The organism is Parabacteroides sp. (genome assembly GCF_977054455.1).
Genome location: NZ_CDRTCT010000015.1, coordinates 1 through 57671 on the forward strand (window position 1 = coordinate 1; position 57671 = coordinate 57671).

The 57671-nt window shown below is 48.7% G+C and carries 49 protein-coding genes and 1 riboswitch (1 of these 50 running past the window's edge); of the genes, 39 read left to right on the forward strand and 10 right to left on the reverse strand.

Annotated elements, in window-relative coordinates; translation table 11 throughout:
• The first annotated feature begins 228 nt into the window (after window positions 1-228).
• The 6 genes from ACW6QF_RS08950 (at window position 229) to ACW6QF_RS08975 (ending at window position 4637) form a co-directional block, all read left to right on the forward strand.
• The gene (locus ACW6QF_RS08950; protein ID WP_298549102.1) at window positions 229-483 is read left to right on the forward strand and encodes an RNA polymerase sigma factor; all 255 of its coding nucleotides are present in this window, start codon (window positions 229-231) and stop codon (window positions 481-483) included.
• 18 nt (window positions 484-501) lie between these two features.
• Window positions 502-828, forward strand: a complete 327-nt coding sequence (locus tag ACW6QF_RS08955; RefSeq protein ID WP_456087554.1) for a hypothetical protein — start codon at window positions 502-504, stop codon at window positions 826-828.
• A gap of 142 nt (window positions 829-970) precedes the next feature.
• The gene (locus tag ACW6QF_RS08960) at window positions 971-3268 is read left to right on the forward strand and encodes an ATP-binding protein (RefSeq protein WP_456087555.1); all 2298 of its coding nucleotides are present in this window, start codon (window positions 971-973) and stop codon (window positions 3266-3268) included.
• Between the two features lie 58 nt (window positions 3269-3326).
• On the forward strand, window positions 3327-3722 hold the full coding sequence (locus ACW6QF_RS08965) for a hypothetical protein (RefSeq protein WP_456087556.1): 396 nt from the start codon (window positions 3327-3329) through the stop codon (window positions 3720-3722).
• A gap of 13 nt (window positions 3723-3735) precedes the next feature.
• On the forward strand, window positions 3736-4014 hold the full coding sequence (locus ACW6QF_RS08970; RefSeq protein WP_298549110.1) for a LysO family transporter: 279 nt from the start codon (window positions 3736-3738) through the stop codon (window positions 4012-4014).
• A complete protein-coding gene (locus ACW6QF_RS08975; protein WP_456087557.1) occupies window positions 4011-4637 on the forward strand; it encodes a lysine exporter LysO family protein in 627 nt (208 codons plus the stop codon). Before ACW6QF_RS08970 ends, ACW6QF_RS08975 begins: the two co-directional genes overlap by 4 nt.
• Here ACW6QF_RS08975 and ACW6QF_RS08980 read toward each other — a convergent pair.
• Together ACW6QF_RS08980 and ACW6QF_RS08985 are read right to left on the reverse strand one after the other, a co-directional pair.
• Window positions 4632-6191 carry an ATP-binding protein gene (locus ACW6QF_RS08980; RefSeq protein ID WP_456087558.1) on the reverse strand — a complete coding sequence of 520 codons (1560 nt, stop codon included), beginning with the start codon at window positions 6189-6191 and terminating at the stop codon, window positions 4632-4634. The two genes, ACW6QF_RS08975 and ACW6QF_RS08980, sit on opposite strands and share 6 nt — an antisense overlap.
• A 176-nt stretch (window positions 6192-6367) precedes the next feature.
• A complete protein-coding gene (locus tag ACW6QF_RS08985; RefSeq protein ID WP_456087559.1) occupies window positions 6368-9631 on the reverse strand; it encodes a S41 family peptidase in 3264 nt (1087 codons plus the stop codon).
• A gap of 119 nt (window positions 9632-9750) precedes the next feature.
• On the opposite strand from ACW6QF_RS08985, the gene ACW6QF_RS08990 reads away from it, so the two are divergent.
• The 7 genes from ACW6QF_RS08990 (at window position 9751) to ACW6QF_RS09020 (ending at window position 22642) form a co-directional block, all read left to right on the forward strand.
• Window positions 9751-10326 (forward strand): RNA polymerase sigma factor, encoded by a 576-nt coding sequence (locus ACW6QF_RS08990; protein WP_456087560.1) that lies wholly within the window; start codon window positions 9751-9753, stop codon window positions 10324-10326.
• Between the two features lie 219 nt (window positions 10327-10545).
• Window positions 10546-11532 (forward strand): FecR family protein, encoded by a 987-nt coding sequence (locus ACW6QF_RS08995; protein ID WP_298549123.1) that lies wholly within the window; start codon window positions 10546-10548, stop codon window positions 11530-11532.
• 87 nt (window positions 11533-11619) lie between these two features.
• Entirely contained in the window at window positions 11620-14955 is a 3336-nt protein-coding gene (locus ACW6QF_RS09000; RefSeq protein ID WP_456087561.1) for a TonB-dependent receptor, read from the forward strand.
• A 21-nt stretch (window positions 14956-14976) separates the two neighbouring features.
• Window positions 14977-16779, forward strand: a complete 1803-nt coding sequence (locus tag ACW6QF_RS09005; RefSeq protein WP_456087562.1) for a RagB/SusD family nutrient uptake outer membrane protein — start codon at window positions 14977-14979, stop codon at window positions 16777-16779.
• 966 nt (window positions 16780-17745) lie between these two features.
• Window positions 17746-20985 (forward strand): S41 family peptidase, encoded by a 3240-nt coding sequence (locus tag ACW6QF_RS09010; protein ID WP_456087563.1) that lies wholly within the window; start codon window positions 17746-17748, stop codon window positions 20983-20985.
• A gap of 554 nt (window positions 20986-21539) precedes the next feature.
• Complete coding sequence (locus ACW6QF_RS09015) at window positions 21540-22064, forward strand: 3'-5' exonuclease (protein ID WP_186930703.1); 525 nt, start codon at window positions 21540-21542, stop codon at window positions 22062-22064.
• 107 nt (window positions 22065-22171) lie between these two features.
• Window positions 22172-22642 (forward strand): helix-turn-helix domain-containing protein, encoded by a 471-nt coding sequence (locus ACW6QF_RS09020; protein ID WP_456087564.1) that lies wholly within the window; start codon window positions 22172-22174, stop codon window positions 22640-22642.
• Here the strand turns inward: ACW6QF_RS09020 and ACW6QF_RS09025 are convergent.
• The 5 genes from ACW6QF_RS09025 to ACW6QF_RS09045 form a co-directional block, all read right to left on the reverse strand.
• On the reverse strand, window positions 22627-23820 hold the full coding sequence (locus ACW6QF_RS09025) for a dicarboxylate/amino acid:cation symporter (RefSeq protein WP_456087565.1): 1194 nt from the start codon (window positions 23818-23820) through the stop codon (window positions 22627-22629). The two genes, ACW6QF_RS09020 and ACW6QF_RS09025, sit on opposite strands and share 16 nt — an antisense overlap.
• Window positions 23789-25255, reverse strand: coding sequence for a Na+/H+ antiporter NhaC (gene nhaC, locus ACW6QF_RS09030; RefSeq protein WP_298549140.1), 1467 nt, complete (start codon window positions 25253-25255; stop codon window positions 23789-23791). Before nhaC ends, ACW6QF_RS09025 begins: the two co-directional genes overlap by 32 nt.
• Before the next feature lie 92 nt (window positions 25256-25347).
• On the reverse strand, window positions 25348-26043 hold the full coding sequence (locus ACW6QF_RS09035; protein WP_456087566.1) for an SIR2 family NAD-dependent protein deacylase: 696 nt from the start codon (window positions 26041-26043) through the stop codon (window positions 25348-25350).
• Between the two features lie 241 nt (window positions 26044-26284).
• A complete protein-coding gene (locus tag ACW6QF_RS09040; RefSeq protein ID WP_456087567.1) occupies window positions 26285-27754 on the reverse strand; it encodes a glycoside hydrolase family 125 protein in 1470 nt (489 codons plus the stop codon).
• 12 nt (window positions 27755-27766) lie between these two features.
• Window positions 27767-28957: a glycoside hydrolase family 76 protein gene (locus tag ACW6QF_RS09045; protein ID WP_456087568.1), complete on the reverse strand. Its 1191-nt coding sequence runs from the start codon at window positions 28955-28957 to the stop codon at window positions 27767-27769.
• A 406-nt stretch (window positions 28958-29363) separates the two neighbouring features.
• Between ACW6QF_RS09045 and ACW6QF_RS09050 the strand changes: the two genes are divergently transcribed.
• The 16 genes from ACW6QF_RS09050 to ACW6QF_RS09125 all read left to right on the forward strand — a co-directional run bounded on the left by ACW6QF_RS09050 (window position 29364) and on the right by ACW6QF_RS09125 (window position 43774).
• Window positions 29364-29951 (forward strand): FKBP-type peptidyl-prolyl cis-trans isomerase, encoded by a 588-nt coding sequence (locus tag ACW6QF_RS09050; RefSeq protein ID WP_456087569.1) that lies wholly within the window; start codon window positions 29364-29366, stop codon window positions 29949-29951.
• Window positions 29952-29965: 14 nt separating this feature from the next.
• Window positions 29966-30676, forward strand: coding sequence for an FKBP-type peptidyl-prolyl cis-trans isomerase (locus ACW6QF_RS09055; protein ID WP_456087570.1), 711 nt, complete (start codon window positions 29966-29968; stop codon window positions 30674-30676).
• A 173-nt stretch (window positions 30677-30849) separates the two neighbouring features.
• Window positions 30850-31317: an Lrp/AsnC family transcriptional regulator gene (locus ACW6QF_RS09060; RefSeq protein WP_008153266.1), complete on the forward strand. Its 468-nt coding sequence runs from the start codon at window positions 30850-30852 to the stop codon at window positions 31315-31317.
• Between the two features lie 95 nt (window positions 31318-31412).
• Window positions 31413-32783: a S8 family peptidase gene (locus ACW6QF_RS09065; RefSeq protein ID WP_456087571.1), complete on the forward strand. Its 1371-nt coding sequence runs from the start codon at window positions 31413-31415 to the stop codon at window positions 32781-32783.
• Window positions 32764-34110 (forward strand): exodeoxyribonuclease VII large subunit, encoded by a 1347-nt coding sequence (xseA, locus tag ACW6QF_RS09070; RefSeq protein WP_456087572.1) that lies wholly within the window; start codon window positions 32764-32766, stop codon window positions 34108-34110. Before ACW6QF_RS09065 ends, xseA begins: the two co-directional genes overlap by 20 nt.
• Window positions 34111-34132: 22 nt before the next feature.
• Window positions 34133-34321, forward strand: coding sequence for an exodeoxyribonuclease VII small subunit (xseB, locus tag ACW6QF_RS09075; RefSeq protein WP_005640546.1), 189 nt, complete (start codon window positions 34133-34135; stop codon window positions 34319-34321).
• On the forward strand, window positions 34321-35016 hold the full coding sequence (locus ACW6QF_RS09080) for a 2-C-methyl-D-erythritol 4-phosphate cytidylyltransferase (RefSeq protein WP_456087573.1): 696 nt from the start codon (window positions 34321-34323) through the stop codon (window positions 35014-35016). The genes xseB and ACW6QF_RS09080 overlap by 1 nt, the downstream gene beginning before the upstream one ends.
• Window positions 35017-35028: 12 nt before the next feature.
• Window positions 35029-37125 (forward strand): ATP-dependent DNA helicase RecG, encoded by a 2097-nt coding sequence (recG, locus tag ACW6QF_RS09085; RefSeq protein WP_456087574.1) that lies wholly within the window; start codon window positions 35029-35031, stop codon window positions 37123-37125.
• Window positions 37126-37335: 210 nt separating this feature from the next.
• A complete protein-coding gene (locus tag ACW6QF_RS09090; RefSeq protein WP_298549174.1) occupies window positions 37336-38583 on the forward strand; it encodes a peptidoglycan DD-metalloendopeptidase family protein in 1248 nt (415 codons plus the stop codon).
• 138 nt (window positions 38584-38721) lie between these two features.
• Window positions 38722-39267, forward strand: a complete 546-nt coding sequence (locus ACW6QF_RS09095) for a DUF1599 domain-containing protein (RefSeq protein ID WP_298549176.1) — start codon at window positions 38722-38724, stop codon at window positions 39265-39267.
• Between the two features lie 28 nt (window positions 39268-39295).
• On the forward strand, window positions 39296-40570 hold the full coding sequence (locus ACW6QF_RS09100; RefSeq protein ID WP_456087575.1) for a BT_3928 family protein: 1275 nt from the start codon (window positions 39296-39298) through the stop codon (window positions 40568-40570).
• Window positions 40571-40602: 32 nt separating this feature from the next.
• Window positions 40603-41364: a triose-phosphate isomerase gene (tpiA, locus tag ACW6QF_RS09105; RefSeq protein ID WP_008153249.1), complete on the forward strand. Its 762-nt coding sequence runs from the start codon at window positions 40603-40605 to the stop codon at window positions 41362-41364.
• 104 nt (window positions 41365-41468) lie between these two features.
• Window positions 41469-41969: an SPOR domain-containing protein gene (locus ACW6QF_RS09110; RefSeq protein ID WP_298549180.1), complete on the forward strand. Its 501-nt coding sequence runs from the start codon at window positions 41469-41471 to the stop codon at window positions 41967-41969.
• Between the two features lies 1 nt (window position 41970).
• Window positions 41971-42564, forward strand: a complete 594-nt coding sequence (folE, locus tag ACW6QF_RS09115) for a GTP cyclohydrolase I FolE (protein WP_298549183.1) — start codon at window positions 41971-41973, stop codon at window positions 42562-42564.
• A gap of 101 nt (window positions 42565-42665) precedes the next feature.
• Window positions 42666-43157, forward strand: coding sequence for an RNA polymerase sigma factor (locus ACW6QF_RS09120; RefSeq protein ID WP_456087576.1), 492 nt, complete (start codon window positions 42666-42668; stop codon window positions 43155-43157).
• Window positions 43158-43168: 11 nt separating this feature from the next.
• Complete coding sequence (locus ACW6QF_RS09125) at window positions 43169-43774, forward strand: hypothetical protein (RefSeq protein ID WP_456087577.1); 606 nt, start codon at window positions 43169-43171, stop codon at window positions 43772-43774.
• A gap of 332 nt (window positions 43775-44106) precedes the next feature.
• Here the strand turns inward: ACW6QF_RS09125 and ACW6QF_RS09130 are convergent, their stop codons facing one another.
• From ACW6QF_RS09130 to ACW6QF_RS09140, 3 genes are read right to left on the reverse strand one after another with little or no spacing between them, the layout of a single operon-like run.
• Window positions 44107-45234: an ABC transporter substrate-binding protein gene (locus ACW6QF_RS09130; protein ID WP_456087578.1), complete on the reverse strand. Its 1128-nt coding sequence runs from the start codon at window positions 45232-45234 to the stop codon at window positions 44107-44109.
• Between the two features lie 8 nt (window positions 45235-45242).
• Window positions 45243-46331, reverse strand: coding sequence for a DUF5074 domain-containing protein (locus tag ACW6QF_RS09135; protein WP_456087579.1), 1089 nt, complete (start codon window positions 46329-46331; stop codon window positions 45243-45245).
• Between the two features lie 20 nt (window positions 46332-46351).
• Window positions 46352-48355 carry a TonB-dependent receptor plug domain-containing protein gene (locus ACW6QF_RS09140; protein WP_456087580.1) on the reverse strand — a complete coding sequence of 668 codons (2004 nt, stop codon included), beginning with the start codon at window positions 48353-48355 and terminating at the stop codon, window positions 46352-46354.
• A 34-nt stretch (window positions 48356-48389) separates the two neighbouring features.
• Window positions 48390-48591, reverse strand: a riboswitch (cobalamin riboswitch).
• Window positions 48592-48907: 316 nt separating this feature from the next.
• On the opposite strand from ACW6QF_RS09140, the gene atpD reads away from it, so the two are divergent.
• From atpD to ACW6QF_RS09190, 10 genes are all read left to right on the forward strand, one after another.
• The gene (gene atpD / locus ACW6QF_RS09145) at window positions 48908-50425 is read left to right on the forward strand and encodes a F0F1 ATP synthase subunit beta (RefSeq protein ID WP_456087581.1); all 1518 of its coding nucleotides are present in this window, start codon (window positions 48908-48910) and stop codon (window positions 50423-50425) included.
• Between the two features lie 6 nt (window positions 50426-50431).
• Window positions 50432-50665 (forward strand): ATP synthase F1 subunit epsilon, encoded by a 234-nt coding sequence (gene atpC, locus ACW6QF_RS09150; RefSeq protein WP_298547743.1) that lies wholly within the window; start codon window positions 50432-50434, stop codon window positions 50663-50665.
• Between the two features lie 15 nt (window positions 50666-50680).
• The gene (locus ACW6QF_RS09155) at window positions 50681-51109 is read left to right on the forward strand and encodes a hypothetical protein (protein WP_298547745.1); all 429 of its coding nucleotides are present in this window, start codon (window positions 50681-50683) and stop codon (window positions 51107-51109) included.
• Window positions 51087-52202, forward strand: a complete 1116-nt coding sequence (gene atpB / locus ACW6QF_RS09160; RefSeq protein ID WP_456087582.1) for a F0F1 ATP synthase subunit A — start codon at window positions 51087-51089, stop codon at window positions 52200-52202. Before ACW6QF_RS09155 ends, atpB begins: the two co-directional genes overlap by 23 nt.
• Before the next feature lie 76 nt (window positions 52203-52278).
• Window positions 52279-52533 carry an ATP synthase F0 subunit C gene (gene atpE / locus ACW6QF_RS09165; RefSeq protein WP_298547751.1) on the forward strand — a complete coding sequence of 85 codons (255 nt, stop codon included), beginning with the start codon at window positions 52279-52281 and terminating at the stop codon, window positions 52531-52533.
• A gap of 14 nt (window positions 52534-52547) precedes the next feature.
• On the forward strand, window positions 52548-53048 hold the full coding sequence (atpF, locus tag ACW6QF_RS09170) for a F0F1 ATP synthase subunit B (protein WP_298547754.1): 501 nt from the start codon (window positions 52548-52550) through the stop codon (window positions 53046-53048).
• 3 nt (window positions 53049-53051) lie between these two features.
• Window positions 53052-53594: a F0F1 ATP synthase subunit delta gene (locus ACW6QF_RS09175; RefSeq protein ID WP_456087583.1), complete on the forward strand. Its 543-nt coding sequence runs from the start codon at window positions 53052-53054 to the stop codon at window positions 53592-53594.
• A gap of 14 nt (window positions 53595-53608) precedes the next feature.
• Window positions 53609-55195 (forward strand): F0F1 ATP synthase subunit alpha, encoded by a 1587-nt coding sequence (gene atpA / locus ACW6QF_RS09180; protein WP_456087584.1) that lies wholly within the window; start codon window positions 53609-53611, stop codon window positions 55193-55195.
• Window positions 55183-56040 carry a F0F1 ATP synthase subunit gamma gene (locus ACW6QF_RS09185; protein ID WP_456087585.1) on the forward strand — a complete coding sequence of 286 codons (858 nt, stop codon included), beginning with the start codon at window positions 55183-55185 and terminating at the stop codon, window positions 56038-56040. Before atpA ends, ACW6QF_RS09185 begins: the two co-directional genes overlap by 13 nt.
• Before the next feature lie 275 nt (window positions 56041-56315).
• Window positions 56316-57671, forward strand: partial view of an anaerobic ribonucleoside triphosphate reductase gene (locus tag ACW6QF_RS09190; protein ID WP_456087586.1) — the 5' portion only. It continues 852 nt past the right edge of the window; 1356 of the gene's 2208 nt are visible here — the first part of the coding sequence; its start codon is at window positions 56316-56318; the stop codon falls past the right edge of the window.

Sequence of the window (57671 nt, forward strand, 5' to 3'; positions counted from 1 at the left end):
TCACAAAACTACATCTGTACACGAAAATGTGTTTGAGATATAAAGCTCGAAGAGGAAATTAATATACTGACTTTCAAACAAAGGGCAGTGGAGAGCACACGTGCTCTTTATTTATAGAGGAAATATAATGAAAAAGAACAATATACGCGTATATCCTGCTTTTCTTCGAAAAAAAAGTCCGTGAAATTTGCAACCTTCCCCTGCCCTTGCTCGTCTATTATAACAGAGATGAGAACAGACGAATTCATAAAACGTATTTTACCTTTAAAGGACAACCTGTACCGAGCCGCTTTCCGGATCACGGGAGACCGTATCTTGTCGGAACAGGTCGTGCAGGAAACCCTGCTAAAGGTGTGGAACCAGCGGAAAACATGGATGGTCATCGAAGACCTTCCGGCCTACTGCCTGATGGTGACGCGTAACCTCGCTTTGCGGAATGCCTGCCCTTGTCCGGACGACCGGGAACGGTTTGCCGTCAGGTAATTTTAGAGAAAAGGAGATATGGATTATACCCGGATACATGCATTGCTCGACAAATATTGGAGATGCATCACTACCGTAGAGGAAGAACGCGAACTGCGTCACTTCTTTTCCGGTGATGCCATTCCCCCTGAATTTCGTCCCTATCAGGTTTGGTTTCAGGTTCCGGAGGCCGAAGAGCTTCCTCCGTTAGGCTGCGAATTCGATAATAGGATCATTGAACGCATCGCCTGCATCCGCCGGAAAAAACGGCAACGTTTGCTTTTCTCGATATTAAGTGTGATTACCCTTATCTGCTTTGCGATCCTGGTGCTCTTTTTAGGTACTTTATTTTTTACGCCTGATTAGGAATTTCCGATATCGGGCTTTTTTCATTATTTTTCTGAATTATCTTCAGTTTAATCTTTATTGTTTCTACATTTGCAACAAGATGGCAGGAATCGTCATCTATTCGCATTAAATGTTTAATCTGATAAAAAATAGGGGAGAAATGGAGCAAGACAGTATTAATTCGGATATGAATGAGGCGGCTACTTTTGATAAAGAAATGTCTGAACTGATTCATGAACGGTTTTTGTTCTCAGAAGGGATTTCCTCTGATCTGCCCATCGGTATAGAGGTTTACGATTCGGACGGTGTTTTGCGGAGCATCAATGACTATGCTTTAAAAATGTATGGGATCGAAGACCGGAAGGCAGTCTTGAACACCGTGAACCTTTTCAAGAGTCCCTACGTAAATGAAGATCTTCTGGGGAAAATCAAAAACGGAGAAAATATAACGTTGGAGTTCGAATATGATTTCGACAAGATAAACCGTAACTCTTATTATAAGAGCATGAATAAGGATACGATGATTTATGAAGTGAAAATCTTTGCTATCCGGAATAAAAAAGGAACGATCATCGGGCACACACTACTTACGAACGATGTGACAAAAATAAAAGAGGCCGAGTTCAGGACAGAAGAAACTAAAAAGAACCTCGAACTGGCAATGGACGCTACCCATATGTCTTCATGGGTGTATGATATCGAGAAAGATAAGTTCAGTTCTTTGTACGGAACTCCTGTGGCGTGCGACGACATGACAATGGAGGATGTAATCGGGCTTTTGCATCCGCAAGACCGGGAAGTCGTGCGGCAACTTTTTGCTCAATTGATCGACAGGAAGATACAATACGGACAAGTCACGTTGCGTTTATATGACAATATTCGGGAACAATATCGTTATTATGAAAGTAGAATGAGGCTTTCTTCCGAACATTTACGCCGTCTGGAGATTATAGGGACGGAACTGGAAGTAACAGATAAGATCCGATTGGAAAAAAAAGCTCAGGATCTCTTGGCAAAAAGAGAGTTGACCATGAAAGTAAGTAATATAGTCCATTGGGATTTTGATGTGCATACCCGAAGATTCGAATCTTATAACGATCCTGTCAATGATTATGAAAGCGGTCGTTTGATAACGATCGACGAATATGTAAAATATATACATCCTGATGACCTTCCCATTTTTTCAGATGCCATACAATCCATGCTTGAAGGCAAAGACAGTACGAACAATTTCACTTGCCGGCTTCGAACCAAATATGACGATACCTGGCAATATTGCGACTTCACGAGTGTTCCCTTCGAATGGGACGAAAAAGGCGATGTGGTCCGTTTTACGGGATTCAGGCAAAATATACCCCAATTGCAAAAATTGAACAGAGAGCTGAGAGACAGGAGCAACAAGATAGAACTGTCTTTTAAGACAGTCGGCATGTCCTATTGGGATTTCGATGTCAAGACCAATCAGTTCAGGGCCTTTAACGATCCGGTAAACGATTATCAATCACAAAAGGTTTTTACTTTCGACGAGTACCTGAAAGCGGCCCATCCGGATGATCATGAAAACCTGCATAAATGTTTTGACCACATGTCTCAGGGAATCAATCATGATTTCAGCTTTAAGTATCATTCCAAGACGAAATGGGATAAGGATTGGCAGGTTTTGCTGGTCACAGGCATACCCGTCGAGAAGGATAAAAATGGCCGTTGCATCCGGTATACGGGCTTAACGATCAACAATACGAAGCGGGAAAAGATGATTCAGGAATTGAAGGAGTTGAAAGAAAAGGCGGAGCTTTCCGATAAACTCAAATCGGCATTTCTGGCCAACATGAGTCACGAAATTCGAACTCCGTTGAATGCCATTGTCGGTTTCTCACAACTCTTGCTGGAATGTGACGATAAAGAAGAAAAAGAGAAATATGTGGATATCATACAGTCGAATAACGAACTTTTATTGCGATTGGTCAATGACATCCTGGATCTTTCAAAGATAGAATCGGGGGTTGTCGAACGAAAAAAAGAAGAGTTTGACTTGGCTAAACTAACCGATGAGTTGTACACAATTGCCAAATCCAAGAATACGAATCCGGAAATAGAATTCGTTTTGGATAATTCTATGCAGGAATGCTGGGTCCTGTTAGACAAGAACCGTTTGAGGCAGGTTTGGATGAATTTTTTGACGAATGCGATGAAGTTCACGAAATCCGGATCTATAAAAATGGGATATGTCATGGAAGAAGACGGCGTCCGGGTGTATGTCGAAGATTCCGGTATCGGCATTCCGGAAGAATTGCATAGCAAAGTTTTTACCCGTTTCCAGAAATTCAATGATTTTGTACAGGGAACCGGTTTGGGGCTGGCCATATCCAAAGCGATTATCGAAGCAGCCGGAGGAAAAATCGGCTTTTCCTCTGTTGCGGGCAAAGGGTCGACTTTCTGGGCATGGCTGCCTTGCTGATAAACCGAAACATTTTCTTATCTTTGAAGCGCTAAGTCTAATTTAATTCTATTTTATTATGAAGACGAATATGGGAAAAGTATTTGTGGCATTTCTTTGTATGATGATGTGTTTGTCGCTTAATGCGCAGGATCTTACTCCCGGCATGGTTGTCGGAATGTGGAACTTCTCGGCTCCAGATGCTCCTTACGGCTATCAGGAAGGAACTTGCCAGATCAAGAAAACCGGTGAGAACCTGTCCGCCGTTTTCACGATCAGCGGCACTGAAATGACTGTAAAGGAAATCAAAAAGGAAAATAATTCCTATAAATGTAATTTTTATGTGGACGGAACTTATGTCTCTCTGACTTTTAAACAGGAAGACAAGAATAAGCTGACCGGAAATGCAAATGCGGAAGGCATGGCGATCCCTGTTGTATTCACTAAAACAGTCAAAGCCGTCCAAGCTCGATAATCCGTTTTCATCTATGTTCACTGTCATCGGTATTATGTTTGCGGGTATTGCCGCAGGCTATCTTTTGCGCAAAATCGAACTTTTGCAAAAGATCGGCAGACCTATTTCTTACACGATCCTTTTGCTTCTTTTCCTCTTGGGAATATCCGTCGGTGCAAATAAGGAAATAGTCGATAACCTTGCCACGTTAGGCGGCCAGGCTTTTCTGCTTGCTTTGGCCAGCACGGCGGGGAGCGTGCTGGCTGGCTGGGGAGTCTATCACCTGTTTTTTAAAGAAAGGAGCCGCAGATGAAAGGAAGCCTGATCGTTGTAGGATTCTTTGCCCTCGGTTGCCTGTTGGGATGGAGCGGCTGGTTGCCGGATGCCATTACTGAAAACGACATTACGGTATATGTCTTATATCTGCTGATGTTTCAGGTCGGGCTCAGTATCGGCAGTGATAAGAAACTGAAGGAGATTCTCGGCAGTATTCGTCCGAAACTGCTTTTGGTCCCTTTTGCCACGATTGCCGGGACGTTGGTCTTTTCGGCTTTAGTCAGCCTGTTGCTTACTAAGTGGAGCGTTTTTGACTGCCTGGCAGTAGGAAGCGGTTTTGCCTATTATTCTCTTTCGTCTATCCTGATTACCCAGTTGAAGGAACCGTCTTTGGGTGTCCAGCTCGCCACCGAATTAGGGACGATCGCTTTGATGGCAAATATCATGCGCGAGATTATGGCTCTTCTCGGCGCGCCTCTTTTTGTCAAATATTTCGGCAGATTGTCTCCTATCTGTGCCGGCGGCGCCACGACTATGGATACGACCTTGCCGATCATCACCCGCTATTCAGGAAAAGACCTTGTTTTCATTTCAATTTTTCATGGGATTATTGTAGATTTTACGGTTCCGTTCTTTGTGTCGTTCTTCTGCTCGTTATAGATCTGTTTTTTCTACTACCCACCTCTCAATATTCCGTGTCTCCTTGCTGAAGTTCACGCCAATCTTGAACAGCTTGCGGGGATCGGAAGCAAAAGGCAGGGCGTATTTTTTTTCATTGATTTGGCAGAGGGCATCTTCGGCTGTGCCATCAAGTTTAAATTCCATGATATAGATGAAATGATCCGTTTGTAGAACCAGATCGATGCGGCCATTGGAGGTTCGGTATTCTGCTTTTACATAGAAACCGATCAGCTTGAAGACAATGAAAAGCACATTCTGGTAATGCAGTTCCAGGTCACGGACAAGTTCGTAGGGAGTGTCGGCAAAGAAACTTTGTAGGCGGCGGAAGAAAGAATCATAATCACCATTTAGTATCTCTTGGACGAATTTTTTGATCTGGAAAGATGAATCAACTTTGGTCGTATTTGCATAAAACGGGAGAAGAAATTTCATAAAGCCCTCTTCCACTTCCCGATTCGGGAAACCTAAACGATAGATTTCGAAATGGCGATCATAACCTTTAATCGTTAGATATCCGCTTTGATAAATGACAGGGATAGGGTCAGTAGAAGAAGAATCGATGCTGTTCAACGTATCTTCGTCTGTTTCGACATGCGCCATAAGGTGCAGATCATAATTATGCATCTTAAGCAATTCTACTAAATAGGTCGGCGTACCGGTTTCAAACCAATAGTTTCCGAATTTTCGTTTAGTAAACGTGTTCAGTAAGCTGAACGGATTAAATATACCGATGCTGTCCTCTGCAAAATGATAACCGTCATAAGACTCTTTCAGTTTGGCACATGTCTCTTCGAAAGTCAGATGTTGGGCTTGGGCCAATTCTTTTATGCCATCATCGAAATTGTCATACAGCTCTTGTTCGGTAATGCCGCATAGAGTAACATAATCATTCCACATCGATAAGTCCATCAGGTTATTCAAGGCACTGAATACGCTTATTTTGCCAAACTTGGTTACACCTGTCAGAAAAGCAAATTTGATATAACCATCCATTGTTTTGATTACGCTATAAAAGGCTTGCAGGGTTTCGCGAAAACGTTGTTGCAAATCTTCATTGCCAATGGCTTGCAGCATTGGTTTATCATATTCGTCTACAAGGATGGCAACACGATGTCCGGTCTTTTCTACTGCTCGCCGGATGATTCCTTTGAAACGAAGCGGAAGAGATATTTCCGAGGGTTCTGTCCCATAGATTTTCTCCCATTGGCAAAGTGTGTTGTTTAGTATATTCTCTATGCTTTCCGCGGTCTCATATTTCTCTGTGTTGAGATCTAAATGCAGGACCGGGCGTTTCACCCAGTCTTTTTCCAATTTTTCTATGGCAAGTCCGTTGAAGAGTTCACGTTTCCCTTCGAAATAGGCTTCGAGAGTAGAAATGAGCAGACTTTTCCCAAAGCGGCGAGGACGGCTCAAGAAAAAATAACTGCCGGCTTTAACTAATTGATAAATTAAAGCTGTTTTATCAATATAGAAATATCCATCCTTACGGATTTTTTCGAAGTTCTGAATGCCAATGGGATAGATCTTGCTCATAATGAAATGATTTTTGGATTCTGAATATTACAAAGATACGTGTTTCTTGGTATATAACAATCTGTCCGGCTAAAGTTTAACAGAATAGAAAGAGTGTGTTAAAACTACTCCATTCCCGCATTTGATGCTATGGCCTTCAAGCGTGGGGATGGGGTGTCTTAACACACTTCTTTCTTTTATTTCTTGCTTATCTCTTTCAACATCTCTTTTACCGCCTCTTCCAGCTGGTGGTCTTCGCCTTTCAGTTGTGATTCGGGGGAGTTGTAGACTTCGATGTCGGGTTCGAGTTGCTGGTTTTCGAGATAACGGCCCTGCATGTCCTTCATGCCGACTTGCGGGATACCGAAGACGATCGACGGGTCGATCTGGGATTCCCACCATACGGCGGTCATTGTTCCCGGTACGGGAGCACCGATCAGTTTGCCGATTTTCAGTGTCTTATATGTCCAGGGGAAACCGTGGGCGTTCGAGTAATTGTCTTCGCACATCAGCACACAAGACGGTTTGAGCCATCTGTTGAACGGATCATTACCGATGAATTGTCCGCGTGGAGTGAATTTGGCATACAGTTCGCCGCTCAACAGGATTGCCAGATCTTCATGCAGCCAGCCGCCACCGTTATGGCGCGTATCGACGATCACCGCTTCCTTCTCGCGGCAACGGCCTAACAGTTCGGAATAGGTATCGCGGAAACTTTCGCTGTTCATGCCTTTGACATGCACATATCCGATCTTTCCGTTCGACAGCTTGTCGACCATCCGGCGCTTCTGTTCCACCCACCGCTTGTAAAGCAGATCGGATTGTGTGCCGTAGGTGATCGGCTTGACTTGTTCTTCGAAGCGTTCTTTGGTGGTCGGGTTGTAGACGGACAGCAGTACCTTCTTGCCGGCCTTGCCGCTCAATAGCGGATAATAATCTTCGCCACTCTTGATGCTCGTGCCGTCTATCTTTTCGATGATGCAGCCCGGTTGGATCTTGGTGTCGGCTTTTGTCAGCGGGCCTTTGGCAATGATCTCTTCGATCTTCAAGCCGTCGCCTGCGTAACTGTTGTCATAGAAAGCGCCCAGGCTGGCGGTTGAAGGAGCGGAAGAAGCCGAGCGGTAGCGTGCGCCGGTATGTGAACCGTTCAGTTCGCCCAGCATCTCAGAGAGCATTTCTGCAAAATCGTAGTTGTTGTTGATATGCGGAAGGAACTTTTCGTATGCCTTTTCATATCCGGCCCAATCGATGCCGTGTATTTTCGGGTCGTAGAACTTGTCCAATACCTGGCGCCAGGTGTGATGGAAGATATATTCGCGTTCTTTCGCCGGACGATATGAAAATTCGGCTTTGAATCCGATCGGTTTCGTTTTGCTGTCCTTGATCTCGATCTTCTTCAACTGGCCTCTCGAAACGAGGAAGATGTTTTCACCTTTCTTGTCGGGGAACATTGTTCCGCCGCCGACACCTTTGATCAGCAGTTTGGTGGTGTTCTCCTTGAAGTTGTGTTCCCACAGGTCGTAACCGTCTTCGAATGCGGCGCAATAGTACAGTTTGTCGCCCTTCGGCGTCAGGACGGCGTCGCCTAAGAATGACGAGTTGACGGTCAGGCGCATGATACGGTCTTTACGGTTTGCCAGGTCGAATTTAAGCGGTTCGACCGGCTTGTCTGCCTTTTCGTCCTTTTTCTTGTCGCCGTCTTTATCCTTGTCTTTCTTGTTGTCCTTGTCTTTTTCGTCCTTATCCTTGCCTTCGTCCTCTTTTTCATCGTCCAGCAAAGCCTGTTCCTCTTTGGAAAGACGGAATTTGTCGTATGCTTCGCCATCGAAGAACATGATGTAAATATCATCTTCCGCTCCCCAGCTGCCGTGACTGCGGTAACCGGCACGATCGGACGACCAGATCATCGCCTTTCCGTCCAGGACCCATTTGGCGTTGTTGTCGGAATAGCCGCTTTCGGTCAGGTTGGTCATTTCGCCGCTACCGTCCGCTTTCACCAATACGATGTCCGTATTGTTCCATCCGCCGATCGCGATATATTTGGCAAGGAACCATTTGCTGTCGGGCGACCATTGATAATACTGGTCACCATCCGAATAGGAGTAATTATACTTACCATCCAGAACGGTGCGTACCTGTTTGCTCTTGAGATTGATCACGCGCAACGTTGTCCGGTTTTCCAGGAAAGCGACTTCTTTTCCGTCCGGCGAGTACATCGGCTGGAAAGAGGTCTGCGAGGTTACCACTAACGGCTCTTCCTTCAATTCCTGCGCGTAGGTGAAGTATTTGTCGTCCTTGCGTGCCAGGCTGCTCTGGTAAATTCCCCAGGTCCCGCCCCGTTCGGCCGAGTAAACCAACGAGCGTCCGTCAGGGCTGAAATCGAGGTCGCGTTCCTGCTGCGGCGTGTTGGTGATCTGTCTGGTCGTTTCGTAATCCACCGAAGTCACATATACATCGCCGCGCACGATAAAGGCGACTTCCTTTCCGTTCGGGGAAACTGCGATATCGGTGGCCCCGCTTGTCTTGAGCTGGTGGATCAGGTCGTTCTCCACCTTGTCCGAAATGATCCGGACATCCACTCTCTTCGGCTGTGCGCCCTCTTTGACCGTATAGATCCCGCCGTCATACCCGTAACAGAGGTTGCCGCTGTTGTCGGAAGTCAGGAAGCGGACCGGGTGCGTGGTATGGTTGGTTATCTGCCGGCTGTTCTTGCCGGTCAGGTCGTTCTTGAATATATTGAAACTTCCCTTTTCCTCGCTCAGGTAATAGAAGGAGGAGCCGTCCGCCGCCCATACCGGATTGCGGTCTTCTCCCTTGAAGGAAGTGATCTTCCGGAAGGTGCGTTCCGGGCCGAGCGTGCACAACCAGATGTCGCGCGTGATGGAGGACTGGTGGTGTTTGCGCCAGGGATCTTCATATCCCTTCTTGTCCTGGTATAAGAGCTTGTCGCCCTTCTTGTCCAATGCCAGGCTTTCCATGGCCAGGGACGAATAGAGAACCGGGCGGCTCCCGTCGAGGCTGGCCTCATAGATCTGCGGGAATTGTCCGGATGGGAACTGGCTGTCTTTCACATCCTGCTGGATCGCAGCCGAGTAGAGGATGTGTTTCGCATCGCTGAACGTTTCCGGATATTCGTTTGCGGAGTGGGTGGTCAACTGTTTCGGGCTGCCCCCTTCCTTGTCCATCACGAAGATGTCGAAATTTCCGTTCCGGTCCGAAGCGAATGCGATCTTGCTGCCGTCAGGCGACCAGACCGGGCGCGTATCATGAGCCGGATGGGTTGTCAACTGGGTAGCTTTGCCACCGTTTGCCGGAACGGTGTAGATATCGCCTTTGTAGGTAAAGGCAATCGTTTCACCGTTTGGAGAAATAGCCGGATAGCGCATCCATAACGGATCGTTTTCGGCCAGCACGTTTGTCGTAAATAGTAGTGCTGAAGTCAGGATAAATAATGATTTCATGCTTCGCGTTTTTATGGGCATAAAGATACGGCATTATTATAAAAAAAGAGATAAATAAACTTAATAGTAGCCGTTTTGTAGTTTATTTCTATCTTTACGAACTCAAAGTGAGGGTGAATATGCATGAAACAGCGATACATAGCAATACTATAGAAAAACTTAAACGAGGCTCATATGAAGCGTTCGATACATTATATAATATGTACGCGGATTCTTTGTACGGTTTCGCCTTGCTGCATACCAAGTCTGTCGTCCAGGCCGAGGACATCGTGCAGGAGACGTTTCTCAAGTTGTGGAACATGCGTGCCTCCCTTTCTGTCGAAGGTTCCTTCAAATCCATGTTGTTTACGATTGCCAAGCACCAGGTGATCGATGCTTTCCGCCAACAGATCAACCGTCCCGATTTTGAAGATTACATCCGCTTTTGCGAAGATGAGAACCTGTTAGACAATACTTCAGTTGAAAAAATCTATTACGATGACTTTGTCGACAAGTTAGCGCTTGCCAAGCAAAAACTGACTCCCGCGCAACGGAATATCTTTGAAATGAGCCGTGAGGAGGGAATGAGCAACGCCGAAATAGCCGCCCTTTCGGATATCTCCGAGCAAACGGTAAAGAATCATTTGTCTGCCGCCTTGAAGATCCTGCGTGAGGAACTCCGGAAATATAATTATCTTTTTGCCCTTTTCATATAAGAAAGTCAGAAAACATTCCCTGCATCTCAAGTGATTCCCTGAATTTTTTCAGTTATTCCGTTTAGGTGAAAATAAATTTTCATGCAAGGGAAAATTTATTTTCACCGGCATGAAACAAAAGTTTCCTCGGCATGAAACAGAAAATATGCTTTAGAACATATGAAAACGTCTGGTACTTTTTCTGTACTCCTTCGTGTAACTATAAACAAGCGATAAATTATGACCGATTTATTCAATAAATTATATTCTCAATTCTTAAGCGGAAAGACCAACCGGAAAGACTTCGAGGCCTTCAAGGAGTCCTTGAATCATCTTTCGGACCAGGAACTGTCCGAAAGGATGGAAGCGTTTTGGAATGAGAATACGGTTTATCCGCCTATGGAAGCCGGCCGTAAGCGGGAAATTCATCGGAGACTTCGTTTGCAGATACATCCTCCTAAGATCTCCATACGCTGGTCCCGTATCGTGGCGGCGGCGGCCGTGATTGCCGTCTTGTCCGTTACGGCGTGGAACTTTTCTCTTCTGCATGAATTGCAAAATGCGAACTCTTCTTTCTTGGCGGAAGTTCCGGCCGGAGATAAGGTGCAGTTGACCTTGCCGGATAAGAGTTCTGTCAAATTGAATTCGGAAAGCTCTTTGTCCTACGCCTATGTCAACGGAAAGCGTGTCGCCCGCTTGAAGGGCGAGGGGTACTTCCAGGTTTCCAAGGACAGGAAACATCCGTTTGTCGTGCAGGTCGGCAATCTGAATATCGAAGTGTTGGGGACTTGCTTCAATGTCTATTCGTATGAGGAGAATGATTTTGTAGAGACTTCCTTGATTGAAGGCTCCGTGCGCCTCTACGATTCCAAGTCGCCTTCTGAAAGTTTTATCCTGAAACCGTCGCAGAAAGCGATCTATTCGAAAAATAATGGGAAAATCAGTTTTCACAATACAGACAATGTAAAAGAAACCGCGTGGACGCAAAATCATCTGGTGTTCGAATCGGAGAAGTTGGGTTCGGTGTTCCAAAAGATCGAAAGATGGTATGGAGTACATATCGACCTGCTCTGCCCGGAGATTGCGAACGACCAGATTTCCGGTTCATTCAAAGACGAACAACTCCCGTATGTCATGGAGGCGCTCAAATTCCAGTACGGGTTTAATTATGAAATCACAGGAAACAATGTTACGATTAATAAGTCTAACCAATTAAAAATAAAATGAGCCTATGAGATGAACAGGTGAAATCTAAGAAAAAGTGTTTTTAAAAATCAATTGTTTAATTCTAACTTAAGTCTATTTATCATAGTCATGAAGAAAGTATTTCGGAGTGCAGCACTCCTGTTTTTGTGTACAACGCTGTACGCACAAGACATTTCGCAAACAATGTCAATGAATTTGCAGAATGTCACATTGAAAGAGTTTTTTAAGAATCTGGAGGCACAGACTTCTTTTTCAGTTGTTTACCGGGATATCATTCTGAGCGAGAATCCGGATGTGGTCGTTTCCGCTTCCAATCGCCCGTTAAAGGATATCCTGTCCCAGGTGCTGGAAAAACACGGTCTTTCCTACAAAGTGAGCAACAAGACGATCGTCATCGTCAAAGCTCAGGCTTCCGTGAAACAACAAAAAACCAAGAAAATATCCGGTGTGATTACCGATGAAACAGGTCTTCCGGTGGCCGGAGCGAATATCGTAGTCAAGGGAACGACCAACGGGACCATCTCGGACATGGACGGTAACTTCTCTTTGGAGGCGGCTCCGGGGGAAATGTTGGAAATATCCTATATCGGTTTTTTGCCGATGGAAGTGAAGGTCGATAACAAGAATACCTTCGATATCCTGATGAAGGAGGATGCACAGGGGTTGGATGAAGTGGTCGTGGTCGGTTATGGTACGGTGAAGAAAAGAGACTTGACCGGATCGGTCGCTTCCGTAAACGCATCCAAGATTTCGGCTGTTCCGACTTCCACCGCATCGGAAGCATTGCAGGGACGTATTCCGGGTGTTGTCGTTTCCAACTCCAACTGGTCGCCGGGTTCGACTCCGAGCGTGATGATCCGTGGTAAACGTTCGATCACGGCCAGCAACGATCCGTTGTATGTGATCGACGGTGTTCCCGTTACCGGCGGTATCGGCGAAATCAGCCCGTCGGATATCGAGTCTATGGAAGTGTTGAAGGATGCCTCGGCAACGGCTATCTATGGTGCTCGTGGTGCGAACGGTGTGATCCTGATCACCACCAAGCAAGGTAAATCAGGCAAGACGCAGATCGATTATAACGGCTATGTCGGGGCGCAGACAATCCTGAACCAGCTCGATTTCTGGGACGGTCCGGAATATGCCGAATATACGCGCGAGTCTTATCGCAATACGAGCAATAATTCGATCCGCTACAACTCGGATGTGGCTTCAAGGGACCAGGATATGGTCTGTCCGGGGTTCACACGCGACCCGTCGATCATGGAATCGGTCATGATGGGCTGGGGTGACGATGGCGTTTACTATCCGTCCCGTGTGCGTACGACCCGCTATATGGATCATGTGACCCGCACCGGTATGGTGACCGACCACCAGTTGAGTATCCGCGGCGGTGGCGAACGGACGAACTTCCTGGCTTCCGCTACCTACAATAAGAATAACGGTATCTTCAAGGATGAGGATTATGAACGCTATTCGATCCGTTTGAACCTGAACCACGAGATCAACAAATATGTGAAGATCGGGGCGCAGACACAATATTCGCATGCCATCCAGCAACGCGGGGCAGGGCTTGCCGGTGGTTGGCGTTTAAGCCCGTTGGCCCAGTTGTGGGATGAGAATGGCGAGATTATTCCGTTGCCGGGTTCTTATAATGTATATAATACGATGATGGATCTTGTTCCGGGGGCTGTGGACCGTCCGTTGAAGACTACCCGTTACTTAGGTAGCTATTCTTTGGATATCAAACTGCCGGTCGACGGCTTGAAATTCCGTTCCAATTTAGGTGTCGACGCCCGCACGGTACAGGATTACGAGTTCAGATCCGCAAAAACGAGCAACCGCGGTATGGGTACTTCATACGCAAGAAATGCCGTAGACAAGTACACGATGTTTACCCTGGAAAACATGCTTTTCTACGATAAGACGTTCAACGACAAACACACATTGGGCGTGACTCTGTTGCAGTCCATCCAGGAAGATAAAAAGGAAAACGTGAACGTCGCAATGGAGAACCTGCCGGCGGATAACCTGAAATATTATGATCTGGGGTCGGGCTTGGTGACCAACACGATCGGCAGCTCGATGGTCAAGTGGAATATGGCTTCCTTCATGGGACGTATCAATTATAACTATTTGGGACGTTACCTGTTGACGGTTTCCGCCCGTTACGACGGTTCTTCCCGTTTGGCCGACGGACATAAGTGGGTGCTTTTCCCTTCCGCCGCATTGGCATGGCGCATCAATGAAGAATCTTTCATGTCGGGTACATCCGGATGGTTGGATAACCTGAAACTGAGACTCGGTTTCGGTAAGACCGGTAACTCGGCCGTTGATCCTTACCAGACAAAAGGTACTTTGTCGTTGATCCGCTATCCGTTCGATAACGGTGCATCGGGAACGATCGGGTATGCCCCGAACGCGATGGCGAACAGCCTGTTGACGTGGGAAACGACGGACCAGTGGAACTTGGGTATCGATTTCGGTGTGTTGAGAGGACGCATCAACGGTACGATCGACTTGTATATGCAGAATACGCATGATCTGTTGCTGAAACGCCAGTTGCCGGTTGTTTCCGGTTTCCCGAACGTGCTTTCGAATGTGGGCAAGACACGCAACAAAGGTATAGAAGTCTCTATCAACTCTCTGAACATCAACACGAAGGATTTCCAGTGGACAACCGATTTGATGCTGTCTTCTAATAAGGAAGAAATCGTGGAACTGTATAATGGCAAAAACGATGATATCGGTAGCAAATGGTTTATCGGCCAGCCGGTGAATGTCCACTATGACTACCGGAAAGTAGGGATCTGGCAGAACACGGAATCCGACCTTGCCGAGATGGCGAAATTTGCCGCCAACGGAACGGATTTCGCTCCGGGAGATATCAAGATACAGGATGTGAACGGCGACTATAAGATTACGGATGCCGATAAGCAAATTTTGGGTAACCCGCGTCCGAAACTGATTGCCAGCATGGTGAATACTTTCAACTATAAAGGTTTCGACCTGTCGGTCTTTTTGTATGCGAGCTTCGGCGCTATGCTGTATAACGATATTTATGCGGTGGAACATTGCGGACGTAACGGCGGTGTGAAAGTAGACTACTGGACACCGAACAACCCGACGAACGCTTATCCGCGTCCGAGTATCGACGAAGAGCGTCCGATCTACATCACATCCACTTATTATGAAAAAGCGGACTTCCTGCGTGTGAAGACAATGACGATGGGATATACGTTGCCGAAGAACCTGACCAAGAAGTTCCTGGTTGAGAAACTGCGTGTTTACTTTACCGCCCAGAACCCGTTTATTTTTACCAACTACACGGGTATCGATCCGGAAGCTGCCAAAGTGGACGATGCCGGTAATCCTAAAACGGGCGGTAGCGGTTTCGGTACTCCGAGCGTCAGCTCCTGGATTTTCGGTATAAACATGACTTTGTAATTTTAATCTTATAAATAAAGAATGAAAATGAAATCTATATATTACTATATGCTGGCAGGCCTGACGCTTTCCACATCGGGTTGCAGCAGTTGGTTGAGCGAAGACGACGCTCCGGTGATGTCATACGATTATTACGAAACGGAAGCCGGGGTTAATGCTGCCATTACGGCGGCCTACGGTTTCCTCCGTTGGGGAGTCGGTGGCGAACGTTTCGATGTGTTGACCGAGCACGGTACGGACCTGTTCACGGAAGGGGAAGACGGCAATAACCGCGAATCGTATAATAAATATGCAACGCAGTTGAACCCGGACGACGGTATTCTGTATGAGATGTGGGAAAACCACTACAAGGGAATCAGCGATGCCAATATCGCCATGCAGAAGATCCTGGATTCAAAGGATTTGCTTGAGAATGTGAAATCGCAGAGCTATGCGGAAATGCAGTTTATCCGCGCTTACCTCTATTTCGACCTGGTACAGCAATTCGGACGCATTCCCCTGGTTACCGAAGGTAGCTTTGATATCCGTACGGACTTCAAACGTGCTCCGGTTGCCGATATCTATAATTTGATTATAAGCGATTTGCGCAATGCGGTGGAGAATCTGCCTGAAAAGGTTGCCACCAAGGGCCGGGCTACCTGCTATTCGGCTGCACATCTGTTGTCCAAGGTTTATCTGACTCGCGGTAGCGCCGTCAGTGACCAGCGTGGGCAGAAAGCAACCGATATGGACAGTACGCTGTACTATGCCGAGAAGGTGATCAACAGTGGCGCTTTTACTCTTCAGGAAAACTTCTCTTCCCTGTGGGATATCAGCAACCAGGGAAATTCCGAAGTCGTGTTTGCCGTACAGTTCACGACCGAACCGATGTTTAACGGTGATGGCAACAGGCAGCATCTCTATTGGTTGTCCTGGTATGAAGACCAGCCGGGCATGTTGCGCGACATTGCCAACGGCCGTCCGTACCGCCGTCATGTGGCTACCAAGAAGACGATGGATGATCTGTACGACCGCCTGCACGACTCACGTTTTTACAAGAGTTTCAAGTGGGTATATTATGCCAATAATGTAAATACGTTGCCCGTCTGGGAATCCCTGTCTTATGATGGCACTGTCTACTTTAATCCGGATCCTTCGAAAGGGCAGGTTACCGGCCAACTGAAATTCCAGCATGGCGATACAGCTATTTATTATACGATGGAAAAGACCGGATACGAATCGAACAGCAACGATATGCGTAAGTTCCGTGCCAACTATACGTATTCTTATTTCCCCCGTGAAATGCATTCGATCCGTTATTTCCCGTCATTGGTGAAATATCTCGATCCGAACCGACCTTCCGTATCCGAAGAAAAGGGTTCTCGCGAATGGGTGCGTATGCGTTTGGGTGAAACGTATCTGTTGGCTGCGGAAGCTGCCGGCCGTAAAGGGGATTTCGACAAGGCTGCCGAATATATCAATGTGGTCCGCAAGCGTGCCGCCTGGTCCGAGGGGGAACAGAAAGACCAGCAGATCTGGCTTTTTGAAGGTGGAGTGAACGATACGAAGAGTACCTATGACGCACTGAAAGTTTCTCCCGCCGACCTGCAAGGTGACTTTATCGAATTTATCCTGAACGAACGCGGGCGTGAATTGCTGGGAGAAACCAACCGCTGGGAAGACCTGGTGCGTTGTGAACTGCTGTACGACTGGGTGAAGAAATACAACCCGGATGCAATCTACATCAAACCGTATCACAAGCTTCGTCCTATCCCGCAGAAACACATCGACCGTCTGAATCCTGTCGGCGAACTCAGCGAAGAACAGAATGAAGGTTACTATTAAGCCTGTGCTCGGAGGTTAAGCGATATAGAAAACAGATAGTAATTAAAAAACGGCCGGCTACGATGGAATAGATGATATTCCGTCTGTAGCCGGCTTTTTGTGTTTTTCTGAAGAGCCGTGAAAAAAAGCTGGGAGGAATATCGGTTTTTTAAATCTTCTGTTTATCTTTGCCGCGTACTGTAAGCCGGATAAAGCGTTATCGCTGGTACAACTTTAGTGGTGAACACGAAAGTTTATATATTATCTCTCGATTGAAACCTCGAAATTTCAGAATAACTGGTAGATAGTATGTGAATTTTGTTCACGTTTTGTCTTGTCGTACAAGGTGGATGCTTATGCATTTGCATGTTCAAGATAAAAAACGTGGGTAATTATTGCATACAACTAGTTATAGGTTTTCGAGGTCCTTAATCGAGTGTATGTTGTTAATTCCCACGTTTCTTTATAATAACCATCCAATTTGGGAATTGTTGGATATACGGGATTTTTTCAGGTTGAATTTAAGCAAATATGGAATTACCTTTATCTATCTCAAATTTTCAGGAGCATTGGTTGTTGTCTCTTTCGAAAAAACTTGATCCTGTCAATATTACTGAACTTTTTTGGCAATTGCGATCCTATGTCGTCCTGCATCATGTGGAGTTTAAAGACTCTTCGTTCTCTTTTTCATCAATCGGTATTATTAATTTTGTGGATATCGCCGGTTTTGTCCGGAAGGGGGATACTTTGGGCATTTTGTTGAAGGACGGCCGTATCTGTTTGTTTTCCGCGTCGAGCATGGACCGGCAGTGCATATTGGTTTGTGATCCTGAGTTTTATAAGCGCACGGGAAGGATGTTGCCCGGTTGGTCTCTTTTAGCCGCGAAACGGCAATTATTATGGTGGAAAATAAAGGAATATCTGCGCAGGAACATACTTTGAGCTTTACTTTTTTTACCTTTGTCGGCAGACTAAACGATAATAGGTATGAAGAAGAAACTTATCTTTTCTTTATTGGTTCTGGCTGGCGCCCCTTCACTGTTGATGGCGGCGGACGAAGCGCGTTTGTTGCGTTTTCCGGCTACGAACGGCAATGAGATTGTTTTCTCGTATGCAGGCGATCTCTACAAGGTTCCGGTTACGGGTGGCGAAGCCGGGCGTCTGACTTCGCATGTGGGATACGAAATGTTTCCCCGTTTTTCTCCGGATGGTAAAACGATTGCATTCACCGGGCAATACGATGGTAATACGGAAGTGTACACCATGCCGGTGACGGGCGGGGAACCGCTGCGCGTGACCTATACGGCAACGAACAGCCGGGATGACTTGGGCGATCGTATGGGACCGAACAACATCGTTATGACCTGGACGCCTGACGGTAGCCGGATCGTGTACCGCAACCGTATCGGCGACGGCTTTAGCGGGAAGTTGTTCACGGTGGAAAAGGAGGGAGGCTTGTCCGAAGTCATTCCACTTCCCGAAGGTGGTTTTTGCAGCTATTCTCCCGATGGCAAACAGCTGGCTTATAACCGTGTTATGCGGGAGTTCCGTACTTGGAAATACTACAAGGGCGGAATGGCGGATGATATCTGGATCTATAATCCTGATAAGAAGACAGTCGAAAACATTACGGACAATCCTGCCCAGGACATTATCCCGATGTGGATCGGAGACGAAATCTTTTTCCTTTCCGACCGTGACCGGACGATGAATATCTTCGTTTATAATACGAAGACCAGACAGACGGATAAAGTCACGGACTTTACCGAATACGACGTGAAGTTCCCCAGCGCAAACGGCAATATGATCGTCTTCGAGAACGGCGGTTATATCTATAAGATGGATGCCGGGAGCAAGAAGCCTGAAAAGGTGGATATCACCCTGGCTTCCGACAATATCTATGCCCGTAGCGAAATCAAGGACGGAGCCGGCTACATTACCGAGGCCAGCCTGTCGCCCGATGGTGAACGTCTGGTGGTGACTGCCCGCGGCGAAGTGTTCAACCTGCCGGTAGAGAAGGGGGTGACAAAGAATATCACCCGTTCGCCGGGAGCACATGACCGCGATGCGCAATGGTCGCCCGACGGCAGATTCATTGTCTATATTTCGGATGCGACCGGAGAGACGGAACTCTATATGCAGGATGCCACCGGCGGCGGACCTGTTCAGCTGACAAAGGACAACGATACCTATATCCGCGGTTTCGAACTGAGCCCGGATTCCAGGACGGTTGTCTATACGGATCGCAAGAACCGTGTGAACCTGTTGGATATCGCTACAAAACAGGTGACGACCTTGTTGCAGGACCCGATGGGCGAACCGCGGGGCGTGACTTTCTCGCCGGATAACAAATGGCTGACTTATACTCGTACGGGAGACAATGAAAATAGCATCGTCTATGTTTATAATCTGGCTGATAAGAAAGAATACCCGGTGACGGATAAGTGGTATAATTCCTCTTCCCCGGTATTCAGTACGGATGGCAAATATCTGATCTTTGCATCCGCACGCGATTTCAATCCGACCTACGGATCGCTGGAATGGAACCATGTCTATAATAATATGTACGGGGTTTACCTGGCGCTGCTTTCCAAAGACACTCCTTCTCCTTTTATGGAAAAGGACTCTGAGGTTGCCGTGGCCGAAGATGAAGCGAAGAAAAACGCTCCGGCAAAGAAGGAGGAGACTGGAAAGGAAGAAGCTGTCGCTCCGGTTGTCAAGATCGACTTCGACGGTATTACGGACCGCATCGTCAAACTGCCTGTGAGCCCTTCCTATTATGGCAGTTTCTACTCGGATGGAAATAAAGTTTATTACTGGGGACGCGGCGGCACGAAAGTATTCGACCTGAAAAAGCAGAAGGAAGACGTGGTGGCCGACGGCGCTTCTATGGATGTCGAACCCGGCAGCAAGAAAGCGCTCTTCTTCAAAGGGAATGCCCTTTATGTGACGGATATCCCTTCGGGGAAAGCAGACCTGAGCGATCCGGTGAACCTGTCGAACATGAAGATCACGGTCGATTATCCGAAGGAATGGGCACAGATTTTCGATGAGGCTTGGCGGGCTTATCGTGACGGTTTCTATCTGGAGAATATGCACGGGATGGATTGGAATGCGATCAAGGCGAAATATCAGGTGCTTGTCCCGTATGCCAAGACACGTCTGGATTTGAACTACATCATCGGTGAGATGATTGGCGAACTGAACTGTGGGCATGCGTATGTGAATCCGGGTGAGACAGAACGTCCCGACCGGATTAAAACGGGGCTGTTAGGAGCCGAGATCTCTCGTGACAAGAGTGGTTTCTTCCGTCTGGAAAAGATACTGCCGGGCGCTTCCTGGAGCAAGTCGCTACGTTCTCCGCTGACGGAACCGGGCATCGACGCGAAGGCAGGCGAATTTATCGTGGCAATCGACGGTGTGCCGACAAACAGTGTGAAAGATATGTATTCGTTGCTGGTCGGCAAGGCGGATGTCCCGACGGAGATTTCGCTGAACAGCAAGCCGCAGTTGGCGGGAGCACGCAAGATCGTGATCAGTCCGTTGGAAGAAGAATATTCTCTGTATCACTATAACTGGGTACAGGATAATATCAAGAAAGTCGACAAAGCGTCGAACGGCAGGATCGGCTATATCTATATCCCGGATATGGGACCGGAAGGACTGAACGAATTCTCCCGCTATTTCTATCCGCAGCTCGATAAGGAAGGCCTGATTATCGATGACCGTGCCAATGGCGGTGGAAATGTTTCGCCGATGATCCTCGAACGCCTTTCCCGCGAACCGTACCGGCTGACGATGCGTCGCGGTTCCGCCCGTATCGGGACTGTCCCCGATGCCGTGCAGGTAGGTCCGAAAGTCTGCTTGATCAATAAATACTCGGCATCCGACGGCGACCTCTTCCCGTGGGGTTTCCGTGCGTTGGGATTGGGCAAACTGATCGGGACGCGTACGTGGGGCGGTATCGTCGGTATCAGCGGCTCGTTGCCTTATATGGACGGGACGGACATCCGCGTGCCTTTCTTCACGAGTTTCGATCCGAAGACCGGAAACTGGATTATCGAGAATCATGGTGTCGATCCCGATATCCTGATCGATAACGATCCCGTCAAGGAATGGAACGGTGAAGACCAGCAGCTCGACCGCGCCATCCAGGAGGTGATGAAAGAACTCCGGAACCGCAAACCGCTACCGGGAGTGCCGGCACCGAGAGATTTCTCTAAATAATATTGTTTACTTGTTACTTTTGGCTTGATCCAAAAGTAACCAAAAGATCAAGGCTTAACCGTCCGGTCTACTCCGGGCAAAGGTTCCGCTGTCGCCTGCGAAACTCGCTTCGCTCAAACAGCGCAGGCTCTTGCCGCTTCACCTTTGCCCTCCGCTTGACGCCCGTCCGCTTAGGCCTTTCCAAGAAAGCTCCGCTTTCTCTTGGGATTGCCGATACCGACGGTTCTTCTGCGGCCCCGTGCGGGGCACGGGGACAAGCCTGTTCCCGCACTTGATGCGGGATCGCAAAGGAGCAGGCAGCATCGGCAATCCCCAAAGAGCCGCCAGGCTCTATTTCCGGCCTAAGCTGGTGAGCGTTAAGCGCAGAGACCGTAGTGAGCGCCCGGAGCGTCTGCTGTTTGAGCGAAGCGAGTTTCAGACGCGACAGCGAACGTAGGGAACGGAGTAGCGAAGCAGGTTCGGCCTTGATCTTTTGGTTACTTTTGGATCAAGCCAAAAGTAACAAGTAAACCAGCATTTATAAAATCAATTAATTTTCAACTTTCAGTTAGAATATGGAACGTTTTGCCGCAATCGACTTTGAGACAGCCAATGGAAAACGAAGCAGTATATGCAGTATCGGGATTGCTATTATTGAAGACAATAAGGTGGTCGACTCTATTTACACGCTGGTCCGTCCGTATCCGAACTTCTACACCCGGTTTACCACTGCCGTTCACGGCATAACCATGCAGGACACGATCGATTCGCCGGACTTTGAGGAAGCTTGGGCCGGGATTGCCGGTAAATTACGGGATATCCCGTTGGTCGCTCATAACAGCCCCTTCGACGAGGGTTGCCTGCGGGCCGCCCATGAAGCCTATGACCTCGCCTATCCCAAATACCAGTTCTATTGCACCTGCCGCCTGTCCAGGCGGATGTATCCTTTCCTCGTCAACCACCAGCTACAGACCGTCGCCGCCCATTGCGGGTACGATCTGACCTATCACCACCACGCTATGGCCGATGCTTATGCCTGCGCGCATATCGCAGCGACGATGATGCGGGAAAAAGGAGTCGAAAGGCTATGCGAACTCTAACAGATGGAGGGTTTAGGAGCCGGCGGGCCACACAGTAGCGCGTCTACGTCTGTTGGGGAGCTATTGTTCTGATTGTCGAAACATCATTTACCTTAAATTCTTTTGATATGTTCAAAAAGATTCTCCCTGAAGACTTGTATCTGAGTGTGCTTGATAGTTATAAACCATCGGAAGAAGATTTGTGGCGCGGAAAAGTCGCTCCGGACCGCCCTGCCCGTTATCTGTCGGGCAACGAGGTGATCGATGCCGCTGTCGACTTACTGCATCGCAATCGTCATCAGACCTGCGATTTCTATGCCGCCCGGCTTGGCATCCCGTTGCGCGACCTGAATGGCTTCTACCGGGTGATGACGGGGATGAATTTCGAAATGTGGCGTGATCGTTATTTGGTTCTCATGACCAAAGAATTGCTCGAAAAGACGAAAATGAGCAGTAGCGAGATCAGTGCATGGATGAAGTTCTCCGCTGTCAACGGTTTCGCTCGTTGGTTCAGCCGTTTGGCCGGCCGCCAGCCCATCGAATGGAGGAGAGGATGGCGGGGGAACGATCCGAGGGCGAAATATCATTTCGACGACTGAATCGTCCCGGCCTTTTGCTTGCCGGCGATCTTGTCGACCACGATTGCAATCGCCCCGTCGCCCGTCACATTGCAGGCGGTCCCGAAGCTGTCCATCGCGATGTAGAGGGCGATCATCAGCGCTTGCAAGGTCTCGTTGAACCCTAACATGCTTTGCAGCAATCCCAGCGCGGCCATGATGGCTCCGCCCGGTACACCGGGAGCGGCGACCATCGTGACTCCCAACATCATAATGAATCCGGCAAGGGCGGTGAAAGTGACGGGTTCGCCTGACATATACATGATTGCCATTGCGCAGGCTGTGATCTTCATCGTACTGCCCGCCAGATGTATCGTGGCACAAAGGGGAACGACGAAAATCGCGATGTTCTCCCGTACGCCGTTCTTGACTGCCTGTGCCAATGTCACAGGGATGGTGGCGGCTGAGGACTGCGTGCCCAGTGCGGTCGCGTATGCAGGGAGCATATTCTTCAGCAACCGCAACGGATTCTTTCCGCTGACGCTGCCGGCGATGGTGAACTGGATAAGCAACAATAATACGTGCAGGACGAATATCACGATGATCACTTTCAGGAACATGGCGATTACACTCATGACCTGTCCGCTCACCGTCATGTTCAGGAAGATACCGAAAATATGGAGCGGCAACAAGGGAATGATAACCGCTTCGATCAAATTGACGATGATTTTCTGGAAATCGGAGAAGGCTTCCCGCAACGCTCCTCCGCTGATGTAGGACAGGCCGAGCCCGATCGTGAAAGAAAGCAGCAATGCCGTCATCACATCCATCAACGGGGGCATGGCCACCGTGAAGTAAGGCTGCAACATGAAGTCTTCGGGATTCTCCATTGCCGTCAACTCTGTGTTGACCGGAAGGATATGGGGGAAGATCGCCGAACTGCTGAAATAGGTGAAGAAGCCGGAAAAGATAGTCGAACCGTATGCGATCAGTGCGGTCAATGCCAGCAACCTGCCGGCCCCTTTGCCCAATTCCCCGATGGCCGGTGTCACCAGCCCTAAGATGATAAGCGGGATTGAAAACGACAGGAAGTTGCCGAACAAAGAATTAAACGTAACAAAAATGCGGGCGATCCCGCCGGGCAGGAACTGCCCGAACACGACACCGGCGGCAATGGCAATGACCACTTTAGCCAGTAACGACACTTTCAGCTTTTTCATTTTTCCTTTTTATTTTGAACCCGATCGCGGCAATCGTGATGCTCATCAACGGGCTGATTAGATTAAAGAAACAATAGGGAAGATAGGTGAATGTCGCCACTCCGAGGATCGTGGCCTGTGTCATGCCGCAGGTGTTCCACGGGATCAGTACGGAGGTAACGGTGACCGAGTCTTCTACCGTACGGCTCAGCAGGCGGCTTTCATATCCTTTCTTTTCATAAATATCCTTGAACATGTTTCCGGTCAGGATGATCGAGATATACTGGTCGGCCGTACAGATGTTGAGGAACAACCCCGATGCGACAGTCGATGCGACCAGCCCGACCGTCCGTTTCATGAAACGCAGGAATACGGAGGTGATGCTGCCTAACATTCCGCTTGCCGCCATCGCCCCGCCGAAGCACATGGCGCAGAGGATCAGCCAGATCGTATTCATCATGCCCGACATGCCTCGCGTGGCAACCAGGCTGTTCAGTTCCGGATTGCCGGTCTCTATACCCGTGCTGCCGTAGAACGTCATTAACAAGCCCTTGAAATCGGATTGGATATTTTCCACCGGTAAACCGGATATTTCCTGCAACAGGTGCGGTTGGAAGATCAGCGCGAACACGCCTGCCAACGCCGCCGAGATGAACAGCGTGATGATCGACGGAACTCTTTTGGCAATCAGGATGCCGGTGACGACCGGTACGATGAGCAGCCACGGTGTGATGTGGAACGTGTTGTTCAGGGCGATCGAGTATTGTTCGATCTGGTCCGTCGCCGTCGCCTCGTGCGAAAGCCCGGCCACCGTGAAGATCACGAGCGTGATGAGCAATGAAGGGACCGTTGTGACCATCATGTACCGGATATGTTTGAAAAGAGGCGTGTCTGTTACCGATGAGGCAAGGATGGTCGTGTCGGAAAGCGGGGATATCTTGTCTCCGAAATAGGCGCCCGAAATGATCGCTCCGGCAATCCATCCGTCGGAAAAACCTTGTGCCTGTCCGATGCCTAAAAGGGCGATTCCGATAGTGGCAATGGTGGTCCAAGAGCTTCCCGTCATGACCGAGACGACCGCACAGATGATGCAGGTCGATGCCAGGAAGAAACTGGGATGGATGATCTGCATCCCGTAATATATCAGAGTGGGGACGACCCCGCTTATCATCCAGCTGCCCGACAACGCCCCGATGATCAGCAGGATGATCAAGGCTGTCGCAACGCCGGTGATATTGTTGATCATCGCCAGCTCCAACGCTTTCCAGCGCACTTTGCTGTAGGTCATGGCGATCAGGCAGCAGACGGCGGTAGCGGTAAGCAATACGATCTGGCTTCCGCCGCTGAGGGCGTCACTGCCGAATGTGCGTATTGTCACAAATAAGAGGGTTACCAAAACAAGTATGGGAACCAGGGAAAGTAAGGGCGAAGGAATCTTCGTCGGATTATGCTCCATTCTCAATAATACTTATTTCTATGTGTTTACTTTGCAAATTTAATGGAAAAGCCTCAAAATGTTCCTATTATATAACTGATTTTAAGAACGTATTAATGATTTTGCAGTAATAATTCCTTCAATTCTTTCACCCCTTCCGATGCTCCTTTCCGGATGAAACGGATATCGTCGCGATAGGCTTTTACCTCTTTCGGGTCGATGAGGTAGATCGGCTGGCCGCGGCGCACGTAGTTCAGCAGTCCGGCGGCGGGATATACGTTGAGCGAAGTGCCGATCACCACAAAGATGTCGCAATCTTCCACCTGGCGGATCGCCGGATCGATCATCGGGACCGCCTCGCCGAACCAGACGATAAAGGGGCGGAGCTGTACCCCGTGAGGATCCTTGTCTCCTATATGCAGGTCCGGATTTTCGGGCGAAATATCGTATGTCGTATTCAGGTCGCGCACGGAACAGGCTTTCATCAGCTCACCGTGCAGATGGATCACATGGCTGCTTCCCGCCTGCTCATGCAGGTTGTCGATGTTCTGAGTAATGATATGGACATCAAACTCTTGTTCCAGGTCGGCAAGCCCGATATGCCCGGCGTTGGGTTTCGTGTTCAGCAATTCCCGGCGCCGCTGGTTGTAAAAGTTGAGCACCAGTTCCGGATCGGCTGCGAAGCCTTCCGGGGTTGCCACATCTTCTACCCGATATTTCTCCCACAGTCCGTCCGAGTCACGAAAGGTCGAAATACCACTTTCGGCACTCATCCCGGCGCCGGTCAGTACGACTAATTTCTTTTTCATAAGGCAGTTGTTCTATATTTCTTACAAATATAGAAAAGAAAAATCATTCCGGCTTCCCGATTTTACCTGTAAAAAGGATCGTACCCGTACTTTTTTCTTTCAGTACATAACCGAAGGGGCGGTCGAAGCGGATTTGTTACGGCTGCGGCTTCCGTACCGGATTCATCCGGCTTGATAATCAAAAAAGGCCGATGTGACTGCTTTATCACACCGGCCTTTTGTAAATAAAAACTGTAGCCTGTTATCCTAAATCGTTCAGGATATCCACCTTTCCTTCATTAACCAGGCGGTAGATCATCTCACCGAACAATGTGTTGACCCAAGCAAACCAGGAGCGGGTGAACTTGGCTGGATCATCCTTGTAGAACGATTCGTGCATAAATCCTGTATCTGCATCCGTGTCGCGTAACATCTTGACACATTTGCGGATCTCCTCGTTGTCGTGTGTCGTGTTGCAGCGCATGATGATACTCATCGGCCAGATATATCCGAAACCGATATGCGGACCGCCGATACCTTCACCGGCTTCGCCTTGGAAGAAATAAGGATTTGAATCGCTGAGCACCATCTTGCGTGTGTTCAGGTAGATCGGATCGTTCATATCCACGCATCCCAAATAAGGTAACGCGAGCAAGCTCGGAACATTGGCGTCATCCATAAACACATGATTGTAAAAACCGTCTACCTCGAATGCATATACTTTGCCATATTCCGGATGGTTGACGATACCATATTTCTCTACGGCGGCCGCTACCTCGTCCGCCAATGAGTCGCAACGGCGGGCAAAATCGTTATCGTTTTTGATCTCGCGCATCATCTCGGCCAACTGGCGGAGTGACGTGATGGCGAACAGGTTCGAGGGAATCAGGAACCCGAACAGGGTCGCATCGTCTGACGGGCGGAACGAAGAAACGATCAGACCGACCGGATTGACCGGACTGCCCCAACCGTCGTTCAGTAAGGTATCGCCTTGACGGTCCGTCTTGCGTCTGAACTTATACGGGCCGAGGTTGTCTTTACGCTGTTGTTCGATAAAGGTCTTGTAAACGGTCTTCATCGCTTTGTCCCAATCGGCATCGAAAGGAGAAGTATCACCAGTCTTTTTCCAAAAATGGTAGGCGAGGCGGATCGGGTAACAGAGCGAGTCGATTTCCCATTTGCGCTCATGTAATTCCTTTTTCATATCCGTGAAGTCGCTTTCCCATTCGCTGCCGGTCGGTCCTTCGTTGAAGCCGTTGGCATACGGGTCGATGTTGATGCACCAGGTCTGGCGGTTGATGACGCCGGCAAGCATGGTTTTCACTTTCGGATCGGCATTGGCGAACTGGATATGCGGGAATACCTGCGCCGACGAATCGCGGAGCCACATGGCGTGGATATCGCCGGTCAGGACGAAGGTGTCGGGTTTACCATTCACCATCTTGTGTTCGCAAGTCGTATCCAATGTGTTAGGAAAACAGTTTTCGAACATCCAGGCGAGTTTCGGGTCTTTCAGCTTAGCCTTTGTGGTGGCGATCGCTTTCTCTACGGCTTCGGATGTGAACTGACGTTTGCCCGGTGCCGGACGCTTACAGACGTATTGCAGGGTGGAGGCTGTCCCTGTTAATTTGTCGTCGGTTTTTTCAGCCATACGGGCGAATGAGTGCTGGCCCACCATAAGGCTTGCCAACGAGAGACCGCCTGTTTTCAGAAAGTTTCTGCGTGTTGTCATCTTGTTTGCTATTTATTTGATGTTATTGATTTCTGAGAAAAGTTCGACCATGCAGGCGTTGTCCAGCAGCCATTTATACTTTTTGGTCTTGATGCCGGTCCAGTCGTTGTCGAGGAATCCGTTCACGTCGCGCGTATGCTCCCATGCGTAGCGTGCGTTGTCCGCCATTGTCCGGATATATTCGGGATTATGGTCCACTTCATAGAGGGCTGTCAGGCCGCGCAGCAGGATCACGTTGAACCAAGGGCTGGCGGTGTAGAAGCGGGTTTCCGTTCCGTCTACGGCCTTGCGCACTTCGGTGAAACGTTGGTAGGCGCCTTGGGCGGTCTCCTGCGCGTCTTTCAGATAAGCTTCTTCACCCGATTGCAGGTAGAGCAGGACGCCGGCCTGTATCATCTGTCCGCTGTTGTAAGTATATTTGGCCTTGTCCACGCTTCCGTCCAGGCGGATATTATCCCAGTAAACGAAATCTTCCGGGTCGCGGAGGTTGTTTTTGGTCCAATCGTAGGTCTTCTTGGCCTGTTCGAGGTAGGCGTTGTCTTTTGTCAGGTTGTATAGTTTCATGCAGAGGACGGTTGCGGGCGCATTGGAGCATGTGTTCTTGGACGTCTTCTTTTGCTCGCACCAGTAGATGCCGCCGCCCAGCACGTCGTCCCATCCGCTATATATATAATTGTATAGCGCTTCGGCCTTTTCCAGGTATTTCTTGTTCTTCGTCAAGGCATACAGGTCGCAGAAATCGATCGCCAGCCAGTCGTTGTCATCATAAAAACGGTCGCTTTCCCCGTTGAACATCGGATAGCTCTGGTAACAGAACGGTTCGCGTGTGTTATCCCAATACTGCTCCAGCCCCGGCAGAATCCGTTCTTCCAGTACTTTCAGGTATTTCTCGTCTCCCGTTGTCTTGTAGAGCGCAATTCCCCCTGACAGCATACCGGAGTAGGGCCAGAGGAACGATACCTCCTGGTTCCGTTTCTGTTCCGAACCTTCCGCCAGATAGGTGACCTTGTTGTCGGGATTGGCCGGATACGTTTCCTGCAACAAGCCGTATTTCTCGACGTTATACTTGTTCAGGATGTTGGTAAACATCGAATCGGCGATAGAAAGATCGCGATCGGTAGAGGAGGAGGCTGTCAAGGAATTACAAGATGTTCCCCACAGCAGGCAATTACAAAGAATAATCAGTAAATTCAGTTGCTTCATGGTCTAATAGAATAAATATCATTTTCTTCGCAAAGATACGATTTATTCTATATTGTCACTCAATCTTGCCCTTATGAACTGAAAGGAAGAACCATTTTGGCATGAATTTCATCGAAAAAGGAGAGAGCGGGCCTTGCCTCGGATCGAGTGAAATGCATTTAAGATTATCCTTAGGAAAATAAAATTTCCCGGCGGTGCAGGAATTCGAATTCTCTGATGTCGAGGCTGAACAAATGTCGGGTGGCTTCTGTTCTTACATTGCTTCTACATAGACATTTTTGGCAATGCACAAGGTTGCTCGTTTTCCAATAAGTGAGGCAAATGTAATAAAAAAGTGTTGCTGTTTGCTGTTTGTGTAGTTAAAAGCATTACTTTTGTGGTTCATAATTAGTTGAAAAGAAAAAGAATGGATAAGATTAGTTACGCACTTGGCTTAAGCATTGGAAATAATTTCCAGAACTCAGGCATTAATAATCTTCAGGTTGAGGATTTTGTAAAAGGATTGAAGGATGTGCTCAGCGGAGCAGAACCTGAAATCAGTTACGATGAAGCAAAACAGGTTATCAACGATTACTTCATGAATCTTCAGAAAGAACGACTGGAGCTTAATAAGAAAGCCGGAGAGGAATTCCTGAATATCAATAAGGGAAAAGCCGGAGTCGTTACCTTACCCAGCGGTTTGCAGTATCAGGTATTGAAGCAAGGCGAAGGCGCCAAGCCGACTGCTTCCGACAAGGTAAAATGCCATTATCATGGTACATTGATCAACGGTACTGTCTTCGACAGCTCTGTAGAGCGTGGCGAACCAGCCGTATTCGGAGTGTCTCAAGTGATTCCGGGATGGGTGGAAGCGCTGCAATTGATGCCGGTCGGTTCCAAATGGCGTCTTTTCATCCCTTCGAACCTCGCTTATGGCGAACACGGGGCAGGCGATGCGATCGAGCCGAACAGCGCATTGGTTTTCGATGTTGAATTGTTGGACATAGTAAAATAACATAATAGAGAAAAATGAAAAAGATTAGTGTATTGGTTGCTACAGCGATTGTAGCTATGGGTATTACATCATGTGGTGATTCACACAAAAGCGCCTCTCTGAAGACTGCCGCAGATAGCGTGAGCTATGCCATCGGTATCAGCACAGGTGCAGGTTACAAAGATAACTTGAAAACTCTGCCGGGCGATCCTGCTAACGTAGACGATCTGATCGCAGGTTTTGTGCAGGCTATCAAGGGTGATTCTTCCGCTATGAAGATGACTCCGCAGGCAGCACAGGCTTATGTCCAGACTTACTTTATGGAAGCTTCAGCAAGAGATGCCAAGAAGACGAAAGAAGAAGGCGAAAAGTTCCTGGCTGAAAACAAAACAAAGAAAGACATTATCACGACTGAAAGCGGTTTGCAGTATCAGGTCGTAACGGAAGGTACAGGCGCTAAACCGACTGCCGACGATAAAGTGAAAGTTCACTACACGGGTACGTTGTTGGACGGGACTAAATTCGACAGCACGATGGATCGTGGCGGCGAACCGGCCGAGTTCCCGGTTGGAGGCGTAATCAAGGGCTGGACGGAAGTGCTGCAGTTGATGCCGGTAGGCTCTAAATATATCGTTTGGGTGCCCTCTGACCTGGCTTACGGTGAACGTGGCGCAGGACAGGATATCAAACCGAACAGCACATTGAAATTCGAAATCGAATTGCTGGATATCGTAAAAGATAAATAAGAGATAAACTATCGTTTTATACGGGTTAGGACGGGCGAAATATGTTAAATAGCATTTTTCGCCCGCTTTTATTATTTATTTCATACTTTTTTCTTTCACAATGATATAGTATTGAAATTAATTATATACTTTTGATACATTAAATCTAAAAAGGAAAGTAAAGTAAGCAAGCAATGGAGAAGATAGACAAACTGGACCGGCAGATATTGAACATTATTTCAAAGAATGCCAGGATTCCTTTCAAGGATGTAGCCGAAGAATGTGGCGTTTCGCGCGCTGCCATTCATCAACGGGTACAACGCATGATTGATATGAATGTGATCGTTGGGTCAGGCTATCATATTAATCCGAAGATTTTAGGTTACAACACGTGCACTTATATCGGCGTCAAACTGGAACGCGGTTCGATGTACAAAGACGTGGTTCCCGAATTCGAGAAGATTCCGGAAGTGGTCGAATGTCATTTTACGACCGGGCCGTACACGATGCTGATCAAGTTATACGCACGCGACAATGAACACCTGATGGAGCTGCTGAATACGCAGATACAGGAAATACCGGGTGTGACCGCTACGGAAACGCTTATCTCGTTGCGTCAGAGTGTCAAACGTGAAATCCCTATTTGCGATATTTCCGAATAAGAAGAATAGAACGTATGGGCCCGGCCTCGAATGAGTTGCCGGGCTTTTTTATATGCCATACAATTTATATTTTTGCAGAAAAAGATAAAGCAACGATGTCAAGATATTTGTCCATACTGTTCCTTTGTTGTCTTCCGGCCTGCCTATGGGCGGGGGAGAATTATCGCTTTCGTGTCTATCTGAAAGACAAGGGGGGCGACGGTTACCGGGTGGAGGAACCGGAAGCCTATCTTTCCAAAGAGGCGATCGAACGGAGAGTGAAAAATAATGTAGCCGTGACGGATGCCGACTTCCCTATATCCCGGTCGTATATCGACATGTTGTCTGAAACAGGTGCGACCCCGGTTGTGCAAAGCAAGTGGTTTGCGACCGTCGTGGTGGAAAGTTCCGACAGCACGGTGGCCGAACAATTGCAACAGTTGGCAATCGTCGATTCCGTCAAGTGGATTTGGAAAGGGAACCTGCGGGTCCCGACCGAGGAAAAGGAAGAAGACCGTTTTGTGTCGGAGGATGAACCGCTACATAATGAATATGGTTATGCTCATAAACAGATCAAGATGTTGAACGGGACTAAATTGCATGAAGCCGGTTTCCGGGGGGAAGGAATGCGGGTGGCCGTGATCGATGCCGGTTTTATGAATGCGGACCGGATGGCGGCTTTCGATTCGCTCAGGTTGTTGGGAACGCACAATGTCGTCTTTCCCGGTAAAAGCGTGTTTGTCGGGGACGATCACGGGACGAAGGTCCTTTCCTGCCTTGCCGCCGATATTCCGGGAGTGATGGTCGGGACCGCTCCGAAAGCTTCTTACCTGCTGCTTAAAAGTGAAGACAGCGATTCCGAATATCCCGTCGAGGAAGATTATTGGATTGCTGCGGTCGAATATGCGGACAGTGCCGGTGTGGACGTGATCTCCTCGTCGCTCGGATATTTTGCTTTTGATGCGGACGAACTGTCGTACGACCAGGCTGCCTTGGACGGCAAGACCGCTATGATCAGCCGGGCGGCTAACCTGGCTGCCGACAAAGGGATACTCGTCTTTTGCAGTGCCGGTAATGAAGGGAACGGCGATTGGGAAAAGATCACCTTTCCGTCGGATGCTGCCGGGATCTTTACGGTCGGTGCGATAGATGAGGATAAAAGGAAAAGCGGTTTCAGTTCCGTAGGCTTTACTGCCGACGGGCGCGTGAAACCGGATGCCGTGGCGTTGGGTACGAGCAGTTGCGTGATCGGTCCGGGCGGCAGTGTCAGGTATGCGAACGGGACCTCTTTTGCCACGCCTATCCTTGCCGGGATGGGAATCTGCCTCTGGCAATCACTGCCCTGGTTGAATAACAGGGAGGTGATCGAACTGCTGCATCGTTCGTCCAGCCGATATAAGCATCCGGATACGGAGTTGGGATACGGCATTCCCGATTTCTATAAAGCGTATAAAAAGGAAAGAAAAAATGGGGTACGGACAAAATAATCAGAATCAGGAGCGGCAGGAGTTCTCTTTGCTGGAGCTGAATAACCGGGTGAAAGGGGCTGTCCTGAATGCATTCCCGGAGACATGCTGGGTGCGTGCCGAGATGAGCGACGTGCGTACGAATGCTGCATCCGGGCACTGTTATCTGGAGTTTATCGAGAAGAACGCGATAACCGGTCAGCTGGTGGCAAAGGCGCGCGGCTCCATCTGGGCAAAGACTTTCCGGATGCTGAAGCCTTATTTTGAGATGGAAACCGGGCAGATGTTTGCTTCCGGCCTGAAAGTGCTGGTGAAAGTGTCGGTCGAGTTTCACGAACTCTACGGGTATAGCCTGACCGTGCTGGATATCGATCCTGCCTATACGTTGGGAGACATGATCCGGAAACGGATGGAAATCATCCGGCAATTGAAGGAAGAGGGCGTTTTCACGCTGAACAAGGAGTTGCCGTTTCCAACGTTGCCGAGGCGGATCGCTGTCATCACTTCGCCAACGGCTGCCGGATACGAAGACTTCCTGAACCAGCTGGCCGGCAACAAGGCCGGCTATTCTTTCTATCCGAAGCTGTTTCCGGCTCTTATGCAGGGCGAACGGACGGAAGAGTCCGTGATTGCAGCGTTGGACAGTGTGTACCGTCATGCCGACTGTTTCGATGTGGTCGTGATTATCCGGGGCGGAGGCGCTACTTCGGACCTGAATAGTTTCGATTCCTATCTCTTGGCGGCAAACTGTGCGCAATTTCCGCTTCCTATCATAACCGGTATCGGGCATGAACGCGATGACACGATCCTGGATATGGTTGCCCATACACGGATGAAAACACCGACGGCCGTAGCCGAGTTCCTGATCGGACAGATGGATAAAGCGGCCGGAGAGGTGGAAGAACTGCAACAGGACGTTTGTTCGTTGGCAACCGAAATCCTGTCCAGGCAAAAGAACTTCCTGCAATCGTTGGGAAGTCGTCTGCCTGTCCTGGCAATAAACCGGATCGAGCGGAACCGTTCGCTTCTCCAACGGATAGGCATGCAATTGCCGACGGATGCCCATGCATTTCTAAACCAATCGGCATCGAAGCTGGAAGCGATGCAAGTACGTTTGGCAAACCGTGCGGAAAGCAGTTTGGCAGAGCGGAACCGCTTTGTCCAGTTGACCGAACAGTTCATCAAGATGGCTTCTCCCGACTATGTATTGAAGCGGGGCTACAGCTTGACGCTAAAGGATGGCAAGATCATCAAACAGGCCGCCGGATTGGAGGCCGGCGAGGAGTTGGTAACCCGTTTTGCGGACGGTGAAGTACACTCGACAGTCCTTGCTGTAAATAAATCATAAATCAAAAATCATAAATTCCATCATGGCAGAAACATATAATGAAGCAGTAGAGAAACTCCGTAAGATCGTCGCCGACATAGAGAACGGCGATCTGGATGTTGACATTCTTTCTGAAAAGGTAAAGGAAGCGACCCGCTTGATCAAATTGTGCAAGGAGAAACTTTACAAGGCCGACGAGGAGGTCAAGAAAGTGTTGGAGGAACTGGAGTAATGAAGAAATATGTGCTGATTGTCGCCGGAGGCCGCGGGCTGCGGATGGGAGGCGACTTGCCGAAGCAGTTTATCCCGATGGAAGGAAAGCCTGTCCTGATGCATACGTTGGAGGCTTTTCACCGCTGGGATGCGTCTGCCGGTTTGATCCTGGTGCTCCCGGAAGATCACCAGCCTTATTGGGAGATGCTTTGCCGGGAGATCGGTTGTAAGGTCCCGCACCGGATTGCGAACGGAGGCGAAACGCGTTTCCATTCTGTTCGCAACGGATTGAATTTCCTTGCGGATGAGATTGAAAATGCAGCCGGAAGGGATGAAAAGATACTGGTGGCTGTGCATGACGGGGTACGGCCTTTTGTCGCACCTGAAGTTGTCGAGCAATGTTTTGCCGAGGCTGAAGTATCGGGAGCTGCTATCCCGGTCGTGCCTGTGGTCGATTCTCTCCGCGAGTTTTCCGGCGAGTCCAGTCGTCCGGTCGACCGTTCGCGTTACCAGGCGGTGCAAACCCCGCAGGTTTTCGATTATGATTTGCTTTTGAAAGCATACGAACAACCTTACTCGGAGTTTTTTACCGATGATGCTTCGGTTGTGGAGGCTTTCGGACATACGGTCAGGACTGTTCCGGGAAACCGGGAAAACATAAAGATTACGACTCCGTTCGATCTGTTGGTGGCAAAGGCGCTGCTTGCAAAATAAATATTTGTATATATGCTCGATCTCGACAAACGTTCCATCATGTATCTGCCGGGCGTCGGCCCGAAAAAGGCGGAAATATTACAGAAGGAAGCCGGCATTTCTTCGTATGAGGACTTGCTGTTCTACTTTCCGTATAAATACATTGACCGGAGTCGTTTCTACAAGGTTGTGGAAGTGACCGGGGATATGCCTTATATACAGTTGAAAGGGCGCATCTTGTTTTTCGATACGGTAGGCGAAGGACGTACACGACGGTTGATCGGCAAATTCACGGACGGGACGGGCACGATCGACCTGGTCTGGTTCAAAGGGATCAGCTATGTGTTGGACAAGATCAAGACCGGCGTCGATTATATCGTATTTGGCAAACCGACCGAGTTCGGGCATATTTATAATATTCCCCACCCGGATATAGACTCTCTGGACCAGGCGGATAAGGTTGCCAACGGCTTGACGCCGTTCTATAATACGTCTGAGAAGATGAAGAAGTCGTTCCTCAATTCACGGGCGATCCAGAATTTGCAATACACATTGTTGAGCGGTTTGAACTGGACGCTGCCTGAAACACTTCCGCCGGCTGTCTTGAACCGTATTCGCATGATGTCGTTTCCAGAAGCGATACGGAATGTGCATTTCCCCGAATCGGTCGATAAGTTACGGAAAGCGCAGTTGCGCCTGAAGTTTGACGAACTGTTTTTCATTCAGTTGAATATTCTCCGTACTTCCAACCTGCGCAAGCTGAAGTTGAAAGGGATTGTCTTTCCTTCCGTCGGAGACTATTTCAATACGTTCTATAAAGAATATCTGCCTTTCGAGTTGACGAATGCGCAGAAACGTGTTGTCCGTGAGATTCGTGCCGATATGGGAAGCGGACGGCAGATGAACCGTCTTCTGCAGGGAGATGTGGGAAGCGGGAAGACATTGGTGGCTTTGCTCTCCATGCTGTTGGCGGTCGATAACCATTGCCAGGCCTGCATGATGGCACCGACGGAGATACTGGCGACTCAGCATTATGCGACAGTCATGGGTTTCCTGAAAGATATGGATATAAAAGTGGCCCTGCTGACCGGCTCGACGAAAAAGAAGGAACGGAATAAGATATTGCCGGCTATTGCGAGCGGTGAGATCCAGATCGTGATCGGGACGCATGCGCTGATCGAAGAGACGGTCGTCTTTTCCTCTCTCGGTCTGGCGATTATAGACGAACAGCACCGCTTCGGGGTGGAACAACGTTCCCGGTTGTGGACGAAAAATGCGGTCGTTCCTCATGTCCTGGTGATGACTGCGACGCCTATTCCCCGTACGCTTGCCATGACCTTGTACGGCGATCTGGATGTCTCGGTGATCGATGAGTTGCCGCCCGGACGTAAACCGATCCAGACCGTACATCGCTATGATAACAAGAAAGCGCAACTCTACGACTTTCTCCGCAAGGAAATCGGACAGGGCCGACAGGCCTATGTCGTTTATCCTTTGATCGAAGGCAGCGAGAAGCTGGATTACAAGAATCTGGAAGAGGGGTTCGAGACATTCAAAGAAGTTTTCCCGGATTATAAGGTATGTATGGTCCACGGAAAGATGAAAGCGGCCGACAAAGAGGCGGAAATGCAGAAGTTCATTTCCGGCGAGGCGCAGATATTGATGGCGACGACCGTGATAGAAGTTGGTGTGAACGTGCCGAATGCATCCGTGATGGTCATCGAAAGCGCCGAACGTTTCGGCCTTTCCCAGTTGCATCAACTTCGCGGCCGGGTGGGACGTGGAGCGGAGCAGTCATATTGTGTGCTTGTCTCTTCCTATAAATTGAGCAACGAGACACGCAAGCGCCTGGAAATAATGGTGAACAGCAACAACGGCTTTGAGATCGCCGAGGCCGATTTGCGTCTGCGCGGTCATGGTGACCTGGAAGGAACGCGCCAGAGCGGAGAGGGGATAGACCTTAAGATCGCCAACCTGGCAGCCGACGGACAAATCCTTCAGTATGCGCGTGATATAGCCCAGGATGTTTTGAACGAAGACCCCGATTTGTTATCCGAACCTAACCGGATATTGAACGAACGCCTGAAAACTCTCTTTGCAAAGAAGGTAAACTGGGGAATGATCAGCTAATATGTTGTGAAACATATTATGCTGTAATCGTTTGTAAATCAAAAGTCAAAAGGTGGACTTTTGCTTTTCTTGGGTTTCATTGCGGAAATTTTTCGTTATTGAATTTTGCCGGCTGATTCAAAATTACGAACTTTGACGAAATGACGATGAAATAAACTATTCTATATCATGATTTTTCATCGTGTATTATCGTTGAAAGTGATAAAAATAATGAAGATACGAACATTACTATTTATTTGTTGTACCACTATTTTGGTATCAGCCGTCGAGGCGAAAGCACAAGAAGACAAAGGGAATCCGAAGCAAGTTGTATATATTAAGAAGATGGATAAACGTGTCTCCGAATTGATGGCTGACCGTGTCGGTATCCGGAAAAATATGGAGTTGAAGGAACTTGCTACCATTAATGAAAAAGCGATGGAAGCGAGAGAGGATTTGATGTTTCCTGCTGATGAATTATACGGTTCCAACTGGGAAAATCAGTGGGTCGATCCGTTCCGTGGAACTACTGCAAAGGTGAATTTCCCGGATTCGTTTGCAATCGATTGCTCTTCTTTCGTTTATCCGATAGCCATCGATTCGATGGCAAGAATTACTTCCAAATACGGTCCGCGCCGTCGTCGTATGCATAGGGGCATCGACTTGAAAGTGTTGATCGGCGATACGATCCGCGCAGCCTTCGACGGTAGAGTTCGTATTAAGAACTTTGAACGCCGTGGATATGGCAATTACCTGGTAATCCGTCATCCGAACGGCCTCGAAACCGTATACGGACATTTATCTAAGGCTCTTGTGCAACCGAACGATATCGTCCATGCAGGTGATCCGATCGCTTTAGGCGGTAACACGGGACGTTCTACCGGTTCTCATCTTCATTTTGAAACCCGCTTTTTAGGACAGGCCATTAATCCGGCTGAAATTATAGACTTCGAAAACGGTGTTCCCCACCAGGATACCTATGTTTTCCATAATGTAAAGATTAACGGACGCAGAAGCAATATCTACACCTCTTCTTCCGACCGGATGGTTTATCACCGTGTGAAATCGGGTGACACGTTGGGCAAGATTGCCCGGATATATGGAACTACCGTAAATGAATTGTGCCGCCTGAACGGGTTGAAAGGCACGTCTGTTTTGCGAATCGGACAGTCTATCCGTTGCAGTGCCGGTGCGGTCACGTCTGCTAAAGCTGGCAAATCAAAACCGACCGCTTCTGCGAGCGTAAAGCAGACCGTGAAGACTACGGTTGCGGCTGACGCTGCAGCCGTCGCTTCGATCAACCAGGCTTCCAATGCGGGGCAGCAAGAGGCTACTCCGGTCTACCATCGCGTGAAATCGGGTGACACGTTGGGCGCTATTGCCGCTAAATATGGTACGACAGTCTCAAAGCTCTGTGAATTGAATGGTATTACAAAAACTACGATTCTGAAATTGGGCCGTTCGCTCCGTTGTTCTTGATTAAGATTGGGTAAATACGATATGAAGGGCTATCCGCACACAACGGATAGCCCTTTTTATTTCCGGCTAAAGTAGCCTCTCTTTTGGTCGGATATGGATTTATCCGTATCTTTGTACGGATGTAAATGCTAAGAAAGTATGGCTGATACGAAGGAACAATTCGAAAAAGTAATATCCCAATGTCGGGAACTGTTTGAAAAGAAGTTGAAAGATTACGGTCCCTCGTGGCGGATCATGCGCCCGCAGTCGCTGACCGACCAGATATTCATTAAGGCAAACCGGATCCGCAGCCTTGAGATAAAAGGTGTGAGCATGGTGGATGAAGGTATCCGTCCTGAGTTTGTCGCAATCGTGAACTATGGGGTGATCGGCTTGATACAATTGGCAAAAGGATTTGCCGATACGACAGATATAAGCAATGAAGAGGCATTGGCCCTGTATGATAAATACATCACGGAAACCAAAGAGCTGATGTATGCCAAGAACCATGATTATGATGAGGCATGGCGCGGCATGCGTATCAGTTCCTATACGGACCTGATTCTGATGAAACTCTATCGTACGAAGCAGATCGAGAGCCACGGAGGCAAGACGATCGTGTCGGAGGGTATCGATGCCAACTATATGGACATGATCAACTATGCGTTATTCGGCTTGATCAAGCTGGAGTATGGGGAGAATTGATAATTGAAAATTGAAAGTTAAAAGTTAAGTGAAGAGTAAAGATACCGTTTTAAAGATATTGGCAGAGTTGTGCCGTTTGCTGATCGGAGTTGTATTTATCTTCTCCGGTTTTGTCAAGGCTGTCGATCCGGTGGGAGGGGCGATCAAGATCGGTGAATACCTGGCTTCCTTCGGACTGGATATGTTGCAACCTTTTACGGTATTGCTGTCTTTCAACCTTTCTGCAATCGAGTTTGCGCTCGGTGTCTGTATGTTGTTGGGTGTGTACCGGCGGTATGTCTCTTTCCTTATCTTGGCGTTTATGGCGTTTATGACGCCGCTTACCTTGTATTTGGCTCTTTTCGATCCCGTATCGGATTGCGGCTGCTTCGGAGACGCGCTGGTGATCTCCAACTGGGAGACGTTCTTTAAAAATATCGTACTCTCTCTTGCCGCTATTGTTACGTTTATTTATAACCAGCGTTTGTTCCAGTGCTTTACTTTCCGGGTATATTGGTTTGTCGCCTTGTATGCTTACCTGTTCGGCGTCGGTTTCGCTTATTATAATTATAATCATCTGCCTGTAATCGATTTCCGTCCGTATAAGATCGGTGCGAATATACCGCAGTTGATGGAGATGCCCGAAGGGGCTCCGCAGGATGAATATAAGTACACGTTCGTGTATGAAAAAGACGGCGTGAAGAAAGAGTTCTCGCTTGAAGACTATCCTGCAAACGACAGTAGCTGGACGTTTGTGGATTCGAAGACCGAATTGATCAAGAAGGGCTATCAGCCTCCTGTTGCCGCTTTCAATATTTACAATGGAGAGGGCGATGATGTGACGGAAGAAATCATCGGAAATCCCGGCCCTGTTTTGCTGCTTGTCGCTCCGAAGCTGGAAGAGGCGGACGACGAGCAAATGGATGAGATCAACGGTGTGTATGACTATGCACTCGAACATGATATCCCGTTCTATTGCGTGACGGGCTCTTCGCCGGAGGCGATCGGTACCTGGAGCGACAATACCGGGGCCGAATATCCTTTCCGGATGGCGGACGAAGTGCTTCTTAAGACGATTATCCGTTCCAACCCCGGCCTGGTGCTGCTGAAAGGCGGTACGATACAGGGTAAATGGCATTACAACGATATTCCGGCAGAGGAAGATGTCAAGGCGCTTATGGATCGTTGCTTGGACGAGAGCAATATAAAAAGTAAAGAAGATGGGGCCCTCGCAACCAACCTATTGACTTTTACCGTACCTTTGCTGCTCGTTTGGGTATATGACCTGCTGCGTTTCAGACGTAAACGGAAAGAAAAGAAATAACTATTTGTATTACATATTTAATTAATTAAGTCATGAGAAAGAATATTGTTGCAGGAAACTGGAAGATGAACACTACCCTTCCTGAAGGTCTTGCTTTGGCAAAAGGCTTGGACGAAGCTCTTAAAGGTAAAACACCTAACTGTGATGTGATCATCGGTACTCCGTTCACTCACTTGGCAAGCGTTGCTGCTGCTATCGACACGAATAAGATCGGTGTTGCTGCTGAAAACTGCGCAGACAAGGAAAAAGGTGCTTACACCGGCGAAGTTTCTGCTGCCATGGTTGCTTCTACAGGTGCAAAATATGTGATCCTGGGCCACTCTGAAAGACGTGCTTACTATCACGAAACTCCGGAAATCCTGAAAACAAAAGTTGAATTGGCTTTGGCTAACGGTCTGACTCCGATCTTCTGCATCGGTGAAGTGCTGGAAGAAAGAGAAGCCGGCAAGCATTTCGAAGTGGTAGATGCTCAGATCAAGGGATCTTTGTTCGACCTGTCTGCTGAAGACTTCGCTAAGATCGTTCTGGCTTACGAACCGGTTTGGGCTATCGGTACAGGTAAAACCGCTACATCCGACCAAGCTGAAGAAATCCATGCTCATATCCGTGCTACTCTGGCTGCTAAGTATGGTCAGGAAATTGCCGACAACTGCACAATCCTTTACGGTGGCAGCTGCAACGCAGGCAATGCGAAGGAACTGTTTGCTAAACCGAACGTAGACGGCGGTCTGATCGGTGGCGCTTCTCTGGCTGTCGATAAGTTCATGCCGATTATTGAAGCATTTGATAAATAAGTTGAAAAGTGAAAGGTAAAAGGTGAAAGTTGTTTTGGCTTTCAGCCGATTCGTGATTTTCACTCTTTTACCTTTTAATTTTCAACTTTCAATTTTCAACTGATATGAAACGATTATCTTGTATTCTTTCTTTATGTATGTTGCTTGGTGCATCTGCTTTGTCTGCTCAGACGGGTGGAGCCGGACAGGCGGAAGACATCATTGACGCCTTGCAGGAAAGAGTTCCCGGAAAAGGGACTGTTGTGGTGCGCGGGTCCGATGCTCTTCGTAATATGCTCGGTAAACGTTTGCATGGCGAAGGGGTGGAAAAGACTGATAGCACGGCCTTTCTGAAAATACAAGGCTATCGTACACAAGTGTTTTCCGGCAATAACCAGCGTAAATCCAAAGATGAAGCTTTCCGGAAAGAAAAAGAAATTAAGGAACTTTTCCCTGATGTCCCGACTTATGTGACCTACAATGCTCCGTTCTGGCGTCTGCGTATCGGTGATTTCCGTTCACACGAAGAGGCTTATCACATGCAACGTCTCCTGATGGATGCATTCCCGGCCTATAAGAAAGAAATGTACATTGTTAGGGAAGAAGTCAAAATCCCATTGAATTGAAATGAGTGAAGAAGTAAACGAGAAGACTTTGCTGGCTCGCGAAGAACTGGCCGGCCATTATAAAAGTATTATCCATCTGCTTGGTGAAGATGTAGACCGCGAAGGTCTGTTGAAAACACCCGAACGTGTAGCCAAAGCTATGCAGTTCCTGACCAAAGGGTATCATGAAGACCCGGCTGCCGTGCTTCGCGGCGCCATGTTCAAGGAAGAAGACTACAAGCAGATGGTGATTGTAAAGGATATCGATTTCTTTTCTCTTTGTGAGCATCACATGTTGCCCTTCTTCGGAAAGGCCCATGTCGCCTATATCCCTAAAAAATATATTACGGGGTTGAGCAAGATTCCCCGTGTCGTGGATATCTTCGCCCGCCGTCTTCAGATCCAGGAACGATTGACCATGCAGATCAAAGACTGCATTCAGGAAACGCTCGATCCGTTAGGCGTAATGGTCGTGATCGAGGCACAACATATGTGTATGCAGATGCGTGGCGTCGAGAAACAGAACTCCCTGACCACGACCTCCGACTTCACTGGATTCTTCCAGCAAGCCAAAACGCGCGAAGAATTTATGAATCTGATCAAACATAACCGGTAATACCCTGGTCACACCCGTTTGTATTTTCCAGAGTGCTTTTCTTCTTTTATCGTGTAATATTATCTCTCTGCGTGCGACTAATAAAATAAAACGATGAGAGAATGAAAGCTACTCAACAACAGGAAAAAGAGTTCATCGCACTTGTGGAGGAATACAAACAGGTCATTTACAAGGTCTGCTATGTCTATGCGACGGATGCCGATCACCTGAATGACCTTTATCAGGAGGTCGTGATCAATTTGTGGAAAGCTTACCCTCGCTTCCGGGGCGATTGTAAGTCGTCTACCTGGGTCTATCGTATAGGCCTGAATACCTGTATTTCCTTTTTCCGCCGTTCGAAACGAAGACCTGAAGTGGTTCCGATCTCAGTCGATCTGGAAGCGTTTGCAGAGGAAAGCGACAAGACGGTACAACTCCGTGAACTCTATCGGATGATCAATAAACTCGGCCAGCTGGAACGTGCACTGATCCTGCTTTGGCTTGAGGAAAGGAGCTATCAGGAGATAGCCGAGATCATCGGTATTTCTAAGAACAACGTGGCAGTCAAACTCAATCGTATTCGTGAGAAATTAAAAGCAATGTCGAATCGTTAAAAGTTACGGATATGGAATTGGAAGAATTAAAAGCGGGCTGGAGTATCTTGAATGAACAACTTGCAAAAAGCGAAATGTTGAACAAAAGAATCATCAAGGAGATGATCACCAACCGGACACAATCGGCTTATGAACGGCTGTTCCGTTTTGATCTGTTCGGATTGATACTGGTGTTGGGGATTTGTATCATGTTTCCGGTATTGGTTGCTACAGGTAAAATTGTCTTGAAGCCGCTCTCCTTCGCTTTGCTGGAAGGCTCTATAGTTATCGGCTTTTTTATGCAACTTTTTTTCATTTCTCTCCTTCTCCGGTTCGATATGGAGAAGAAGAAAATCTACGAACTGACTAAATTGGTATTAACCTATAAGTTATGGATGAAGAGGAACACAGTGATTGGCTCTTGGATGGGTATGGCGGCCATTATCGCGTTTCTGTTCATCGAAAAAGCCCAGCTTGTCGGTAACTGGGAAGTTCGTTTGGCAGGAGTGTTTATATTGGCTTCTGTCATAATATTTTTCCAAACCCGTTTTTATCTGAAAAATATTCGTGCAATAGAGAAAGGTCTGGCAGAATTGAAGGAATTTGAAGAAAAAACGGATCTCAAGACAGTATGTTGATTGGTGTTGATAATCAGTCTATTATAGTTTCCCTCTGAAGGGAACGGAAATTCCCCTTGCAGGGAACGAGAGTTTCCCTTGCAGGAAACGCAAGTTCCCTCGGTGGGAAACGAGAGTTTCCTTGTAAGGAAACTTCATGAAAGTAAATCATTATTTAATGCATCTAATCTTCTTAGACATGATTATTCAAATATAAATATGTTTTTCCCCTTTCTATACATAATATTTGTCCACGAAGTATCAATAGTTCAACTAAAACATTTCAAACATCCCGGCTGATCTTGGTTTATGCCTTGACGGATGTGAACCAAGCGCCACTAAAGAGACCAAGATCACTTCCTCATCTTCCGATAATAACGCGGGTTGTAGCCGGGCAGCAATTCCGGATGGAATACCCAGATCAGGTCTTTCAACAGGTAATCGGGATGCAGAGGAAATTCTTCATAATAAGGGACAAGCCCCGTATTACAGGAATAAATCCGACGGTTCTTAAAGGCGTCGAAGTTTTCGTACGGCGTGTATTCGGCACGCAGCTCACCATAGGTCATGTCTTCGGACCGGTTATATTTAACCAGCCACATGTCGGCATGGATAGCCCGGTCGAGCACCGTCTCGAAAGCCAAGGGCGTACTGCCGGCTCCGGGAAGTTCCTTAAAAACATAATCGGCTCCGGCATCGGCATACATATTGGCGATATAGCTTTCCCCCGCCGGCATAAACCAGGAAGCACCGAACTTCTTTTCGGAGATAACGGTAGGACGGGGCATATCGGCCGTGACCAGCCGTTTCAGGTCGAGATAGTTTCTTTCCGTTTGCCTGAAAATAGAATCGGCCAAAGCCTCCTTGCCGAACAGCATCCCGTAGAAACGAATCCATTCGGTACGTCCCAACGGCAGCGACTCCATATAATCGGCTCCTTCGATAATGGGGATTCCCAGTTTCTCGACCGGCCCGTAGCCGCTATTCTGGAAAGGGGAAACGATCACCAGCTCGGCGCCTTTGTCGATCATCCTCTCCACATTAGGGGCGGTCGCCTCTCCCATATCGGTAATCCGCCCGGCTTTCAGCCCTTCCTGAATGGCAGGCGTGTCCATATAGCGAGGTTCGCAAACGCCTATGATCCGTCCAGTCTCGTCCAACTGGTCGATAATAGCCGCATGCACGGATGTATAGACCACGATATTCCGAGCCGGGACCTGCACGACCGTCCCTTTCGGAAGATTTGCGGGAAGAGGCCGTTCACGGTCTACCAAAAGATACCGTTGCAACAGGCGCGTGCTGTCCCACGGATCGCGTACTTCAACAGAGGTGTAATCATTAAAATGATGCACGGTAAAACCCCGGGCGTAGCGGATGGTATCGGAAGAGAGGGAGTCTTCGGGATGGGAACTCTGCTTCATCTGGCAAGAAGGCCAGATAAAGCAGAGCAAAAGAATTATATATAAATACAGTCTATTCATTTATGGTATCAGTTTCCCATTACCCAAACAGTATTCGGACCATAGCCTTTTGAATCGACAGGAGATCCGGCAACGTTTTTCCCTTCTTTGTTGTAGACATAAACTGAACCTGTTTCCGTATAAGGAGCATCCGTAATGTAAATATTACCTGACGCATCCACATTTATACTGCTTAATGTAAATACTTTATTCATATCCGGTATTAAGTTGTCATTAACCTGTTCACCAGTCAAAGCATCGTATTTGGAGACGCAAACAGACTCTGCCTGTCCATACGGGGCATAAAGCACATACAAGAAACCGTCACGCAAATCCATACAGCTACCATTCTCTATCGTTTTAACCGTACCTGTTGTACTATCGATACGTTGCAATGTATTAGGAATGTCTTCATAATTCCCCATTGAAATGACATAGATATCGCCCTTCTCATTCGCTTCAAGGCGGCAAGGATTTATAACAACCTCTATTTCTTTTTCTACTTCTAAAGAAGATAGATTAATCACAGAAACTGTTTTTCCATAATTCGGATAGTCATTACCACCGGAATTGGCAACGTATAACTTGTTATTTGAGACAACGATTTGTTCCGGATAACGCCCTACAGGTATTACCTTTTCCACTTCCAAAGAGGCCGTATCCAACACTGCAACAGAGTGACCATAAAAGTAAGCCATATAGATTTTACCTTTATCCGCAGCCAAATATCTCGGCCTCATAGGTTCTCCTCCTTCATTTTCAGGCTCGATCGCTTTCACCAGTTTTCCGGACATATCCATGACTGCCAAACGGTTGGAACTCGTGACACTCACATACATTTTAGAACCATAGACCAACATATCTTCAGCCGAATCTCCTAACCTGCTACCATTGGCGTCTTCATAAAACTTATCATTTAACGTACCGGACGCAGCATCGTAATAAGCGATAGAAGCATTGTTCTCACCCTGATTTCCACGATTCAGAATAAAGAAATCGGATGTTATGACGGTGTCTGCAGGTTGAGGCTCTTCGCCATCCACATCGTCATCACAAGAAAAGAAGCCGGCACATAATGTCACAGCCCCCAACAAAACTACATACTTTTTAAAATCCATCTGTCTAAGTTATTTAAAGTTTAATATACAAATCTCACGCTTGCCCGGAAAGACCGTCCGGGCATCGGATAATAGCGAATCACATCATACGTGACATTTCCGATATTCAGAATTTCCGCCTGTAAACGAAGCGAACAATGTCGTAACGAAAATGTCCTGTTAAAAGAGAGTTGCTGCTCAACATATCCATCAATTAAATTCTCCGGAATATTCTGTTGCAAAGAATAACGGTCTCCGACAGCCATCAACGTCCAAGTCGCATTCAACCAGGGATGTTCCACTCCTACGGAAACAGTCCCTGCATGTTCCGGTGTATAAGGAATCTGGTCTCCGTAAATCTTTGAACCTTTAGTAGTCCGATCTACCGCATGTTGCCATGTATATGAGCCATCCAATAAAACCGAAAAGGATGCCGGCAAGCGTAACTGTGCAGAAGCGTTCACATCCAGACCTCCGATGTTCACCTTCCCCATATTCATCATCTTCCAGATAAACATAGTCGGCAGGGCGACAATCTTATCTTTTACCTTATTGTAATAGCCGTCAACCGAGAAACTGACATAATCAAGTGATAAATCGGAGAAAGACTCGCTCCAGGTCATTCCTATGTTATATTGTGTGGCTTTTTCCGGATGAAGCATCCGGTTGCCGAGACGATCATAATACAAATCATTGAACGTCGGTATGCGGTATGAGTGTTTGTACGAAGCCCTGAGTCGTAAATTCTGTTCTGGGAACAAACGATAAGAGAGACTTACCGCCGGTGACAATTTCGAACGGTCAGGGGCAGCTTCGCCTATTTCCAATGTTTCCGTAATAAACGTACCGAGCAAACTGGCCGTTGCCGTAAGCCTGGGATTTTTATATTGGGCTGCAACAGCGGTCAACGAGGTCAATCGTTCCGGGAAAGGACATTTGGGAGTAGTTGCGTCTAACGTATTGTAATAGACATCTTCCGCCAACGAAAAAGACCAATATTCCTTGGGCGTATACAGAAAAGCCGCCGAACCATATATTTCCCGTTGCGTATATACATCTTTTTGCTGTCCATTCTCATATTGACTATGGAAGTCCCTATAACGTGTCCAAGCGTAATCGAATTTACCCAATATTTTAAAAGCAAAAACATGATTCAGACGATTCTCATAATTCGCCTGCACAAAACCGTTCCTGTTTTCCAAACGTTCTTTATGGTAATCGCTATACAGCACGACTGATCCGGGTAATCCGCGGTCAGAGTCAAACCAATATCCCTTCAATTGCATTTTCCCGGCCTTCGCCCAATCAGCGAAGAAATTCATTTCCCCATGATAGCTGTCGATATCGCTGTTATGCCTTTTTTCCTCTGTCACGATATTGCCATTGGTAAATGTAAAAGGATATCGGCCATCGGCATGTTGGTAATCCGCATTCAAAGTTGCAGCATATTTTGTTCCTAATTTTTGCTCGTAACGAAGGGAAGGATTCACAAATCCAAACGAACCGCCTTTAACCTGCAACCATACATGAGATGGCTTTTGCTCAAAACGGGGAACTGCAGTCTTTATGTTCAACGCCCCCGCCGACGCATACACCCGTGCCGTCTGAAAGATGTCATCCGCCTGCCCGATCGACAAAGAGACCATATCGACATTATCCAGTGAGAAGCGGCTGATATCCACCTGCCCGCTCTGTGCGTCCGTGACCGTCACCCCGTCGTAGCTGACAGCCGTATGCTTGGCGCCGAGGCTGCGGACGGAAACGGTTTTCAATCCGCCTATGCCTCCGTAATCCTGCACGGTCACGCCGGAGAAACGCTTCACGGCTTCCGACAAATCTTGCACGCCGAGCCGTTCGATCCCGGCCTTGTCCATCACCTGGAGCGGCGTGCTCTCGCGGGTTACGGAAGGGCGTACCTTTCCCAACACCTCGACACCCGAAAGCTGGTGGTAGGTTGTCGTGTCTACCTGCGCATACAAAGCGGCAAACGGAAACAGCCAGGCACATAACAAGCCTGACAATCGTTTTATAAGAATATACTGCATACCTTTTTGATTCATCAACCCCTTTACCCGAAGGATTGTATAATGAATAATGGCAGGTTTTCTGGCTTGTTCTCCCTTGAACGGCTACCTTCCCAACTAAAACGTCAGTGGTAACAAGATTTGCCGGGGTTTACAGAACTTACAGCTACGGGTACAGCTCCGGACTTTCACCGGATTCCCTTTTACTAACCGTCAGCGGAAGCAAATACGGTTACACCATAATCCGGTCGCAAAGATAAGAAAAAACAGATAATTCGTCATCGGTTTATTCCTTTTTATTTAACAATGCAAAACATTTCACCCGTTTTTTGCCGGCAAAACGTCACTTCCCGCTTAGGTACTTCTTTCTCTACGATTTACAAAACAAGTTATTTCCGTCATTTTGGTTTATTTCAGAACTCAATTGGTTCATTTCAGAATAGGTTGAAATGAGTTGAACATTTAACTAAGTGCAAAAAGACTCAAAAAGTAACATTTCCGGTTTTCGGAAATCCATTATTCGTAATATTGCAACCGATGATTTGAATAGGATTAAGGAAAAAAAGAGATTGTATGGGAGAAATAAAAGGTTATATCTCACAGGTTATCGGTCCGGTCGTGGACATTCATTTCGATAATGACAAGGAAGAAAAGATATCGCTTCCCCGTATCCACGACGCAATGGAGATAACCCGCTCCAACGGGAAAATCCTGATTGTGGAAGTCCAGCAGCATATTGGGGAAAACACGGTCCGCACCGTAGCGATGGATACGACAGACGGACTGAAGAGGGGAATGGAAGCCGTTTCACACGGTTCGCCCATCACGATGCCGGTCGGCGACCAGGTAAAGGGGCGTTTGATGAACGTGACGGGGAACCCCATCGACGGAATGACCGAACTCGACAAGAAAGGGGCCCTTCCGATCCATCGTGAACCGCCCAAGTTCGAGGACCTGACCACCAGCCGTGAAGTCTTGTACACCGGCATCAAAGTGATCGACCTGCTCGAACCCTATTCCAAAGGAGGCAAGATCGGTCTGTTCGGAGGAGCCGGCGTAGGAAAGACGGTCCTGATCATGGAGCTGATCAACAACATCGCAAAGAAGAACAACGGGTTCTCCGTCTTTGCCGGTGTGGGCGAACGTACACGCGAAGGAAACGACCTGCTGCGCGAGATGATCCAATCCGGAGTCATCCGCTACGGCGAAGCATTCAAGAAAAGCATGGAGGCCGGCCATTGGGACTTGTCCAAGATCGACTACGGCGAACTGGCCAAGTCGCAGGCGACACTGGTCTTCGGGCAGATGAACGAACCGCCGGGAGCCCGCTCTTCGGTAGCCCTTTCGGGACTGACGATCGCCGAGTCTTTCCGTGACCTGGCGGTAGAAGGGGAAACGAAAGACATCCTTTTCTTTATCGACAACATCTTCCGGTTCACGCAGGCCGGTTCGGAAGTATCCGCCTTGTTGGGACGTATGCCGTCTGCCGTCGGTTACCAGCCGACACTGGCCACCGAGATGGGAGCCATGCAGGAACGCATCACTTCCACCAAGAAAGGTTCCATCACTTCCGTCCAGGCGGTGTATGTGCCGGCAGACGACTTGACGGACCCGGCTCCGGCAACGACCTTCACGCATCTGGATGCCACCACGGTATTGAGCCGTAAGATCACCGAACTCGGTATCTATCCGGCCGTCGACCCGCTGGAATCCACTTCGCGCATCCTGGACCCGTTGATCGTGGGCAAAGAACATTACGAAACGGCACAGCGTGTGAAACAAATCCTCCAACGTAACAAAGAGTTGCAGGATATCATCTCGATCCTCGGCATGGAAGAGCTTTCCGACGAAGACCGTCTGACCGTCAACCGCGCCCGCCGTGTACAGCGTTTCCTTTCACAGCCGTTCTCCGTAGCGGAACAGTTCACGGGTGTGCCGGGCGTCATGGTCCCCATCGAAGACACGATCCGAGGATTCAGGATGATCATGGACGGAGAAACGGATAACATCCCCGAACAGGCCTTCCTCAACGTAGGTACGATCGAGGACGTGATGGAAAAAGCAAAGCGATTGGCAGAACAGGCAAACTAAACGGATATGAAACTGGAAATCGTATCACCGGACGGCATTCTTTTCGAAGGCGAAGCAGAGCGTGTTTCCTTACCGGGAACAGCCGGTTCATTTGACATCCTCCCCCATCATGCCCCGCTGATAGCCGCCCTCCGCCAGGGGACCATCCGGTATGAAAACGATGGCAAAAGAGGCGAACTGGCTATCAGGAGCGGATTCGTGGAGGTAAAGGAAGATTGTATATCGGTTTGTATCGAATAAATAAAAGTAAACGACATGACTGGGTGGTTAAGTATGAAGCTGATGGGGTTGATAACCCTTATCAATTTGGTTATCGGTGTGACATTGGGCGGTTTGCTATACACAATCTGGCCGGAACATTATTTCAGATGGTATCCCTCCATCCCGATTTTCTATTGGGTGATGGGAATCGTGATGACTTTCATTCTCGACCGGGTAAAAAGGGAAAAGGGTGACGTGACGATTACGGCTTTTATGCTGGTGCGTTTTTGCAAATTCACGCTCGCGATCATCTTCCTCTGGCTTTACGCCTCGCTGGTCAGGGAGAACTTGAAGATGTTCGGCTTCACCCTGATGCTTTTCTATTTCATCTACTTGGGATTGGAAACATATACGGTTTATCTGTTCGAGAAGAAAAGAATGAAAAGAGAGAAAAAGGAAAATGACGAACAATATCAAAAATAACAGATCGATATGGACAGTGTTGCTGATGTGGCTCTGCTTTCTGGCGCCGACCCGTGCGGAGGCCGGAGAGGGCGGCATCGATGTACAGGATATTGTCTTTTCGCATATTCAGGACGCTTACACCTGGCATATCACCGAATGGAACGGGAAGGAGATCGCCATCTCCCTGCCGGTGCTGGTCAAGAGCGAAGAGCGCGGATGGGATATGTTCCTCTCCCATCATCTGCACCACGGGCAGGTGCATCATGACTATTATATCGCGTCCGAAGGCGGACACGCCGGCAAAGTGGTGGAAAGGAACAGCCGCGGCGAAGAGGTGCGCCCCCTCGACTTGTCGCTGACCAAGAATGTTTGCGGCTTGTTTCTCAGCTGCGGTATCTTGTTGTTCGTGGTTCTGCGGACAGCCCGTTGGTATAAGAGACACCCCAACCAGGTTCCGGGAGGATTCACCGGCCTGATGGAAACGATCATATCCTACATCCAGGACAGCGTGGTCAGGGATTCGATCGGGAAAGAAGGATACAGGCCGTTTTCGTCTTACCTGCTGACCGTCTTCTTCTTTATCCTGATCAACAACCTGATCGGAATCATCCCGGTCTTTCCGGGAGGAGCCAACATCACCGGCAACATTGCGGTTACGGCTGTACTGGCGGGATGTACGTTTATCGCCGTCAACTTGTTTGCGACAAAGGAATACTGGAAAGAGATTTTCTGGCCGAAAGCGCCGATCTACCTGAAACTTCCGTTGCCGATCATGCCTTTCGTGGAGTTTTTCGGCGTGTTCACCAAGCCGTTTGCCCTCATGATCCGTCTGTTTGCCAACATCATGGCGGGACACACGATCATCCTGGCACTCACCTGTTTGATATTCATAACGGTATCGATGGGGTTGCTGGTGAATTTCGGAATGACGATCGTATCCGTGCTGTTTTGTGTGTTCATGAACTGCGTGGAACTGTTTGTGGCATGTTTGCAAGCCTATATTTTCACGTTATTGTCGGCTAACTATATCGGAATGGCAAAGGTGAAAAAAAATCCCCGCGTTAAGACAAGGCGCGTCGCAAGCTTAAGACGCACCTCGTCTCTGCTCTGAGACGACATCCGTCTTAGACTTAAGACGACAAGAGATAAAGACATTTTAAAATCACTAATTAATAAAGTCAAACACTATGTTATCAACAATTTTATTACAAGCAGCAACCGGAATGGGAATGGCTAAATTAGGTGCAACAATAGGAGCCGGGTTCGCCGCCATCGGCGCCGGCCTGGGTATCGGGCTGATCGGCAAGGGGGCTGTCGAATCAATCGGACGCCAGCCTTCCGCCGCCGGTGAAATCCGTACTTCCATGCTGATCATGGGAGCTTTGATCGAAGGCGTGGCGCTATTTGCGATCGTTGTATGTTTCCTGGCTTTGTTCCAATAAAAAAGTAACAGGTTATGTCATTATTAACACCGGATTCGGGGCTTCTGTTCTGGATGATCGTTTCATTCGGGATTGTCTTTGCCATCCTTTCCAAATACGGGTTCCCTGTCATCATCAAGGCGGTGGAACAACGGAAAGCCTACATCGACAACTCACTTGAAACGGCCCGCCAGGCGAATGAACAGCTTGCCAATATCCAGGCCGAAGGAGCCCGGATACTTGCCGAAGCAAAGGAAAAGCAGAATGCCATCCTGAAAGAGGCCTTTGCCGAAAAGGAACAAATCATTGACGAAGCTCACCGGAAAGCTGCCGCCGAAACCCGTTTGCAGGTGGAAGAGGCTGCCCGGCGTATCCGCGAAGAGAAGGAGAGAGCAATCCGCGAAGTCCGTTCCGAGATTGCCGACCTCTCGATCGCCATAGCAGAGAAGGTGATGAAAGAAAAGATCAGCCGAGACAAGGAACAACAACAAATCATCGACCGGCTGTTGGATGAGGTATCGTTTTGTAAATCGTAACGTATGGATATAGGAACAATCTCTTCCCGGTATGCGAAAGCCATTTTCTCCCTCGCGAAAGAGAAAGGGTTGGAGACGCGGGTATATGATGACATGAAGATGCTGGCAGACAGCTTCTCGCTCGAACCGGAGTTGCGGGCCGCCCTCGGCAATCCGATCCTCCCGGCAGAGGAGAAGCTCAAGCTGCTGACGGCGGCAGGCGGCATAGAGGTCTCCGACCTGTATGAACGTTTTATGCACCTCGTGCTGGAACATAAACGGGAAAGCCTGCTGCTCTTCATGGCGCATATCTATATCCATTTGTACAGGATAGACAAACGCATCACCCGTGTGCAATTCAGCACCGCCGTACCGGTCGGCGAAGAAGTGAAAGAACATCTCCGAGACAAGTTGAGGGAAGAGACAGGCAACACCATCGAATTTACCGGCATCGTGCAACCGGAACTGATCGGCGGTTTCCGCCTGCGCATCGGGAACTACCGGATAGATGCCAGCTATGCGACCCAGCTGCGGGACATCCGCAGCCGGTTACTCGAAAACAGATAAAAACAGAAAGAAGTATGACAGATCAGATAAAAGTGAGTGAAGTTTCCGCCATCCTGCGCCAGCAGTTGGAAGGGATCAGCACCGGCATCCGGACGGAAGAAGTGGGTACGGTGCTCCAGGTGAGCGATGGCGTAGCTCGGATTTACGGTCTCGACAATGCCGAGGCTAACGAACTCCTGCAGTTCGACAACGGAATGGAAGCGATCGTGATGAACCTGGAAGAGGACAATGTGGGAGCTGTCCTGCTGGGGCCGACGGACCGGATAAAAGAGGGCGACACCGTCAAACGTACAGGACGTATCGCCTCCATCGATGTCAGCGAAGGCATGATCGGACGTGTGATCGACCCGCTCGGAAACCCGATCGACGGAAAGGGGGAAATAACGGGAGAGACCTGCGAGATGCCGCTCGAACGCAAAGCACCGGGCGTTATCTTCCGCCAGCCGGTCAACGAGCCGTTGCAGACCGGTATCAAGGCCGTCGATGCGATGATCCCGATCGGACGCGGACAGCGCGAACTGATCATCGGAGACCGCCAGACAGGAAAGACCTCTATCGCCATCGACACGATCATCAACCAGCGCGGCAACTACGAAGCGGGCAATCCGGTCTACTGCATCTATGTGGCAATCGGGCAGAAAGGCTCTACCGTCGCCTCGCTCGTCAACACGTTGCAGGAAAAAGGGGCGATGGATTATACGATCGTTGTCAGCGCGACGGCATCCGATCCGGCAGCCATGCAATATTTCGCTCCTTTTGCGGGCGCCGCCATCGGCGAGTATTTCCGCGACAGCGGACGTCATGCCTTGGTGGTCTATGACGACCTTTCGAAACAGGCAGTCGCCTATCGCGAGGTATCCCTGATCCTGCGCCGTCCTTCCGGACGCGAGGCCTATCCGGGAGACATCTTCTACCTGCATTCCCGTCTGCTCGAACGGGCTGCCAAGATCATCAACCAGCCTGAAGTGGCCCGGCAGATGAACGACCTGCCGGACAGCATGAAGGACAAGGTGAAAGGTGGCGGTTCCCTCACAGCCTTGCCGATCATCGAGACACAGGCAGGCGACGTGTCGGCCTACATCCCGACGAACGTCATCTCCATCACCGACGGACAGATCTTCCTCGAAACCGACCTCTTCAACCAGGGAAACCGTCCGGCTATCAACGTCGGTATCTCGGTATCCCGCGTGGGTGGCAACGCCCAGCTGAAAGCGATGAAGAAAGTGGCCGGGACGCTGAAGATCGACCAGGCGCAGTTCCGCGAACTGGAATCGTTCTCCAAATTCGGCGGCGAGATGGATGCCGTAACGGCTTTCACGATCGACAAGGGACAAAAGAACACGCGACTGCTGATACAGCCCCAATACAGCCCGATGCCTGTCGAAGACCAGATCGCCATCCTCTATTGCGGTACACAGGGATTGCTGAAAGAAGTCCCGCTGGATAAAGTGCACGACTTCGAAAAGGAATTCCTGCGCGAACTCCACACATCACACCAGCACGATGTACTGGACATCCTGAAAACCGGAACCATCGACGACGATATCCGGAAGAAACTGGAAGAAACGGCAAAAACAGTATCAAGATTATGGCATCATTAAAAGAAATAAAAGTCCGGATCGCGTCTATCCGGAGCACGCAGAAGATTACCGCAGCCATGAAAATGGTCTCTTCGGCAAAGCTCCACCATACCCAGACGCTGACCGAACACACACTCCTCTATGCAAACAAGCTTTCCGCTATCTTAAACGGTCTTTTAGGTACGGAATGCAATCTGGAATCACCTTACACTGAAAAGCGTGAGGTGAAACAGGTCACTATCGCCGTCTTCTCATCCGGCAGCGGACTGTGCGGCACGTTCAATGCCAACGTATGGAAAGAACTGTCCGCCCGTCTGCATGAATTAGAGACACAACACATCGCCGTCCGCCTCTATCCCGTCGGGAAAAAGATCGCCGACGAACTGCACAAGGCGGGCTATGCGACCGAAGACGATTTTCTGCATTCAGGAGAGAAACCTTCATACGAAGAAGCGGTCCGCCTCGCCGGAAAGCTGATGGAACTCTTTTCTTCGGGCAAGGCCGACCGGGTGGAACTGCTTTACCATCATTTCAAGAATATGGCGACACAGGTATTGACCCATAAAGTCTACCTGCCGGTCGCCCTGCCGCAGGCTCCGGCTGGAAACACCGCCCCGGCAATCGATTATATCCTGGAACCGTCGCCCGATAGCCTTCAGGCATTGCTTTTCCCGAAGCTGCTCAACCTGACGGTCTACACGACGTTGCTCGACACGACGACCTCCGAGCATGCCGCCCGCATGATGGCAATGCAAACGGCCAACGACAACGCCAACGACCTGATCCAGGAACTGACCCTGCAATATAACAAAACCCGACAGCAGGCCATCACCAACGAGTTGCTGGATATTATGGGCGGGCAATAAGCATAGATTACGATTAATACTTTCCGCCGCTTGCTTGTATAATTCGTGTCAGCATGATTAATATCCGCACAGGGAAGAACTGTCTTGTATGCACTTTTGGAGTATTAAAAACGGTGTTAAATAGAAAAGTTTTCCGTTTTGAATAAAACGATATATGATTATTAGGTGATTGACATATTTTAACTGCATAAAAGTTTTCCAAAAAGTTTACCGCATTGTTATACTATATACTTTTGCAGGCATAAAAACATTCAAACCTCAATAATAGATTTATCATGATTCAGACAGTTATCAAACGTGACGGACGTATCGTCGGGTTCAACGAAGAGAAGATAGCAACTGCTATCCGCAAAGCGATGTTGCATACGGAAAACGGGGAAGACCGGGAGCTGGTCCGCCAGATCACCGATCATATTTCTTTCAAAGGCGACACGCAGATGACTGTCGAGGCTATCCAGGACGCCGTCGAGCTGGAACTGATGAACAGCAGCCGCAAGGATGTAGCACAGAAATACATTGCTTACCGCAACCAGCGCAGCATCGCCCGCAAAGCCAAGACGCGCGATATGTTCCTGGAGATCATCAATATCAAATCCAACGACATCACCCGCGAGAATGCCAATATGAATGCCGACACGCCTGCGGGCATGATGATGAAGTTCTCCAGCGAAACGACCAAGCCGTTCGTCGACGACTACCTGCTGAGCGAAGAGGTCAAGGAGGCGGTGGAAAACAACTACCTGCATATCCATGATAAAGACTATTATCCGACCAAAAGCCTCACGTGCGTACAACATCCGTTGGACCGCATCCTGAGATACGGCTTTTCAGCCGGACACGGCGAATCACGTCCGGCAAAGCGTATCGAAACAGCCAGTATCTTAGGCTGCATCTCGCTCGAAACAGCCCAGAACGAAATGCACGGCGGCCAGGCGATCCCGGCATTCGATTTCTACCTGGCTCCCTACGTGCGCAATAGTTTCATCGAAGAAATCAAGAGCCTGGAAGAACTGAACGGGCAAGATTATTCGCATCTCTACCAGCGGGAACTGGACGACTATGTGAACCGTCCGCTCGAAGGATTGAGTGGCGACGAACGTATCATCCAGCACGCCGTCAACAAGACCGTCAGCCGCGTGCACCAGTCGATGGAAGCCTTTATCCACAATATGAACACCATCCATTCCCGTGGCGGCAACCAGGTGGTATTCAGTTCCATCAACTACGGGACGGACACTTCGGCCGAAGGACGCTGCATCATCCGCGAGATATTGAAAAGTACATACCGCGGCGTCGGCAACGGCGAGACGGCCATCTTCCCGATCCAGATATGGAAAAAGAAACGCGGGGTGAGCTATCTGCCGGAAGACCGCAACTACGATCTTTACCAGCTTGCCTGCAAGGTGACGGCCCGCCGTTTCTTCCCGAACTTCCTCAACCTCGACGCGACATTCAACCGGAGCGAAGACTGGCGTGCCGACGACCCGCAACGTTATATGCATGAGGTAGCGACCATGGGATGCCGCACACGTGTATTCGAGAACCGTTTCGGTCCGAAAACTTCTATCGGCCGCGGTAACCTCTCGTTCTCGACGATCAATATCGTGCGTCTTGCGATCGAATGCATGCCC

Excerpts from the sequence above, each read along its gene's own strand:
- ACW6QF_RS08950 (WP_298549102.1), top strand. The coding sequence starts at position 229 with ATGAGAACAGACGAATTCATAAAACGTATTTTACCTTTAAAGGACAAC.
- ACW6QF_RS08955 (WP_456087554.1), top strand. The coding sequence starts at position 502 with ATGGATTATACCCGGATACATGCATTGCTCGACAAATATTGGAGATGC.
- ACW6QF_RS08960 (WP_456087555.1), top strand. The coding sequence starts at position 971 with ATGGAGCAAGACAGTATTAATTCGGATATGAATGAGGCGGCTACTTTT.
- ACW6QF_RS08965 (WP_456087556.1), top strand. The coding sequence starts at position 3,327 with ATGAAGACGAATATGGGAAAAGTATTTGTGGCATTTCTTTGTATGATG.
- ACW6QF_RS08970 (WP_298549110.1), top strand. The coding sequence starts at position 3,736 with ATGTTCACTGTCATCGGTATTATGTTTGCGGGTATTGCCGCAGGCTAT.
- ACW6QF_RS08975 (WP_456087557.1), top strand. The coding sequence starts at position 4,011 with ATGAAAGGAAGCCTGATCGTTGTAGGATTCTTTGCCCTCGGTTGCCTG.
- ACW6QF_RS08980 (WP_456087558.1), bottom strand. The coding sequence starts at position 6,191 with ATGAGCAAGATCTATCCCATTGGCATTCAGAACTTCGAAAAAATCCGT.
- ACW6QF_RS08985 (WP_456087559.1), bottom strand. The coding sequence starts at position 9,631 with ATGAAATCATTATTTATCCTGACTTCAGCACTACTATTTACGACAAAC.
- ACW6QF_RS08990 (WP_456087560.1), top strand. The coding sequence starts at position 9,751 with ATGCATGAAACAGCGATACATAGCAATACTATAGAAAAACTTAAACGA.
- ACW6QF_RS08995 (WP_298549123.1), top strand. The coding sequence starts at position 10,546 with ATGACCGATTTATTCAATAAATTATATTCTCAATTCTTAAGCGGAAAG.
- ACW6QF_RS09000 (WP_456087561.1), top strand. The coding sequence starts at position 11,620 with ATGAAGAAAGTATTTCGGAGTGCAGCACTCCTGTTTTTGTGTACAACG.
- ACW6QF_RS09005 (WP_456087562.1), top strand. The coding sequence starts at position 14,977 with ATGAAAATGAAATCTATATATTACTATATGCTGGCAGGCCTGACGCTT.
- ACW6QF_RS09010 (WP_456087563.1), top strand. The coding sequence starts at position 17,746 with ATGAAGAAGAAACTTATCTTTTCTTTATTGGTTCTGGCTGGCGCCCCT.
- ACW6QF_RS09015 (WP_186930703.1), top strand. The coding sequence starts at position 21,540 with ATGGAACGTTTTGCCGCAATCGACTTTGAGACAGCCAATGGAAAACGA.
- ACW6QF_RS09020 (WP_456087564.1), top strand. The coding sequence starts at position 22,172 with ATGTTCAAAAAGATTCTCCCTGAAGACTTGTATCTGAGTGTGCTTGAT.
- ACW6QF_RS09025 (WP_456087565.1), bottom strand. The coding sequence starts at position 23,820 with ATGAAAAAGCTGAAAGTGTCGTTACTGGCTAAAGTGGTCATTGCCATT.
- nhaC (WP_298549140.1), bottom strand. The coding sequence starts at position 25,255 with ATGGAGCATAATCCGACGAAGATTCCTTCGCCCTTACTTTCCCTGGTT.
- ACW6QF_RS09035 (WP_456087566.1), bottom strand. The coding sequence starts at position 26,043 with ATGAAAAAGAAATTAGTCGTACTGACCGGCGCCGGGATGAGTGCCGAA.
- ACW6QF_RS09040 (WP_456087567.1), bottom strand. The coding sequence starts at position 27,754 with ATGACAACACGCAGAAACTTTCTGAAAACAGGCGGTCTCTCGTTGGCA.
- ACW6QF_RS09045 (WP_456087568.1), bottom strand. The coding sequence starts at position 28,957 with ATGAAGCAACTGAATTTACTGATTATTCTTTGTAATTGCCTGCTGTGG.
- ACW6QF_RS09050 (WP_456087569.1), top strand. The coding sequence starts at position 29,364 with ATGGATAAGATTAGTTACGCACTTGGCTTAAGCATTGGAAATAATTTC.
- ACW6QF_RS09055 (WP_456087570.1), top strand. The coding sequence starts at position 29,966 with ATGAAAAAGATTAGTGTATTGGTTGCTACAGCGATTGTAGCTATGGGT.
- ACW6QF_RS09060 (WP_008153266.1), top strand. The coding sequence starts at position 30,850 with ATGGAGAAGATAGACAAACTGGACCGGCAGATATTGAACATTATTTCA.
- ACW6QF_RS09065 (WP_456087571.1), top strand. The coding sequence starts at position 31,413 with ATGTCAAGATATTTGTCCATACTGTTCCTTTGTTGTCTTCCGGCCTGC.
- xseA (WP_456087572.1), top strand. The coding sequence starts at position 32,764 with ATGGGGTACGGACAAAATAATCAGAATCAGGAGCGGCAGGAGTTCTCT.
- xseB (WP_005640546.1), top strand. The coding sequence starts at position 34,133 with ATGGCAGAAACATATAATGAAGCAGTAGAGAAACTCCGTAAGATCGTC.
- ACW6QF_RS09080 (WP_456087573.1), top strand. The coding sequence starts at position 34,321 with ATGAAGAAATATGTGCTGATTGTCGCCGGAGGCCGCGGGCTGCGGATG.
- recG (WP_456087574.1), top strand. The coding sequence starts at position 35,029 with ATGCTCGATCTCGACAAACGTTCCATCATGTATCTGCCGGGCGTCGGC.
- ACW6QF_RS09090 (WP_298549174.1), top strand. The coding sequence starts at position 37,336 with ATGAAGATACGAACATTACTATTTATTTGTTGTACCACTATTTTGGTA.
- ACW6QF_RS09095 (WP_298549176.1), top strand. The coding sequence starts at position 38,722 with ATGGCTGATACGAAGGAACAATTCGAAAAAGTAATATCCCAATGTCGG.
- tpiA (WP_008153249.1), top strand. The coding sequence starts at position 40,603 with ATGAGAAAGAATATTGTTGCAGGAAACTGGAAGATGAACACTACCCTT.
- ACW6QF_RS09110 (WP_298549180.1), top strand. The coding sequence starts at position 41,469 with ATGAAACGATTATCTTGTATTCTTTCTTTATGTATGTTGCTTGGTGCA.
- folE (WP_298549183.1), top strand. The coding sequence starts at position 41,971 with ATGAGTGAAGAAGTAAACGAGAAGACTTTGCTGGCTCGCGAAGAACTG.
- ACW6QF_RS09120 (WP_456087576.1), top strand. The coding sequence starts at position 42,666 with ATGAAAGCTACTCAACAACAGGAAAAAGAGTTCATCGCACTTGTGGAG.
- ACW6QF_RS09125 (WP_456087577.1), top strand. The coding sequence starts at position 43,169 with ATGGAATTGGAAGAATTAAAAGCGGGCTGGAGTATCTTGAATGAACAA.
- ACW6QF_RS09130 (WP_456087578.1), bottom strand. The coding sequence starts at position 45,234 with ATGAATAGACTGTATTTATATATAATTCTTTTGCTCTGCTTTATCTGG.
- ACW6QF_RS09135 (WP_456087579.1), bottom strand. The coding sequence starts at position 46,331 with ATGGATTTTAAAAAGTATGTAGTTTTGTTGGGGGCTGTGACATTATGT.
- ACW6QF_RS09140 (WP_456087580.1), bottom strand. The coding sequence starts at position 48,355 with ATGCAGTATATTCTTATAAAACGATTGTCAGGCTTGTTATGTGCCTGG.
- atpD (WP_456087581.1), top strand. The coding sequence starts at position 48,908 with ATGGGAGAAATAAAAGGTTATATCTCACAGGTTATCGGTCCGGTCGTG.
- atpC (WP_298547743.1), top strand. The coding sequence starts at position 50,432 with ATGAAACTGGAAATCGTATCACCGGACGGCATTCTTTTCGAAGGCGAA.
- ACW6QF_RS09155 (WP_298547745.1), top strand. The coding sequence starts at position 50,681 with ATGACTGGGTGGTTAAGTATGAAGCTGATGGGGTTGATAACCCTTATC.
- atpB (WP_456087582.1), top strand. The coding sequence starts at position 51,087 with ATGACGAACAATATCAAAAATAACAGATCGATATGGACAGTGTTGCTG.
- atpE (WP_298547751.1), top strand. The coding sequence starts at position 52,279 with ATGTTATCAACAATTTTATTACAAGCAGCAACCGGAATGGGAATGGCT.
- atpF (WP_298547754.1), top strand. The coding sequence starts at position 52,548 with ATGTCATTATTAACACCGGATTCGGGGCTTCTGTTCTGGATGATCGTT.
- ACW6QF_RS09175 (WP_456087583.1), top strand. The coding sequence starts at position 53,052 with ATGGATATAGGAACAATCTCTTCCCGGTATGCGAAAGCCATTTTCTCC.
- atpA (WP_456087584.1), top strand. The coding sequence starts at position 53,609 with ATGACAGATCAGATAAAAGTGAGTGAAGTTTCCGCCATCCTGCGCCAG.
- ACW6QF_RS09185 (WP_456087585.1), top strand. The coding sequence starts at position 55,183 with ATGGCATCATTAAAAGAAATAAAAGTCCGGATCGCGTCTATCCGGAGC.